The following is a 46,077-nucleotide window of genomic DNA, read 5'->3' on the forward strand; positions in this document are numbered from 1 at the left end:
ATCCCTTCTGTGTACTTTGATTTAATGCAGCACAAGTCAAGGTAGCCACAGCTGCTCCATCAGCCAAAGCTTTAATCTGTGAAGTAAAGGTATAACCCGTCAGATCAATTGCACGGCGAACATCATCCGGTGGATACTGCAGGGTTTCATCCATATCAACCAGCTGCAAGTTCAAGTTGAATGTGTCACCACGCTTAAAAACAAAATTGCTCATAAGTGATTCCTATAGACATAAAAAAACCACCGATGAGGTGGTAGTGAATAAGACATAAAATACCTCTCAAAAAGGAGGTCTCATAATTCAAATTAGTTAATATCTAGGTTTATATCTCTTGTTTCCTCCACTCGTAATACAGTAGTGCCCACCTCTAGGACCCACGCAATAATCCACCACAGCACATGAACAATCACTATCGTAGTAGGTTTTTTTCTGTTTTCTTTCAGAATGATGAGGATGAGATTTTAAGGCCTGATAATTATTTGACGTGGTTGATCGAGACTTTTGTTTAAAGCAACCATCCGTTTCACATAATAGCTTTGTTGATAACCACTGAGGTGATGAGGAATTTAAGGAAATACGTGCCCAGTTTCCTTTCGTCTCATAAATATCAACTTTTTCTCCACGTCCTAACTTTCCTACTACGTGACCGTTTGGTTTATCTCTAATATTTAAAGAATTAGTGTTGATATATTTTGATTCGATAACTTCCTCTACTGCACTCTGCGCATTTTCTGAGTCTGAAGTTTGTTTTGGAGAGTTATCATTCCCTGAACCAAAAATCCCTAAAGCTACTAATCCTGCGGCACCCCAGCCTAAAGTTGATTTTTTCATGTTTTACCATTTGTTATAAATTTCTATTACTGTAACAGAATGTAATCACAAATGATAATATGCTGAGGTCATTAAAAATAATCGCCTTGTAGTAGCTTTTTCTTGAACTCAAAGCTCATTATCTAAATCAACACTTACTCCAGTAACAACGTTATGTTTAGGTCCTCCGAGGCTGTCAACATTAGCCAAGCGTATATTCACATCAGAAACACATAGCTTGTTTTCAGATTGCCATTTGCTCAACTCAACAGACATAACATCTTCAAGATGTCTTTCCAGTTCTTGCCGTTTAATTTCGATTTCTTCTAAAGTCAGCATACATGACATATTAATTCACCTTAAATCCAATGCTCACATTATACTGAATAAAATCAGCATCTTTACCCGCATAGATGGATTCGCCATTCAAACATTCTAAATGTTCGATGGTGAAATATTCAAAATGTGCCAGCAATCCATCACTAAGAATTGTTAAAGCTTTCTCTCCAGTATGTAATCGATCAAAGCATTGAATCATGATATTACCGGTACGGCGTGTACATGGCTTATCTGCAATACCTGAAGTAAAACTCGGACCACCTGCAATCGTTAAACGGCACCATATACCTTCCTTTGGCACAGTAAAGCCTGGTGCATTTGGATATTGGATTCTGTCCTGAGCAATACCGGTAAAAGCTTGCATACGATTAATAATAGCTTGCCTTGTCTGCTCTAAAGTCATTGCCATTTTAGCCACCGTACTTTTGAGAAATAAAATTAAAAGTGAGGCCATAAATACCTTGTGGTGCTTGATCAGACCAGCCGTTTTCTAAGCGCGGTCCATAAGCTTTATTGTTTTGGATATAAACTAAATTGCCTAACTTAATCTTCATTGCCTGAATCGCTGCATCATTAATAGGATTCGTTTCAGGTTCACGTACACCGTAATCAGCGGCTCCAACCGAAACAATATGTGAAGCACGGTATGCACCAGTATCAACCGGACTTAAATTAACTAAGGATTGCACGGTATCCATGACAATATTCTTTACATGGTCTTCTGCTGCTTTAGACACATCAAGACTAAAACTAGTCGGCTTTTTCCCCTTCCACCCCATGACTTTTAACCTCGCTTTCCTCATACATCTTAAAGAGATCCTGAGCGATCGCCTGAATTGAATAAGCTTCAAACTCAGAGCTCGGTTCTCGTTCACCCATGAGCTTTTTAATCTTTTGCCAGACATGAACAGCTTCATGTAAAAGCAATCCATACACTTCAATCTGATTTCTTTCTGAAGTATCACCAAGCTGAACAACTGCATATGCACCTTCGGAATAGAAATCAACCTGAGCTGCAGCCCCTTCAATAGACAAGAATTGATCGACCTTATTCATGTCCTCAAATAGCAAATCCATATGCAGTTGATTTCGAACTAATGTGTAATGCACATGCTGAAATGGTGAGATATGCCACAAAGGAACGTAGTTTGTATTTACCATTCAAACTCCTAAATTGCGCCCATTAAAAAACCCACCGAAGTGGGTTTTAATTTATGCAACTGAGCACTTTTCTAATTTTAAAGACCAGTCTTCTCCAAACCTTCGATTAAGATAGTTAGTAATTTCTTCTTCGTATTTTGGAAATGTTGCCTCAGTTACTACTACAGCATTTCGACCACCTGTAACTCCATATCGGTCAAAGCCATTTTCAGCATCTCTAGAAGTTGTATTATTTGAAAGATAAACTTTTGCCTTACCATCTTTAATTAGACTAGCTTTGCCTCTTACATTTGGGCATTTCTTTTCTGGGATTTCAATGACGATTACATATGCTTGAGTTGCCATAATTTAATTACACCTTCTCAATTATGAAATCAACGCCAGTTGTCATTCCACCACTAAAACTATGGGCAGTTAACTTAGCAGACTCTTCATCATCTATTTGACCAAATTCTACAGCTTTTTCTTTTGAATCTGTTGTAGTAAGCAATCCCTCATTGTCTGGAATTAAATATTTACCAGAATCGGTTAATTTAACGATATACCCCATAATTTCCCCAAGAAAGTATTTTAAAAATAGGTATATAGCTTAAATCAACTAAATTAATCAATACAAGCTTATACCTTCCTCAACTGACATTTCCAAATAGTAGAGGCTGGATCCTGTTGAATATGAATTACCCGGAATGAGCCTAAGGCTGTTAACCACTCATCATCAATCTTTGGCTCTTTGGTAACTTCATTCTGTAGCACGGTAGCTTTCTTATCGGTGGCCAGTACTCCAAGCGTTTGGATCTCGTATTGACTATATGAGCCAAACAGAACGCCACGACCAGAATAGTTTTCTTTAACCTCAATAGAAGTTTCAGTTTTAGGATCCCAATTAGTTTTTGAGATCCGCTCACATGTAAAGGTATGAACGGCATCTGCTAAATCATCATTAAATGCTTCAGCAATGTCTGCCTGAATTTCGTCACGTAAGCCCATATCATGCCCTGTAAAGAGGTATGCCAAAGCCATTAAAACTTGCATTTGGATCTTTCAAATCAAGTGAGTCAATAAAATCAATTGCTATCTGTTCAAAGCTAGAAATTGCTTCAGATCCATCTTGGTATTCTTTTTCTGACTCAACAGAATCAGCTTTGACCTTCTTACGCTTCAACTGCTGGTCTTTGCCGTTATAAATTACTTTGGCCAGAATTCCTTTGATAATTTCACAAGCCGCGTCCTTAAGAAGTGGATCAATAGGATCTGGTACAAAACCTATTCTGTTTTTCATCCAGACATTTGCCAGTTTAACCAGACGAGCTTTATCACTGTCTGGTGCAAAATCGCTGCCCAAAATTGAATTTGCGTCATCTACAGTAATAAAGCTCATTGCATTATTCCTTAGGGATTAATTTAAGAAGTTCTGCTTTTGTTGCAGACGGCTTGTAACCAATATTCTTACTAGCCAAATACTCTTTTAATTGATCATTTGACCAGTTTTCAAAATCATTACCTGCCGTTTCTGTAGCTGGATTTTCTGCCGCTTTTCCAGCTTCTAATTCAGCAATACGTGTTTGCATTGCAGGAATATCGTTTTTAAAAGCTTCAAATTCAGCTTTAATACCGATAACTTGGGCTTCAGCATCTTTGAGAGCTTTATCTGCTAAGACTGCTGCATCTTTTAATCGTGAATTCTCAGATAACAACTCTGACTGATTACCGCCGGCCTGCTCTAAGATGGCAATTTTCTGCTTAAGCTGAGTGTTTTCTTCAACTACCTTTTCACATTCAGCTTTTGCATCATCAAACACAGCTTGAAGTTCAGGGGTGACTCCTACCTCGACATTTACAGTGGCCAAAGTTGTTTTTGCAGGCTCTTTCAATTTGCGAACTTCAACTGGAACTTCTAAAGATTCGTAATCCTTTTGAATCTTTGGATAATTACCGTAAATAATTACCTCTTTTGCTTTCAGATTTGGGTTTTCATAATAGTCAGGGTTAGCAATAATGCCCGTCTCTAATGCAGCCAGTGCTGCAATGCGTGTATAGATAATCTTCATGGTGCTTTTCTCTTAATAATAAAAAAGAGGGCTTATTAGCCCCCTTGCGGTTTTTAATTTTTAGGTTTTAACCAGTTGTCGCTGTACCTGATAAATCAAGTAAGGTACCTGCTGTCATTTTGTTGCTGGTTGCATATTTAATCCAGTTAGCGCTTGAACCAAGTAATGTAAGGTCAGGATTTTCACCTTTCGATGTATCCCAACTATAACCAAGAATATCTAAGTTAAATGCACCTTCAGCACGCATACCGATTGCTAAGTTTTCTTCATCATTGATGTCATAAGCTCGGAAGCCCGGTACTTGTGATTCAGTTACAGTTACAGCACCATACTGCAAGCCAAAAGCATCATTATCACCTACAGCATCCGTCACCAAGACTGGCTTACCTAACGTACCCGGTAAACCACCATAGATAACGATTTCAGATTCACCATAAATTTGCTTAGTGATTGCATCATCGACAATATCGAAATATGTATCTGAGTTCATCACCCATAAACCAATACGGCCAAACTTATCACCAAACTTACGCATACCACGAGTTAATGCTTTGCGACCATCAACTACGATACTACCTTTTGCAACCATGTCCGGATTGCTAGAAATGGCCGCTTTTAAAGAAGCTAAACTGTACTCTAATCGGCCTGCAACCAATGCATCTGCAAGATCGTAACCAACAACCATAGCAAATTCTTCAGGTGTACGAGCACGGCGTTTAAATGCCTCTTCAGTAGATGCATAAGGACCATATTTATAAGGAATTTTTACGCCTACAGACTCACCTGCACCGATTTTTTCCGGAGTGACTTTTGCATTGGAGTTCACATCACGATGTTTAATGCTACCACCAACTTTGTAGAATGCATTTTTATTGAAGTCACCTTGAATGATTTCATTACGATAAATAATCGCACCATTTGAAGCTTCATTAAAGACATTCAAATTGTCTTGTAAACGTTCTAAATACGCTGTTTGGGCCAGTTGGTTATAGATGATCATGTCGGAATTAACTGTCGTAGTCATAACTACTTATCTCCAAATATTTAATGATTAGTTCGGTAGTTTTAGGAAGGCATCATTGCCATGTTCTTTGATGTAATCTGCTTTCTGAGAAACAGACATTTCACTGCGTTTCATTCCAGTAGGTGCTCCACCTTTGCCCCCACCTTGAAAACCGCCACCAGTTCCTTTACCACCTTTAAGAATTAAGTCTTTATGCTGGTATCCACCAACCAATGACTCTAAAGCTTCATCAACATTTGCAAGTTCACCCGGGCGGACACGTGAATAAATCTTTTCGCCGTTCGGATCATATGCAACCACCTTGCCTTCTTCGATTTTGAAGTGATGACCAAAGGTTGCCTGAACCATGTCCACAGGTACTGCAATGTTGTCTTGAATGTACTTAGAACGAGCAAAACCACCGCCGATAAGTTCTTTATGTAAAGAGGCTTCTAGAGCATCACGTTGCGCAACAATCGGGGCATATTTTTCCTCAACTGCTTTGATAGCTTCAGCTTTAACTTTCTCAACTTCACCGGCATCCACCAGCTTTTTATCGTCGAGATTTTGGATTGTTTGTAATGCCTTTTTAGCTGCCGCTGGGTCTTCAATTCCTTCAAAAGCTTTTAATGCTTTTTCGGCTGCTTCTTTGGCTTCACGTTGTGTTTTAGCTTCATTGTTTAAGCGTGCAATTGTTGCTACCGAGTGTGGTGCATCATGTGGCATTTCTTTGCCGTCATCATGAATATAGATCGGCTTATCGCCGTCTACTTCCGCATAAACTTTACCGTCGATTGTTACTGTTTTAAGTTTCATTGGTCATCCAACCTATATATACAAAAGGGGCATCCGCCCGGATTCGCCGTTGGCATCCGCTTTCGGCAGGCAATAAAAAAGCGCCCCTTAGGACGCTTCATTTCGATTAAAATCTTAGAAATTTGTTGCAAATAAACGGTAGCCTTCTAGCTCCCAAAGTTTATTTTCAGCTGACTTTTCTGCATTTCCACGAGCCATACGCTCACCAATTTCAGCATCAAAGTTTTCAGTATTCACACATGCACTAAAACCCGTTGCTAGAAAAAACTTTCCATCTAAAAATGCATGGACAAAAGTAGATGTCGTGCCTCCAGGGCGTTGCTCAACCGTATATGTAACACGCTCCATCAATGAATCAATTTGCGCTTTAGTTACTCGGGGCGCTACAGACTTTTCAGCTAACTCTTGCTCTGTTACTTCTTTGATCATTTTCTTCTCACAAAAAAAGCACCCGAAGGTGCTATGGTTAAAATTTTATTTAGCGTTTCCGTTTTAAATAATCTTTAAAATGCTTGCCTCTTTGCCAGTAGATAAGCCCACTAACAACGAAGAAAGAAATAAAGATGAATTCTGAACTAATACTCATAAACCCAACTCCTTAAAGGTTTGCTCATCCAACTTTCGAAGTTGGTCGAGTGTGTATAACCGCCCTTCAGGATCAAAGAACTTTTCAAAATCAAATTTTCCTTCCTTATAGAGCTTGTAACGCTTCGGCCCTAGCCACTCTTTTTGAAAGAAATCATCTGTCTTTTTGAAGAACTCTTTAAAAGTGGTATTGGCATCTAACTGCCCTATTAACTGGCTTCGCTCTTCTTTCGGGATGTCTTTAACTCGACGTTCGTCCATGACAAATGGCCGTTCGCCAACAAGTTGACCGTCCTTCTCGACTGGTACCAAGATACTGCGACAGTTAGGATGCAACGGCGGTACCCGCTTTGTCGGATCGTTTATTTCCCAAACTGAACCATCTAATGAAGCGCAAAGCTTAGAAGTTCGTCCATCTAAAACACTAACAAATCGGACATATTCAAAGCCAATTTGGTTGAAGCTATTTAGATAGGCTTGATTAGCTACATGACTTCGCACAGTTCTTACCGTTCGCTCAATATCAGTTTTGGTACCATTTAAGATCCCATCTTCATAGTTAAGCCGTTTGCTCCCTCGAATACGCTGAACAATTTCTTGGTTAGTTTTGCCTGAATTAATACCATCTCGAATTGCATACTCAACCTTTTGACGGGCACTTTCAGCAATTCTTGAAAGCAGATCATCGACAAGAGCGCCACCTGCCAACGGAACTTTTTTAGCGGATAAAAATAGTTTTCCCCCATCAGGCTTATTAATCTTTGCTCCATAGAGCTTAGCTACGTAATTGGCCTCATAAACAGCCAGTGCCGTAGCTGAAACGGCAAAAGCTTCAGGTAATGCTAAATTAACACTAGCAAACCACTGGGCAATCAAATCTTTAATTTCCCTGAGATTTGAAGTTGTATATTTACCACCTGCTAAAGCAACTTTCTCCGACTCATTAAGCTCATCCAATAAATCCCGAAGCTTAGAAAGCATCTTGCTCGTATCATCATTGAATAAAGCCAATAGCTCATTTACCGTTTTTGATGAAGCACGATAAAGGTAGGCCTGGTGCTGAGTGAGTGCTTCAAATAGTTTTTTGATATCTGTTGCCATCTCACTCTACCTTTGATTTAAAGTTCCATCTTGCTCTGCTTCGACATTCTGTAGCTCGTCTTCATATTTTTGTTTAGGGAACATACCTGTTTGGTTGTATTCCCACCACGATTTAAATGAAGATCGGCCTTGTAGAGCTGCTTCAAATAACTGTCTAGCTAACTCAGCTAAATAACCTTGCTTGTTAAATTCCTGACTAATTTCGAACATCAGTTCATCTTTAGTCAGAACATCAACATTGGGTACTACAAATTTAGCAGCCCAACGTAAAGCCATAGAAAAAGCTTCATTCATATTCACAACACAAAGTGAAAGAACGGAATGCTGCACGGCATCATCACTGTTAGATTCAGTAGCAGTCTTTTTAGCTGCGGAACCTTTTTCAATAAGTCGAGCACCCATTTCTTTCATCTGTTCCCATTTATCCTTCATAGCTTCCCGTGCTAATGTGTTTGGATCTGCTTGTACAATCCCCAAATCACCGTTTTCAGGTAAAGGTAATAGAACTTTCGCACCGATATAAATGCCACGCTTTTTAGCCTCGTCATACCAAGCCCAATTAACTCCCTTAGCATAAAACTGTGGTTGGCCCATATAAAAAACGGACTCTTGAAAGTCCGCACTATCTCTATAATGAGCTAAATTAAGATTAGCCAATGGGAGCAATGGAGGCTTTTTAATCTCTTCAGAGTTATCAATAGCCCCCACAAAAGTGAATGGAATATAAGACCAGAAATCCCCGTTATTATCAGTGGGATACTTCTTATCTTCGCCCTTCCATGTACCCTTGTCGCCTTTTGTGTAAACTTGAACTGTATAGATGAAGTTTCCTTCATTATCAGGCTCTAAACGAAGTACTCTGTATTGCTCTACCTCAGATTTGCTAAAGCCATCAGCGCCTCGTTCTGAAGTAAATTCACGGATGACCACCAAGCAAAGCTTTTTCTGGTTATCAATCATCATTGAATCCCAATTGATCACATCAATGGCATTCAATAAGTGAATCATCGGGTAGGCTTTTTGCTGTTTAAACTCCGCAAGATTTCGAGCCGGTGTAACTGCAGGATAGTCAACATATAAAGCACAACGATAATGCTTTAATAAATGTCGGATCCCGTTCTGTGCCAATTGATAAGCACTTAATCCCGCGCCGTTAGCATTGCGTTCTAAGTGAGCTAGTTCTGGAGGAAATTTAAAACTTGGATCGGTTGCAAAAGCTGCACCAACTAAACTATTAGATGTAGTCCCCGTTACTTCATAAAAGACTGCCCGAGTACGATAAGCCTCATAAGCACTTTTATTTGCAGGTGATTGATCATGAGCATTGGGTTTCGGAAGATACTTTTCTCCTTTAGCCTTTACAGCATCCTCGCCTTCACACACATCATCTAGCTTCTGCCAATATGGCAAGTTTTTAACATATTCAGGATGTTTAAAAGTTACGTCACTCATCGAGCAAATCCCATATCAGCAAAGAAGGCCTCAAAACCTCCATTCAATTCATTAAATGCATCTGAAGCTGCATCCACTTGGTCGTCATGTGTACCGTTAGGAAAATGACGAAGCTCATCAATAAAGTCCTTATTCCATTCACCTTTGAGCATACGTACATTTCCCACGTTAACTTGGGCCGCAAATGGTTGTGCCCGTGTAAGCTTGTCACCTGAAATTGGCTTAGCTATCACGCTATAACCCGCAAGAAGCTTCACAAATGAACTAGCTTGTGATTTACCAGCTTGACCGGGGTCTTGTGGTAAACGCACAGAAACTTTTTTCCCATCTAGCTTTGCTGTTTGTTCTAAACGCTTATTCACATTGTCTGGGCCAAGCTGTCCTCTTGTCACATCGACAATGTAAGTAAAACCATCTGCGCCTAGAGCTTCTCGCACACCTACTGTAAAGTCACCTTCATTTTCAGTTGCCCCAAAGTCCCAAGCCCTAACTTGTTTCAATACATCTGCAGGCAAAGCCTCAACAATTTGGATATTGTCAGGCTTAAAAAAACCGCCTGCTGGCGGTGATGGCATTTGACGATATTGCCCGGCAAAAACATACGGCGCAGCTTGCTCCATTTGCTTCAACTTTTGAATATTGTGCTTTGCTGGCCACAATGCAGATCCGTCTTCTTGAATAGCCGAAAGACATAGATGCTCCCAAACCTCACCGTTACCACCAGCTACAGGAACGCCGTCTTTTCTATCACCTAGCAGCCATCCTGCCAAATCATCTTCATGAAGACGCTGCATAATGACAATAATTGGTGTTTCCGGTGAGTTAGTACGAGACTCGAGAGTATTTTGGAACCAGTCAATTACACCTTCACGGATAGTTTTTGATTTGGCTTCATCGGCCTTATGCGGGTCATCAATGATGATGCAACCACCAAAGCCTTCACGCATTTTGCCTGCACCAAAACCTGTAATGGTACCGCCAGTACCAGTCGCATAGCAGACTCCGCCTGCATCTGTGCGCCAGAAATCCTTAGCTTTACTATCCTCACGTAACTTAAGATCAGGAAAGACCTTTTTATAAGCCTTTTCTTGAACCATATTACGAGTCTGAAATGCATTATTTGCGGCAAGCATTGCTGAGTAACTGATATGAATAAACTCACAGTCTGGATTCTTACCAAAACACCATGCCATAAAATTAATTACAGCAATTTCAGTTTTAGAATATCGTGGTGGAACGTTAATAATTAACCGCTTTATCTCTCCGCGATAAACTTTCATTAAAGCTTCACAGATTTCTAAGTGGTGCCAATTTTGCATCCATTTATAACCACGGCGCTCCTTAAACATGTACCTTGTGAAGAAATATAAATCTTCTTGCGCCTCGATCCGGATGGCTTTATCCCGAGCCGCATCAGTACTCATCTAAGACTTCCCTCCGCGCTTTTAAGTAATCTTCCATTGGAACTGGAATTTCTGAATTAACTGTTTGGACTGGTCCGCCGTCTTTGCCTGTAATTTCTTGGCGATTAGTAAATTGACCACCAATGTCTTTAGCGGCTTGCTCAAGAATTTTTAAGGCTGTTTTGACGTTTCTAGTCTTCTCAAGTTGTCTTTGGTATTGCTTCAATCGGTAGTACTTATTAGCAATTGGAATATCAATTAAGCCTTTATCAAACTCATCTCTGGTTTTTTCAAATAGTTCGACATACTTTTTGCTTAAGTTCTTACCAGCAACCTTTGTAGGGTCATAAGTTGCAACTTGAACACGATCTATATCAACGCCAAACTCTTGTTTTACGAGTTCAGCCACTTCTTGAGGTGTATCACGACAAGCAAGAGACTGAACTATAAAGATTTTCACAGGCTCTTTTAGTGTCGCCATAACTTCCTCATCGTATAACTACGTATAACAAAATGGGCAAAAAAAAGAGCTAAAAGGCTCAATTGATTACACAATTTCCGCAGCATTTTGAAATATCAAGATTCGAAACAAACGGCGGATTCTTTGCGACTTCAATAAGTCGCTTAACATTTTTGCTTGGGCCATAACGTTTAACTACGCCAATAAACTCTTCAACGTCATGACCTGCAAGATAGTGCTTAGGAAGACCAGAACTATCGCTATAAACAATTTCTCCGTCCTCGTCTCTCATCACTCCAATGTGGTAAAGCTCATGTTCAAGTAAGTAACAGAACTCTGTATCGTTTGCACGCTCACAGAAAGAAGCGTCGACAGTTATTAAATAAGTAGGTACAAAACCAAACCAATCACGCATCTGTTGCTCTTGTCTGGCCTTACGCCATCCACCAACATTGAACATGACTTTTTCGCACTGGCCTAACACCATAGCTTGCTTGCTTTTATATGCAGAAGAGGCCCAAGCAAATGCTAAAAATTCTTCATTATCGTGAAGCAGCTCAGCTATGTGATCATGATCGGGGTTATAAAGAGGTCCACCAATAGTTAAGTAATTAGCAACAACCCATTTTTTTAGATCAGGCGCAGGTACTATGCGTATCGCTTCCTCTTCATCTGCTTGGTCTATAAAATCAGTCGGTGGAAATGGTCTTATTTGCTCCATCTTCAATTCTCGCTAATTCACTTTTTATCCAGTTGATGACATATCCCGACAAAATAGAATCTGGATGAAAGCGCTCTATTTTGTAACCCATCTCTTCAGCTTGATCATATCGATCAAGACTCCATGCTTTATTTGCCAGCTTTCCACCACGTCCACCAGACCAGGGCCCACCCTCAATTTCAATGAGCAAACGCAATTTCACAATATGAAAATCAAAGCGCCAGTGTTTGGTATGGATCGGTTGAAACTTACTTTCAAAACCAATCGCCAAATCCTCAAGTTCTTCCTTAAGTGTTGCCTCAGCCTCGAGATATTTTTGCTTCGCCTTAGGCAGTGGTCTAGATTTGGACTTAGTTTTAGGTTCTTTTTTTCGTGTAAGCCAAAAATAATCTTTGTCATCCATAATACATCCACAAAAAAACCACCCTAAGGCGGCTTTTGTAGCTAATTTTCAAACCATTTACTAGCATTAAGAAGATTTTGGTATAAATTGATGTTATTTATAATTTCTTTATACTTTTCAATATTTGATGTTTTCCCGTTAATTTTAGCGCTATTAACAAATTCGTCTGTGATTACCTTTGTCATTTCTTCTGGGTCATCAACGCTAACTAAAGGATTTGCTTCTAAATTGGCCCCATATCTTTGAACTAACTCTAAATGTTTACCTGTATGTAATTTCAGTAATGGTAGTATCTTATTCCTTAGTTCTTCATTTTCTACTAACTCAGCATCCTTAATATCTTTGGCAACTTCGAACAATTTAGCTCTACATGTAAAAACTGAATCACCACCAAAGAGGTTGTCTGCAGCAAATGCTGACTCAATTCTTAATTTGAAGTGCTCTACTTGCAATTGCTCTAACAGTTGCTCTGACTTCTCATTTATCTGTTGAAGTTTTACACTATTCCCAATCAAAGTAATTTCAGATATTTTTTCAAAAAAAATAGCTATAAATGAACCAACCAAAAAAACTGTAGTTAGTACAGTTAAATCCCTAGAATCAATTAGCTCATTAACCCTTAAACATATAATGCCCGCAATAAAAATTAAGAATAGAACAAACACTATCACAAGACGTTTTGGCTTAATCTGATTCATTATAATCCATTCTTGGTTTAATTACTTAATCAAATCATAACACCATTTCAAATCATCAGGCGTTTCCAAATAACACCCGTTTTTATTACAGAATGCATGAATGTCGTTTAGGTATTCAGTGAATTGAGCTGTACTTGCGTCTGTCGTGCTCATTAACTCACAAAGTCCATCAGCTACTTGTTGATAGGCTGGATGCTTACAATCCTTCAATTCTCTAACAGCCTTGAATGTTTTCTTGTATTGGCCAACGTCATCACGGTCATAGATTTTTGCTAAGAAGTTCTTCTTGAAGAACAGATGCTCATAGTCTTTATCTGTACCTTGACGTTTAGCCCACTGATTAAGCCACATCCAGTACAAACGGTTTTGAGCCTTTGAACGATCTTTCTCAAGAGGTTTGATTGTAACTACAAGTGGCTTGCCTTCTAATGCAGCCTGAGCGTGATTCTTATTCAAATGATTGGTAACTGGTGCAATATCAGCGTGGTTGCGTATAGTAATTTGCATTTCAACCTCGCAATAAAAAAAAGAGCCTTATGGCTCTTTTCAAATTTAATTAGTCTACGGATAGTCATACTGCAATACAGTTCTAGGTATATATAATGGTTCTATTGAACGTGATTTCACAACTTTCCCTTTATTAAGCCGCGATACTAACCCCCCAACTATAACCTCTACACCCTTATCGTCATCTGATAATATTTTATTTTTAGCTTGTTTTAGAGTTTCGTTATCTATCCATAGATATGGTAATTCCATGGTGACTTCTAAAACTGGCTTTCCGAAATTTTGAAATGGGAAATGTTCCATTCTCATATATTGCGCAGTGGTATTATTAACAAAAAGCACATCAGGTATGTTGCCATGTTTTCTTTCGTATTCAACATACCCATCATTCATTTCTAAATACAATGCCATTTTATTAGTTTCCAATTTGTTAGTTTTAAACAATTTAGAACACTTCATCATGACTTTTCAACATCCTTTCAGTCTTTTTCAACATCTTTGCGAACCATTCTTTTGACTCTTCTCTACCCATCGTTTTGTACTGATCAAAATCAGCATGGCAGATTGCACATAATGGAATAGTGTACTGATCATCCGCCTTAATCCCTCTACCCTTACCATGTTCACTGAAATTAGAATGAGCAGCCTGTGAGTGAGGATAGCCGCATCTAACGCAAGGTAGCGCTCTTATTACGTTTAGCCTCTTTGTCGAACGCATTTTCTAGGTTCTCTATTCTGGTTCTGAGAGTATTTACTTCACGCTGGCATTCAGTCTTAAACGTATGGCTGCTGAATAAGTGGTTATAACTTTCTAACCGGCTAAGATTACGTTTATAGATTTCTAAATTCTTCTTCGCTTCGTTTGTGTCCATGTTCACACATCCTTAACTAATCTTTCAGCTACCACGATTGATACGTAAGATGAGTGGTTTACTCGTCCATTCTTAATAAACTCAACCTTCATGTGATTAAGTGCTTCAATTTCTTCTTCAAAAGCTTCGATCACATAGGCATCTAATTCTTTATTAAAATTTGGATCTGCCAAATGATCAGATAATGTTTGCCTTGTATCTTTTGAAATCTGATTAACGAAATGACGTCTAGACTTTTCGTTATTCTCTTTATAGAAGTCACTTGTGTAATCTTCTGGACCAGAGTGATAAATCATTTCATAAATAATCATGTTCACCCCAATCCAATACCGTCTTTGCTAATGCCATAACCATCCATTGGTATTCTCCAAAAAAAGAAAACCCCGCAAATGCAGGGCTACAAACACTTAACTTGAACTAACTTTATTGAATATTATGCTTCAAACGGTATTGCTCTAAAGCATTATCAATTTCTTCTTGAGTAACCAAATCATCATCAGCTAATTTGGTTTCTGTATACCCACAATTTTCCAATAAATAATTTCTTGTTTCTTGCATCTCTTTACTTGGTGAAAATACCTTCATCATGCTTTTTTTAGAAATGCAGTAATGAGTGGCATCAAAGGCAACTCTGATTTTACTTGCAGCTTCATAACCGCCTAATTTTTCTATTAAATCCATAACCGCACCATTATAATTTGTTTGGCTAAATTATAGCATATTTATAGAGATTTAATCTTTCCACACATTCTGCATTCTTTGATCGGGTCGTCGTTGTAATCCAACCCATATTCCCAAACATGTATGCAAAAGACCTGCTTAATTATTCGGAGCATGTGGACCTCCAAAGAATTGCCACAGCTTTATAACAGTACTGTGGCCTACCGCTACTCACTTACTTTATAAAACCACTGGATGGGCACAGTATTTTACGTTTCAGCTTTCAGATCTATTTTAATGGCGGGGCATCACTCCCAATCTGGTATGTATTTCCTGCATATCCCATCCATGCGCGATGAACTGCATGGGTTGTACACTCTTTCGTGGTGTCTAGACGTGTTTGCTTAAACAGTCTTTAGCTAATCAGCAAACTTTTGATTATGGGTTTTAATATTTTTAAATGCTCCAAAAAGCAAAAAGCCCTACGTTTAAGCATCGACTAGAAATCCAGTCCAGCACATCGGAGAATCCAATGTTCTAAGCTTGTAGGGCATAAAAGCAAAAAGCCCATCGGATGATGAGCTTTTAAAATTGGTGAGAACCCTTGAGGCTTACAGACTATTTCACTCTAGGGCATATTTAATCTCGATCGGCGAAAGACGCTGTAAGAATCCATCACCTAGTGAATCACGTATAGAAAATCCACTCTAACACATAATTTACCCTACGCGTTTAAACGAGTCAACACTTCTTCAAACTTTTCATAAACTAAATCATCATCTCTATAGCATTCACCCATTCCAGCAAAACCAATTTTTGGAGAATACTTAAACTTTGATAAGAACTTATGTATCTTCTTTTCCATATCCCATATTCTGGAAGCCCTTCCTTCAATTTGCTTTATAAGCTCATATTTGTATGGCATCTTGGAAATAGTTAAAAAACGCTGCTCAACAGTTGTTGCACAAATACCGATCTTTATAAACGATTCATTTTCTCTAAAACAGCGGACAAAATAAATACTGGAATTGCCATGATATTTTTCACTACACAACTTTTGATACTGTGTTTTGCTTAAAGGGCTTAAGAAGCAATTTGGACATCCTTGACCTAAAAGATGCGCGTTAGCTCTTTGTTCAAAGAAACCATGTTTGTGACACTTAATTTTTACTTTTAAAGTAGACTTCACATATACAGTTTCAGTGTAATCATATCTATCACCGTGCTTCTCCCTACTTTTTCTTACAAAATCTTCCTTTGTTAACTTAGCCTTGGTTGAGCATTTTGAGCAAACCATTCCTCGCATATGTCGATCAGCCCTTTGCTCAAAAACGCCATGAACCTTACAAATTATTGACACCTTCCCATATAATCTTTGGAAGTTTGTTATTGAATAATCATATTTGTCACCATGGATTTGTTTGCAATTTTCAATAAATTGATCCTGTGTTAATTTTGTTCTTGCACTTTTTGTTTGCATAGCTTCCGCTATGACAATAGAATTGCTTCCAGTCATTTTGTTGCCCTTTTAACGAATTGATTAGAGCCATATAGGTGTTGGTAGCACCTGTATGGCTTGCTTAAATATTATACCATAAATACAATTAAACTCATGATATTCTTAATCTTTTATCATGTGCATGAAGAAAGAATCTTGCACATCCAACCATGATATTTACTTGTGCCTTAGATTGCTTCGTGATGATACCCACAGCACTTAATGATCTGTTTTCCACCTTATGTCGAACTAAGCACATCACTGCATATTTAGCCTGATAATCCACTTTTTCTGATCTTAGGACACTTCGCAACAAAGCCTGTACTTGATCCGCCTCAAAGTCATTAATCTCACATCGAATGTAAGATTTACCTTTTGGAAGCTCTCTGTCTGCTTCACGCATTAACCAGTAAATTTGATTGATATGAAGATCATCTGGTAAATCCCCTCCTTTCATGCGCACAGTTTCACACCAAGCGCCGAACTGCTCTAGCCATCCATCAATTGTGTATTTGTTCCAATCCATTACTGGTGTTACTACTGCCGCATTCATCTCTTTCCCCTTACTTCTTCTCTGATCTTTCGATATGTTTTCTTACTCGCTCACGACTCTCTTGATCATAAGTTTTCAATTGCTTGTAATAGGTTCTTAAGTCAAACATTAAGACAATCATCCAAAGCAACGGAGATAACAACAACCTTAGAACTATCCACATTAGTTTTAATAATTCTTCAAGAGCATCTAGGAAGTCATACCATTGGTCTGAGTACCAATTTTTGAGTTTTTGAATGTGCCAGCGATAAGTTAAATTCCAAGCTTCTTTATCCATCACCTCATCCCCCAAATCAACATGCCTGCGTCACGCTGCTCTTGATTCGTACGCCCTTGCCAACCTGTAATCTTGTTAAACTGCTCTGCATTGAGCTTTGATTTAGTAGGCTTCACCAGTAAAACTGCTAAGCCCAATGCCTGTGCTATCTCAGCCAATAAGATGCCAGTCGCGTGATTCATCCCAACGCGTCTAGCAATCTGCTCATTCACTTGTCTTGAGTGACCACCACCTACTCTGAAGTTTGCTTTCTTGTTCTCCCAGCCTGCTTCGATCACAACCTTTTTGATGCTGTCCTGTTCATTTCTGAATAGCTCAACAGTTTCAGGGAAAGTTAGATTTTTGAGCTGCAAGTCATTACCTAGAATGGCAACTCCCGACTTTTCCAAGTCAGGATCGATGCCGATGATGATTTGAGCCTCTTTGAATGTGGTCATAGCTCAATCCTATGGTTGGTTAGGCTTGCACCTTTTTGCAATTCGTTTACATCCAGATCATGTTGTTTAATTTTAAGGTCAGTTACCTGAATGTAGTCATTAAACATTTTGCGGAGGATCAAGAACAAACCAGTAATACTCACCGAGTATACGATCAGCACAATGATTAGAATTGTCTTAATCATTTCCTTCCCCCTTGAGCGCTTCAACCATCGCCTTAACCGTATTTGCATTCCAAAAATTAAGATCAGCGCATTTAATTGCCGCATCCACCCGCTTTTGCAGCTCGTCACGTTCCTTACAAACTGCTGACCAGCGATTAATTGCATGATTCTTTTCATCTCGGCACATTTGCGCTTTCGCGTTTGCCTCCTCCACTTTCGCTTGCTGGTGCTGCCAAATAGCCCATAAATCAGAGGCCAGAAAGTCAATGTAATCATCTCCACGCATTTCTAAAGCAACATCAACACTATAAAAACTATCCGCATGATGATCTTTGAAATATGCTTCAAACTCTTCTCTACACTTATCCATCTCAAAAATCCTTTGATTTACACAGCGGGCTGATACGGTTTTCTATGTGGGAGTCGTCGCCCATGTCTTGATTCTCTTGCTTGATAGGCAAACTGTTTTGTGTATCGTTTTGGCATAAATTTGAGACACTACAATCACTTATTGCTTGATCGTTGCTTGATTCAATGCGGTGGCCTGCTTTAATCTCAGCTTCTGATGCGCGCTCAATCTCAGATAGTTTGTATCCAGATAGCCCAATCGACTTTCCTGTTCTACTGATCACATCCACAATGGCTTTTTCACCAGTCACTTTGTAAATCACCATTAGTCCTATATGTCCTTGGGTTTTGACCCAGTCACCCGCTTTAAACTCACTCATGGCTGGCTCCTTTTTCTTGCTCATACCGCCTCCTTGTAACGTTTAGTAATGGCTTCCTGCTTAAGCTGGTCTAGCATTTTCAGCTTTCTTAATTTCTCGTATAGGTTCGCTGCTGCTCTTGTTTCTTCATTACGAGTACCGAGGTTGTACGCTCTACGCAGCTTCATCATTGAGTTGTAATCTGCAAATTCGATCATGCTTTCAGCTCCCCTTTAACATTCAGCAAGTCCTTTGCAAACTGAGTTGCTTTGTAAGTTGCGTATGAGTCCTTTTCCAAGTAGCCGCTTTTAATTAATTCCTGCACATAGCACTGGATAGTGTTGTTAGGTGCATCTAACACATGGTCATGCAAATCCTTCATCGTGAAAGGTTGTGTTGCATGTGTAGCGAATAACAAAATGTCAAAAATGTTTTGGAATGCTTTAACTCGTTTTATTGCTTTCACGCTGCACCTCTCTCTTCTTCCCAGACAAGAGAATTAAGCTTCTGAGATATCAACTCGTACAAAGCTTTGTCATATGCAAAAATATTGTTTCTATCCTGATGCTCTTTGACTTCTGCTCTAGTAATCGAGAAGAATTGTTCTTTAGCGATTCCTGCTGCACTTGCAGAATATGCATGCACTCCATCTGTGCTGTTTAAGTAATCTTGGGCATAACTAACCATTCGTTTAACTTTGGAGCTAATTGCTTTTGGTGCTGTCCAGATGCCTTGCTGTTCTCCTTTTGCGACTAGTTCTTTAACCACTTCCACATAATTTTCTTTAAATGCGTCATATGCTAAATATGCAGCTTTATCAGAGTTGTAAGCCCACTCAATTGCATTGAACATCTCATAACAACGGTCATATGCTTCTTTTTCAGCGTTTGTGATTGGTGCTGATTGATCTGCACGCCATCTAAGAATGTTTGCTAGTGCTGCGTTCTTACCCTTGTATGAGTCAATCGCTCTTTGTTGCTCAGATCCAAAGCCCTCAATCCCTAAGCACCATTTGCGAAACATTGCAGGATCTGGACAGTAGCCGTTATCACGGACCATTGATAAGCCTTTGTTCACTTGCTCATGAGTAAGGCCATCAAGACAGATCTTCATTGCATGATTGATTTGCTCTGTTGCAATTCCTTCAAAAGTTTTCTCAAATGAGCGAGGTGCAATCGCTTTGAAGATTCCAACAACTTTTGCTGAATTGATATGTGCTACTGCATTTTGATTGTTAGAAACCATACTGTTCATTGCCTGCCTCCTCTTTTGCGATTAACTCTTGAATTTCAGACATGCGAGTTGCAGCTTGGCTGTGATTAGCGAACCCATGCGTTTGTTGTTTTGGGGCGAATAGACCTTGATAATTGCCAGTGATTGAGGTTTTCAAAGACTGGTTAGAGCCTTCATAACCCCATTCAATGAAATCTTTGTAGATTGCGTTGAGAGCATTCTTAGTTAATTTGGTTTTAGCTTGTTGAGAACGGTTAGCTACGTACTGTTCCCAAAGTTCAAGATCACAAAGGTTTGCAAAAGTGTTTTTAGTAAGTTTGATAACTTCATCAAAACTTAACTTGCGTACTTTGTCTTTGCGTTCTTTTTCAGCTTTTGCTTTCTCTTCAGCTTCTAGTTTTTGTTGTTCAAGAATGATCTGTTTTTGAGTTTCTTGATAAACATAAAAATGAGCTTCAAGTGGTTTGTTTGAGCGAAGCGAGTTAATAAATATATTTCTAAAAGAATCTATAAAAAGAAACTCTATTGATGCACCACTAGTCGAAGCACCTTCCGCACCACTAACTGAAGCGGACTGCACCACTAACTGAAGCGCTTCACTAATCGAAGCGCATCGGTTATTGATGCGGAGTGCTTTAATTTCTGAAGCACTAAATTTCTCAAAAGCCTCTACTAAAGACACTTCATTAATCTGGTATTTGTTGCCTAATTTGTTATTACGCTCAACAACTGTAATAACCTCAAACCAAGTTAATTCTTTTAGACCATTGGTTACTGTGCCAGAGCTAAGCTTGTTAGATCCTTTAAGCTTTCCACCCTGTAATTGACGATGTGAGATATGGTCAGAAGGTTTATTAAATCCGTTAGTAAACCCCATAATCGCTGAATATACGTTCTTAGCTGCATCAGAAATGAACGGCTCTACCTCATAATGGTAAAGACGGCTTTTCATGATGAAGCCTTTTGAAAGTTGATCCGACATAGCATTACGCTCTTTCTTCGGAAAGTGAACCAACTCACCTTGTGGAATTGGTGGCTCTTGTGCTAAATTTGTTTTCATTCATTGCTCCTGTAATGAATATCGAAGCCTGATCCACGAAATCAGGCTTTTTTATTTATCTAAATCCCCGTTAATCCCTTCTGGTTCCTCATCGAAGCTGATTTCAGTAGAGATATCCCGTACTAAAGCGCCTAATCCCAAGCGCTGAAAAGCTTTTGCTTGTAAATTAAAGACATGCCACTCACCTACGATTTCTTTCTCAAGCAAGAAAGCCAAATAGCTGGCAAGGTCTTTTTCTTTTACAGAAGCGAGTGTTTTAGCTCGTTCATGGATTTCGGGAGATAAACGCACATGCGTAGATTTTTTTTCAAGGCTCATAAAACTTTCCTTATGCCGCTAAATGTTTTGGATTTGCTTTATCGAGTAGCCATTCTTGAGTCACTTTCCCGTTACTGTGCTCAGCAAGAATCTGTGCGTAGTTGGTTTCACCTGTGTAATCAGTACGTGGCAATACACCTTTCTCTGCCATCTTTCTTACAGCAACGTAGGATATCCCAAGTAATGACGCTGCATTGGTTCGCCCACCAACAGCATCAATGGCTTGTTGAATAGGATTCATATCTTAAACCTCATTTAAACCTAATTAATATTTTTATTAAACCATGAGTTAAAATTATTTTCAACCTATGGTTGCTTACAATTTTATATTTTTTATACGAAAATTTAACCAAAGGTTTCACGCGATGAAAGTTATGAGCACAATGGTTGAGCGCATTCAGGAAGCACTGAAAGCAAAGAAATTATCATGGTCTAAAGCTGCCACAATGATTGGCCTGACTCCTCAAGCGCCTTCTAAATGGAAAAAAGGACAGATTGGCAAAGAGACTTTGGATAAGTTGGCCGAACTTTTAGAAGTTGATGCCGGATGGCTTCTAAACGGGAAGAAAAAACAAAATTTAACCAACTTCAACATGCAAGAATTTATGGATAAGCACGGTCTATCCAAGAAAGATGAATCATCATTTGATGTGAATGATATTCAAAGCCCGTCAGTAGTTGAGTATGGTGGGGATGATGGATTTATCTGGATTGATGTGGTAGAGGCAAGTTTTTCTTGTGGCACAGGAGAGTCTATAGAGTTTCACTTTGATGTGATCAATGGAAAACAGCCATTCCCACCTAGTTTTTTTAAACAAAAAAATGTTCATCCTGATTGCATGCGCATCATCAAGGCTAAAGGCGACAGCATGGCGGACAAGATTGATGATGGGGATTTGGTTGGCATTGATATATCCCAAACCGACATTATCGATGGTCAAATTTATGCTGTTTACTTTGAGGGTGAAGGCATGATTAAGCAGATTTTCAAGGAAGAAGGCGGGAAACTGATTCTGCACAGCCTAAATCCTAAATACAGAGATCGTGAAGTCACGGAGCAAAATGGATTGAATTTTAAAGTTATGGGTCGCCAATTTTGGCGTGCAGGTTAAAAAAGGAGAATGGAATTGGATAACGCAAAACTACCAATCAATCAGATTATTGCTCGCATCAATGATGCTGCGAAACATGGTGAAGCTTTGGTGCTAACAGCCGAAGAAGTGAAGATTCTTTCCAAAGATATTGGCGACAAAGTCTTTATTCCTGTGCTTACTAATGAGCAGGTCGTGCAGTTGGTAAAAGAAGGAAAGCTTGGACAGAAAATTAATAACACCAAAGATTAATAAACTGTGAACCCGACACAGTCATTGGATAAGGTGAAGGCAGACATTACGCTGCTTTGTGGGGTTTTGGATTGGGAATTAATTGGGCTAAATTCAGCAAGTGCTAAAATAAATCTAGTATAATGCTAGGTATCTACAAGAGGCTTTTAAAGACTGATGGTTATTGAATTGGTTAAACACTCACCAAATGCGCTAAGGCGCTATATGACTGACATGAATGTGTCAGCGAGTGCACTCGCCGATTTAACTAAGATATCTCAAAGCAAAATTAATAAGGCCTTGGATGAAGTTGAAGTATTTAAGCTAAGCCAATTAGAAACTATTTCAAAAGTTTTATTTGTGCCAACAGTGTATCTAACAACTGATAATTTTATCTATGAGCGTAATACGCCTGAAATAATAGAATTTAGAAATCATATAGATATCCCCGAAGATAGATATAAAGAAAATGCTTTAGTGCAGGAATTTTGCCAAGTTAGAGATAACTTTATATCTATATTAAGTTCTCTGAATGAAGAGCCTAAAGCTTTCGATTTGAAGCTTAGCGGAACTAATGCAGAAGAAGATGCTCAAGCAATAATTGACTATTTTGGTTTTTACACACACAGCAAAAAAATCAAGAATTCAGATGATTACTTTAATGCTTGGAGAGACATTGTAGAGCTCATGGATGTAGTAGTTATAGATAGAGGGCGTGATAAATTTGGCTCGGATGGTATGTGTTTGTATTTTGATGCGGTACCCATTATTGCCATTTTTAGCTCAGGACAATCTCAATCTAGAAAGCTATTTACTTTGGTTCATGAAATTGTCCATTTGGGATTAGGTAGTAGTGTCTTTGATGGGCGATTACTAGAATCTGACAATAGTCTTGAAAAATATTGTGATCAAGTTACAGGGTATGTTTTAGCCCCAAAAAATATTGTGGCTGATTGCTTTAATGAAAATTTAACCATCGAAGAGAATGTTATTCTTATTCGAAAACAAACAAAAGCAAGCAAGGCAGCTATTGCCATTCAGTTAAAAATACTTGGATTAATAAATCAAGATCAGCTTGCTGATTATTTAGATTACATCAAACCCAAAGAAAATGGTGGGGGGTTCGGTTCTAAGAAGGAAAATATGGTCTTAAAGTATTTTGGCTACAACTTTGTTGAAAAAGTTATGAGTGCAATGTGGCAAGAGCGCATATCATCCAATACCGCCAAAAATATTCTTGGATTCCATAAGACATCAAAACCGTCAGCCTTTAAAGAATTGCAGCAAAAGGTCTTCTAATAATGATTAAAATTAGCTTAGATACAAATGCTGTATTAGACTTTTGTTACAGAAATTATCCAGAACAAATATTTAAGGAAATATGGAGTTCTTTAGAAAGCTCCAGACTAGCCAACCAAGTTAAGTTTTATATGTGTGAAGCTGTTTTGCATGAAATTGAACAAAAGATTGCAGACTATGAGTATGATGAATCAATATTTCATGCCTTTCTTGATCGTTTCTGCGTTCATCAAATCAAGCCAAATGAACACGGAGCATCAATCCTTGGTTTAAAACAAGAGTTATTAAAATATAATGCATCAAAAAATTCACACCACGTAACAAAAGATAATTACGCTGATCTTGATGTTGTTAGTTTGGCTCATCATTATGGTTCAGATGCTTGTGTTATAACGTGCGAGCAAAGAAATCCTTTTTTAAACTGGGATGCTAAATCACAAGGCCACAACATGAAAGTTCCCAATATTTGTGAAAAACTAAATATTGAATGTGGTAACTGGTCTTATTTATTTTCAAAACTTGGATTTTTGTTTTAATTATTTTTATATTTCCCCATCCAACCCACCCCGTGTGGGTTTTCTTTTGCCTATTAAAGCATATTTAAACCTAATCATAAATTATTTTCACCTATGGTTTAATTTATGCTTGCTTTTATTTTATACCTTTGGTTTAATAAATCTCACCAGATAACAAAAAAGTCCCAGACATCTGACCGACGGGACTTTTACTCAACGAGTGAGGTCATTATGAATCAAAGAATTGAAAAGTACAAGTTTAGCCAAGCTGCAATAGACAGCTTCAAAGGCTTCTTAGGTGGCTCGGTGCTATCTATGGTCATCGGTGTTTTTATCGTAGTCCCTTTCCTTCGTTCATGTGCCGACGAACAAGCAGCAAACGAACTCAAAGCAAAACAGAACATGTATGTGCGAGTTCAGGTTGAGGGGGTGGAGTGATGGGTATTAAAAAATTAGTAACGATCACTGTTGAAGCTCAAATTGAAATTGAACTTCCAGATGAATTTCAAGAATTGTCTGCTGAAGACATTGAAGGAATCAATGCTTGCGGTTACGACATTACCAAATCTGATGATCTATATAAATATGCAGCCGAACTTGTCTTGAACGGTGGACAGGATGGTACTTGGGATGTTTTTGGACATGTAGTTCCTTGGTGGAAAAAAGGCATGACAGGAATCTCTGATAACAGCACCTTCTTTAACAGACGCGAATTGCATATTGAAGATTGTGAAGTTGAGGGCCTCTCTCATGGATAACTACAAAGAATATTTAGATCCAACAGATGGATATGCCTTAGTAAAACAGTCAGTAAATATGCCAGTGCGTCCACATTGGATTGAAATTCCAGAAGGTGCCGATTGTTTAATGCAGTGGCCTACAGGTCATAAAGTTTTCTATAGAGGTAAGTTTGCTAAATCTTGGAATAGTGCTTATAGGGAATGGCAATTTGTCAGTGGTGATGATGGGATTGATCAATCAAGTACGCTTTGGAAACGCGCCACCCAAGACCCAGCCTTGATTAGCGGTGCTGAGGCGAAGCTTGCATGGGCTAAGGGCGAAATTGTTGAGTACTTTAGAAAAAGCCGTGATGAATGGTTTGAAGTAAAAGGGAACACATTTGTTTCTGTGTTTGATACCGCAGAGAAACTACGCATCAAACCCCAAACCATCAAGCTTGAACTTGAAATACCTGCTCCATACAAAGCAAAAATTGGCGGACGAGATGACACATCTTTCGTTCTGAATGTTGGCAGACATCAGTATTGCTACAAAACCGAAGAGGAATACACAAAGGCTCGTGACGCTTTGGAAGCAGTATTTGACTCGGCAGTGAGAGGTACTAACTCATGAATATGTTAGCCCTTAAACCAGAGTTGCTGTGCCCTTCTTTCCCTTACTTAGATATGTCTACAGACATTCAAGTTGAAGGTGAAACGGTTTATTTCGACTTAACTTACGGCTGCAATGTTCTTAACTGCCAGATCAAAGCCGAAACGACTTATGACACTCGTGAAGTAACTGATCAGTTTAGTGGCTGTGCTCGTGATCAAGAGTATGAAGTGCTTGTAGTGGACACAAAAACTCATGCTGTAGTGACTGATAAAGACGGCATTGAGTCACCAATTGGCTTACGTTTCAAGCTTACAGACTCACAAGTAAACAGCTTAAACGAGCAGCTTAAATACTACGCCGAAGAATTGGCAGATGAAGAAGCGGGAGTGGTGTGATGCAAGTACATGAGAAAAGAAAACTACTTGAAGCTATGGATGTGCTTATCCGTCGTCCTGCTTCCGCAACAGAGACAACACTTGCTGAGGCAATGGCCTACTTCAAGATGCTGATTGAGGAGTCCACACAAGGACAAATTGAAGTCCGATATTCAGACACTACTCAGCAGTTGCCATTTTAAGAATTAGGAGAAGATTATGAATGCGCCAGTGCAACACTCAGGACAGAACCCTTTTGCAGTAGCTGCTCCTACTACTCAAGCAATGTCTACAGTTCAATCTGATAGTCAACGTGCAATTGCAGAGGTTCAAGCAGCTTTAGTTATTGCTAAACAGTTTCCACGCAATCCAATTGAAGCTTATGACCGGATTATGAACGCTTGCCAGCGTCCAGGTTTAGCTCAATCGGCTGTTTATTCTTATGCTCGTGGTGGTAGTTCGGTAACTGGTCCATCAATTCGACTTGCGGAAATGCTTGCTCAGAATTGGGGGAATATTCAGTACGGTATCCGTGAATTATCTTCTGAAAATGGCGAATCAACGGTTGAAGCTTTTGCTTGGGATGTAGAGACAAACACCCGTCAAACAAAGGTATTTCAGGTTCCACATATACGCTACACACGCAATGGATCTAAAAAATTAACAGATCCACGCGATATTTATGAATTGGTTGCAAATAATGGCGCTCGTCGTCTTCGTGCATGCATCTTAGGTGTAATACCCGGTGATGTAATTGATGATGCAGTTAATCAGTGTGAAAAGACAATCCATGCAAGTGCTGATACTTCACCAGAAGCTGTACAAAAACTTGTTGTTGCCTTTGAGCAATTTAACGTCACCAAGAAAGACATTGAAGATTACATTCAGCGTCGTCTTGATGCTATTACAGCAGCCAATATCGTTGCGCTTCGCAAGATTTTCACTAGCTTACGTGATGGCATGAGTTCACCTAAAGACTGGTTTAAAAATGTCACTGTGAAGGAAGTTGGAGAAGTTCAGGAAGTTAAACCAACTGTACCAGACAACGAGTTCCCGGTTCTCTTAGAGCAAATCAAAGCCGATGCAGTTACTAAAGAATATGTATTAGAAGGCTATGCACTTACTAATGCACAAAGAGCTGAGGTAAATGCACTATGAAGCTATTCCGATGCTCAAGCCTTCATAAGCTTGTAGGCGACCCTAAAACTAAAGGCTCAGTTCTTAGCGATACAGCTAAGACTGAGATTAGAACAATCGTTAAGGAGGACTTGACCACGTTCAAGTCTTTCAAAGGCAACCAGTACACGGCTAAAGGTAATGCGCTTGAAGAAATCGCAATTAGCCTGTCTGGTAAGGTTCGTTTTCGTCAATACTTAAAACATCAAGGCCGTTTGGAAAATGAACTAATCACTGGTGAATGTGACATTCTTGACCTAAATAACAAGTTGATCATCGACACTAAATGTACTTGGGATATTGGTACTCATCCCTTCTTTCAAGATGAAGCAGAAGAAAAGGCAAAGAAAGCCGGTTATGACTGGCAGATGCAAGGCTACATGTGGCTTTACGACTGTGAACAAGCAATGGTTGATTTCTGGCTACTCCCTTGCCCTGTCGAGCTTACAAATGATTGGGATGACCGAGAACAGCTAATTGATTTAGTTGAGCGTATCGATCTTAGAGAACGTTTAACAACTGTCACCTACAAACGTGACGAAGCAATGATCCAGAAGATCAAAGACAAAATTCCACATGCTCAAGAGTACTACGCAAAGTTATATCAAGAGCGCATTAAGGCAAAGGTGGCAGCATGAAACAAATCGAATTAAACACAATTAGCGGTACTTCTGACCAGATCGCAGAAGAGATTTTTAAGAAAATTATTGGGCCTATGGTTGATGAAATGAATAGCCAAGATAAAGACTCAGCAAAGGTTTTCACATTCTCAGTAATGTGGCTTGGTATGGCTTTATATGCTGCTCAATTTGAACCGCACAATGCCAAGAAAACAATTCAATTCAGTGTTGATCAGTTCATGGCAACGTTTGACAAATTCAGCAAAAGACCGAGCTAAGGAGCAGCAGCATGACAGATTTGAATAAGGGAAGTGAAGTTAATCTACGCTTTGAGCAAGATGATGGTGCGGTTTGGGTATTTGCAGATGATAGTCAATTTGGCACCGAAATCAGTCATTTAATGATGATGCATGCAGATGAATATAACGAAGATGAATTACGTGTTATTTTTAACCATGCGGCATGTGAAATTGACAGGCTTAGAGCAGAGCTAGAAAAAGCCAAAGCTCAGACGGTGCCAGAATGGATCTCAGTTGAAGTTCAAATGCCTGAATCATTACGAAATGTGCTTGTTTTGTTAGATGCAAACCCAGCTAAAAACCAAAACCAAATGGTTGCTCATTTTATTCCTAAGTTCACTGAAGAGTATCACGGTGATGATGATTGGTACGACTATGACGAAGATCGCGGCTGCGGTTATGTCAAAGAAGGATGGTATGCAAATACAGCTTACATTGGTGATGAGTATTCTAGTTATTTTATTGAGGAAAAAGTAACTCATTGGAAGCCACTAAAAGAAGCAAGCGAATCGGGAGCTGAACAATGAGCATAACACTTAGCGGTCATCAACTAAAAAGCCTTCTCGAATTTGTAAATCCAGATGGTGAAAATGATTTAGATCAACTTGAAACTGAACTAACTATTAAATTTTTTGAAGATGGGCACAGTGGCAAAGGCTATTACTTTTGGATGACCGAATATCCAGAGGAAGGTGCAATGAAGCTGGATATTGAATCGGGAGCTGAGGGATGAATGCACAAATTTTAGATCCATGCTGTGGCTCTCGCATGATGTGGTTTGATCGTCAAAATCCAAATGTAGTCTATGGCGATATTCGAAAAGAAGAACATACCTTGTGTGATGGGCGCTCTTTAGTGATTGAGCCGGATGTGATGATGGACTTTCGCGAAATGCCTTTTAAGGATGGCCAATTTACTCTGGTTGTGTTTGACCCTCCTCACCTAGTGAAGGCTGGTAAACAAAGTTGGTTAGCTGCCAAGTATGGAAAGTTGTCAGAAGATTGGCGCGAAGATATTCGTAAAGGTTTTGCAGAGTGCTTTCGAGTGTTGGCCAATGGCGGTGTTTTAATTTTCAAATGGAATGAAACACAGATCAAAGTAAGTGAACTTTTAGAACTGACAGATCAAAAACCATTGTTTGGACACATTAGCGGAAAGCGCAGTAACACACATTGGATTACTTTTATGAAAGCGGAAAGTAAGGAGGGGTGAATGGAGATTGATCGTCGTGTACGTGCTAAAGAGTTTATGATGCTAATGTCTATTGGCCGCACCAAATTCTATCGCATGATAAAGAATGGTGAAATTCCTCAACCTATCAAGGTAAGTGACAAAGAGGTATTTTGGCACGAATCTAGTGTTAAGAAAGTTGTCGAAAAACACAAAGATAATTCTGATATGATAGCCTGCTAATTGCAGGCTTTCTTTTAAGTCGAGTGTGTTTAAAAACGGGTAATTAAGCGGGTAACACCCTAGCCATTTAGAATTTAATTGATCATTTTCAAAAGGTTAAGATGAACAAGATAGTTGTAAAGAAACATAATGGCGGAACCATTGCACAAAACAAACGTGCCCGTCATGATTATTTTATCGAAGAAAAATTTGAAGCTGGCATGTCTTTACTAGGCTGGGAAGTAAAATCTTTACGTGCCGGTCGTATGAGTTTGACAGAAAGTTATGTCATTTTTAAAAATGGTGAAGCATTCTTATTTGGTGCTCAGATTCAACCACTCCTTTCTGCATCTACACATATTGTGCCAGAAGCTACACGTACACGAAAATTATTATTATCTCGTCGTGAACTTGAAAAGCTTATGGGTGCGGTGAACCAAAAAGGTTATTCGTGCGTTCCATTAGCATGTTACTGGAAAGGTCATCTGGTTAAGCTTGAAATTGCACTCGTGAAAGGTAAACAACTTCACGATAAACGAGCAACTGAAAAAGAACGTGACTGGCAACGTGATAAAGCACGTATATTTCATAAGTAATAGACTAAAAAAGCCTCTTTATAGAGGCTTTTTTATTTTTCACTAATTTAATCTATATAAAAGCCCAGCAATATATTCACCAAACCATTTAGCAGTATCTAAATCACCTTGCGGCGGTGTAATTTCAACAGGCGCATTATCTGATTGAGTCATCAACCCTAAACAGCTCGATAAACGGTTTAAATCGGTTTCAGTATAGCCTGTTGTCATTAAAGGTAAACCTGACCACAACATGCCGTGCTGCATCGCAAAAATATTAAGTTGTTGCAGAACCGCCAGTTTATCACCACTTAAACCGCCCGAATTTGCAAAACCCGCTGCTAACTTACCCTGCCATAAACGATTTTTCCAACGTTTAGATGTACTATCCATAAACTTTTTAAAATCGGCAGTTACGCTTCCCATATAAGTTGGGGAACCAAAAATAATGCCCTGTGAGGCATCTAAAACATCCCAATCAATATGCTCAATATTCATCACATGTACTTTGACGCCCATCACTTCGGCGCCACTTGCGATAGCAGACGCTACCTTTGCAGTGTGACCATAGGGACTGTGATAGACAATAGAGAGATGTTTTTCAGGCAAAGACATAAGCTTAATATTTTGAGCGATTTTTTCTATTTTATCATTTTATTAAAACTTGCTAAACCTTCCTCTATAAACATGAAATCTCAGTACTTGCCTTAATTTCTTGAATAAATATGGAAAATTCAAAATAAAAAACTCTCTTATGCTATTTTGAAATTTAAACAACATAAGAGAGTATTATTACAACAATCATATCCTTAAGAAAAAATATGATTTTTCAAAACTACATAAAAACAAAAGTTGCCATACGGCCAGTTTTAGCATCACGGCGGTAAGAAAAATATTCATCTTGCTGTTGGTATGAACACTGATCTCCCCCTAAAACTTTTTCAACTCCTAGGCTCTGTAAGATAAAACGAGCAATTGCATACAAATCAGCATGAAATTTATTTGGAGCTACCCCATCAATAAATGCAGTTTCCAATTCAGGATATTTACTACAAAAAGCAGTTTTTACCTCTGCTCCAATTTCAAAGCAAGGTTGACTAATCGCTGCACCCAACCATGCCCATGTTGGAGGACTCTGCATTGCAGCGACTGTATTTTCAATAATACCTCCCGCTAAACCTCGCCAACCTGCATGTAAGTTAGCAATTTCTGTACCTTCAGCATTACCAAGCACGACTGGTAAACAATCGGCTGTCATCATCATTAACGCATGACCTTTGGTTTGCGTAATCAAGCCGTCGCCAATTAAAGCTGTAAAGGGAATTTGTTCATTTACTGTATGGCAAATCGTGCTATGTGTTTGGGTCATCCATGTCATTTTTTTAACCCCAAACTGAGCAAATTCATCTAACAGCATCATCCGATGCTGCTGGACACGCTGAGCTTCGTCTTTAACGTGCAAAGCAAGATTAAAACCTGTTAGCTCTGTTTGCTCTGCTGGTAATGCCAAAGGGTGATGAACTCGTGTCTGCCCTACGAATACGCCTTGAGGTAAACCTTGAACAAATTCCATATACCAGTCCTTAATATGCAGCGTTTTCTGTACGTAAAACATTAACCAACTGCGTAAAATCTTCAGGCCATGGTGCTTCGAATAACATTTCTTCACCAGTACGAGGGTGTTTTAATCCCAATTTAGCAGCATGAAGTGCTTGGCGTTTAAAACCGCGTAAAGTTTCGATGAGTAACTCAGATGCCCCTGCCGGAATACGTACACGGTTCATATAAACTTGGTCACCAACCAAACCATGTCCAATATAACTAAAGTGAACGCGAATCTGGTGGGTACGGCCAGTCTCAAGTTGCGCTTGTACACGGGTAAAGTCTCTAAAACGCTCTTTCACGTTATAGTGCGTTACAGCATCACGCCCACCCGGCAAAATTGCCATTTTTACACGGTCAACCGGATGTCTTTTAATCGGCTCATCGATTGTGCCACCTGCGATAATATTGCCATAAGTGACTAAGTCATAAATACGATAAACAGATTTATCTCCCAATTGTTTACTCAAAGAAAATTGTGCTTCGAGATTTTTAGCAACAACTAGTAAACCACTGGTATCTTTATCAATACGATGTACTAGACCAGCACGTGAAAGCTCGGCTGACTTAGGTGAATGGTAAAGCAAAGCATTGACCAAAGTACCCGAGGTATTACCTGCGCCAGGATGAACCACCATACCTACCGGTTTATTAATGACTAAAATATCTTCATCTTCGTAAACAATATCGAGTGGAATATTTTCTGGTTGACTGTTGGTCTGTGCTTCAAGCTCAACATTTAAAGTTAGCGTTTCATTGCCTTCGCAGCGATATTTAGGTTTGACAATGTTACCATTTACCAACAGATGACCTTCTTTCATCCATTGTTTAAGTTTTTCGCGTGAAAACTCACTCCACACCATGGCTGCCACTTGGTCGATACGTTGCCCTAAGTAGCTTTCATCTAACTGAACTTGCAACGATAAACGTGTTGCAGTTGTATCAGAAGTATGGTTATCTGCATCCTCAGAATCTTCTAGTAAATTGAAGTCTGTTTCAGAGAAGTTTGTGTTTGAAGATTGTGCTGAAGTCATTTGATCATTTAGATAAAAGTGGTTTAATAGCGCAATTGTAGCTCATTGCCCAACATAACAGAGGAGTTTTTATGTCGCTACCACGTTATAAAATTACGATGCTTGCCTTATCTTTAGGTGTAGCGTCTGCATTTGTGGGCTGTAGCAGCAATCCAAGTAAAAAAGAAGTGGTCGATACTGGCCCTCAATCTAGTGAACAAGCATATTTTGACAAGGCTCAAAAAGCTCTTGATCGTGGTCAATATCTTGACGCTACCAAATCTTTAGAAGCGATTGATACTTATTATCCAACTGGACAATACGCACAACAAGCACAACTTGAACTTCTCTATTCAAAATTTAAGCAAAAAGATTATGAAGGTGCGATTGCACTCGCAGAACGTTTTATTCGTTTAAATCCTCAGCATCCAAATGTAGATTATGCTTACTACGTACGTGGCGTATCTAATATGGAGATGAACTACGATAGCTTGTTGCGTTACACCTCTTTGCAACAATCTCACCGTGATGTGAGTTATTTAAAAGTTGCATATCAAAACTTTGTTGATCTTATTCGTCGCTTCCCAAGTAGCCAGTATTCTGTCGATGCAGCACAGCGTATGAAGTTTATTGGACAAGAGCTTGCTGAAAGTGAAATGAATGCAGCGCGTTTTAACGTTAAACGTAAAGCGTGGATTGCCGCGGCTGAACGTTCACAATGGGTGATTGAACACTATCCACAAACACCTCAAGTACCAGAAGCTTTAGCAACTTTGGCATATAGCTATGATCAATTAGGTGATAAGTCAACTTCGCAACAATACATCGAAGTTTTAAAACTTAATTATCCGAGCCTTGTCAATAAAAACGGCACCGTCAACATGCGTGCTGCACGTAAAGAAGGTAACTGGATCAACCGTGCAACCTTAGGTATTCTTGGTCGTGAATCTAAGTCTGTAACACCAGATACGACTACTTCTTCTGAAGCTGAACCAAAACGTAGTCTACTAAACCGCGTAAGCTTTGGTTTAATTGGTAACTCGGGTGAAACTGAAGAAACAACTAACACACCTGTTGAAGCACCAAAAAGTGAACGTAGTTGGACTAATCGCTTAAGCTTCGGTTTACTAGATAAACCTGAGCCAAAAGCAGCAGAAGGCGCAACAATTGCACCAGCAACGTCTTCGAGTGAAGCACCGAGTGCCTCACCAGCAGATAACGAAGCAGATGACGCTGCTCAATAAGCAATAAAAGCTTAAAAATAACCAACAAACAGGCAAGTAATATCACTTGCCTGTTTGTTTTTATAAAATAGTAAAATATTTATCGGGCATATCTCGATTCATCATGTCAGAATAATCTGACCTATCGCATCATTAGTTTAAACACGGTTATCTGAATTATGGCAATTCCACAGCATACGATTGATCAGATCTTAGATCGCACAGATATTGTCGATCTGATTGGTCAACGTGTGAAACTGAAAAAAACCGGACGAACTTATTCTGGTTGTTGCCCTTTTCATCAAGAGAAAACGCCTTCTTTCCATGTTTACCGCGATAAACAGTATTATCACTGCTTTGGCTGTCAGGCGAACGGAAATGCTATTCGCTTCCTAATGGACATTGATAACCGAAACTTTATTGATGTGATGAAGGAATTATCGAGTAATACGGGAGTCGAATTACCAAAAGATAATACTGATAATAAAAAACTGTCTTATACACGCCAAGTTACAAAACAATCAACACCGCCCAAAACGGTTGCTGAACCGACTACTCAAGCACCTATAGAAGATCAGTACAATACGTTTGAACCCGTATATTTTGATGATCCCTTTGCCCAGTTTGAACAGCCATTTAGCTTTGATGAGCCAGTACAAGAAGGTAATTTATATGACCTTCTAGAAAATGTTGCCCAGTTTTATGAACATCAATTACCGACTAGTCAAAAAGCTAAAAATTACTTTAAGCAACGCGGTTTAAGTGACCAGACTATTCAGTTCTGGCGTTTAGGTTATGCTCCTGAAGACTGGCAGCATCTGGAAAAAGCTTTCCCTTATGATATTGAGGGCTTAAAGCAGCTTGGCCTCATCCGTTCAAGCGATAGTGGTCGTGACTTCGACCTTTTACGTGATCGTGTTATTTTTCCAATTCGGGACCCTAAAGGCCGTGTAGTTGGCTTTGGTGGTCGTGCGCTCAATGATGAAATTAAACCTAAATACATCAACTCGCCCGATTCGGAAGTATTCCACAAAAATCAATTACTATATGGGCTATATGAAGGCCGAAAATTAAAAGCAAATGACTGGTTAATGGTCGAAGGATATATGGATGTCATTGCTTTACAGCAATATGGCATTACTGGTGCAGTTGCGACTTTAGGAACAGCAAGTAATACCGAACACCTTAATATCTTATTTAAACAAAATAACCGGATTACGATTGCTTTTGACGGTGATGCTGCAGGTCAAAAGGCCGCACGCCGAACTTTAGAAATTGCATTACCCTTACTCAATGATGGTCGTGAGCTCAAATTCTTTGTATTGCCAAATGACCATGACCCTGACTCTTTAATCCGCCGTGAAGGGGTGGAAAATTTCCAGAAGCTCCTACAGCAAGCTCCTTTACTTTCTGACTTTGTTTTTGCTCATCTTACTGGGCAACATGACATTAGTACGCCCGAAGGTAAGAGTCTTGTTATGGGCGAATTAAGAGAATTGACCGAGTTATTGCCAAAACAAGGGTCTTTTCGCTATCTACTAACCCAATCTTTCCGTGAAAAATTAGGCTTAGGTAAGCGCTTCACTCCACAAATTAGCCACGATGCATCACTATCTTTTAATATTCAAACGAAAGATGAAGACTTTGCAATTGCAATTTTGATGCACCATCCGTTTCTTTATATTCATTTTGAAGGATTAAGGGCTTATATTCCGCAAGATGAGCTGTTGGCTAAAATATTAGCAATTTTAAACCGTATATTTGACGAATTGCCTGATGACCAAGAACTAGCTACCTACTATGTTTTAGGTGCTTGTAGCACTTATTGCCATGAAATTGCAGATATTATGCAAAGGACCAATATTCAAGCCTTAACTCAAGCACCGGAAGTAGCAGATAAACTCGCAAAAGAATATGCTTTAGGCTTACAAGAAAGATATTTACGTCAAAAACTAAAATCTAAAATCTCATTAGTTGAGTCAAGAAACTTAAGACAACAACTCAATGAACTTACCAAACAAATTAGCTTAAGACTTCTTTCTTAACGTTTGGGTTTTCGCTCATGATCAAATACATCCTGTAAATGCTGCTGTAACCATTCAAAATAGTCCGGACTCTCTGCTTTTGCAGCTTCACGCAACAACATAGAGGTCGGATGTATTAGTTTTTGCGTCAAACGATGGGCAAATTGCTGCAACACTTGCTCAGGATTTCCACCATGATGCAGAGCCTCTAATGCATGGGTAAGCTCTCGCTGGCTAATTTCTTCACTATGTTGGCGATAAGCATGAATTGTACTGCCCGCCTCTTTGACTTTTTGATGCGTAATTAGCTGGGTAGCTAGCTGATTAACCATCACCTCAGCTTCAACAGCCGCTTGACGACGTTGAGCCAAGTTTTCATCGATCACACTTTGTAGATCATCTACGCCGTATAAATACACCCCATCAAGCGACTCTACTTTAGGGTCAATATCACGCGGTACAGCTAAATCGACCATTAACATTTGCTGATAACGGCGTTTTTTTAATGCAGTTTTGACATCTGCATAAGCAATAACCTGATGCAAACTACCCGTACAGCTTGAAACAACATCGGCACGATATAGATTCTCAGCCAAATCTGAAAAATCAATAATCTCAACTTCAACTTGATGTGCAATTTCTTGGGCCAATTGATCGGCACGTTCACGGCTACGATTACAAATAATCATCTTAGCAACGCCCATTTCGGCTAAATGCTTGGCAACAAGGCTGTTCATTTCGCCTGCAGCAACCACCATAACCGTTAGTTTTTCAGGTTTACTAAAAACCTGTAAAGCGAGCTGCGCAACTGCATAACCCATTGAAACGGCATGACTACCTACAGCTGTTTCAGAGCGCACACGTTTAGCAGCGTAAAAAGCGTACTCAAATACACTATTTAATTCAGGAGAAACTGTTTGCGCTTCTTTGGACAATGCTAGAGCACTTTTCACCTGCCCTAAAATTTGCGGTTCGCCCAACATGAGTGAGTCCAAACCACTTGCTACACGCATTAAATGTGTGATGGCTTGAGCATTTTCGTAACGATAAACATGATGAATTAACTGCTTTACATCAATATTATTGGCATCGGCTAACCATTTCAGAAGGCTTTCGGCATCTTCCGCCATGGCGTAGACTTCTGTACGGTTACACGTTGAGACAACCACTAAGTCTTTTAAAGACTCGTGATGACGTTGTTCGGCAAGCAAATTACTTAATCGCTCTGCATTGAAAGCAATTTGCTCGCGGAGTTCTACAGAAGCTGTTTGATGGTTGACACCCAATGCAAAGAAAGACATATCAGATCATCATTTCGCTAAATTTATGCTATTGTGCAACATCGGTGTCATAAAAAGCATTACTTTGGATCAATAAAAATTGCGTCAAATGAATAGCCGTATTAATTTTAACGGTGCTTCGATAAGACAGTATTCTACCACATTCTTATTGTTAGGTAGCATGTCCTCATATGTCTATGCACGTCCAGTGCAAGAGACCTATGCCGTGCATTCATTTGATCAGGCTTTACAGCAGAGTATGGTTGCTGAATTTGCCTTAGCTTATGACGATATTCCCACAGCACTGCACAATTACACAGTGCTTGCGATAAAAAGCAACTCAACAACAATTAAACAGCGTGCATTAGACGTTGCACTTGAATATAACGACTTACAAGCTGCACTAAATATTGCAACACATTGGGTTGTTCAAGAGCCTAAAGATGTCCCTGCTCTATTTTATTTATCGCATATTGCACTAAAAACACACGAATATCAGCTTGCTGCCGAGACTTTAGATAAAATTTTAAAAATAGATCCAACTGCCGATCTTGAACAAATTTTGGCAAGCATTGCACCTGAAAATGCACAGGATCGAGAAGTTTTATTAACCGCTTTACGTTCTAGTGCAGAGAAAGACAACCCATCCATCTTAGCGCTTATTGCCAACCTAGAAGCACAAAACGGTCAGTTAGAACCAGCCTTAAGTACCATTAATCGCGCACTACGCCGTCGCCCTAAAGTGACCAGCTTTATCTTAATGAAAGCCAATTTACTAATCGCACTCAGTGATCAAGAAGGCGCTTTAAAATGGTATGCAAAATCAAGCCGTAAATATAAGAAAAACCTAGACATTCGCCTAGCCGAAGTACGTTATCTCATCCAGATTAATCAACCCCAGCTTGCTCTTGAAAAATTAGAAAAAATTATTGAAAGCAATCCTCATGCTGAAGAGGCTTTGTTTATTGCTGGTTTAACCAGTATTGACCTTAAGCAATATGACAAAGCAGAACAATATCTGGTTGATTTACGCAACTCTGCAAAATATCAAAATGAGGCGTATTACTACTTAGCGATTAATGCTGAAAGAAAACAACATTATGAAACTGCTAAAGCTTACTACCGTTTAGTCGATGGTAGTTTGTATATTGTTTCAAGACGCAATCTCATTGCGATCTATGATAAACAAGAAAACTTACACGACGCTTTACGCTTTTTAACCCAAGAGCGAGTCAATTATCCTCAGCATGCAAGCTTTCTTTACCAAGCTCAAGCTGAAATTTTAAAGAAGATGGGCAATAAAAAAGCTGCATTAAATTTATTAGATGAAGCGATCAAAAACTTACCAGATGATCCGGAGCTCATCTATGCAGAAGTTTTATTATTAGACCCTTATACTGACCGCGATAAACTCGATAAAACACTCAAACAATTATTGCAGTTAGAACCCAATAGCCCAACGTATCTAAACGCCTATGCTTATACATTAGCTTTGCAAAATCGTAGGCTTAAGGAAGCACGTCAATATGCTGAACAGGCTTTAGAATATGCCCCAGAACAAGCTTCTATTCTGGATACGCTAGGCTATATCGCATTTTTACAAAATGATTATGAAGCGGCTGCGGAAGCTTTAGGCAAAGCATATGAACTAAGTCATAACATAAATATTGGCATTCGTTACGCTAAGGCACTTTATATGCAGGGATCATTAACCCAGTTCAGTGCCGTGTTACAACAACTGAAACAAAAACACGCAAATGATCCACAATTACAACAACTTGATGCGTTAATTTTACCTACATCTGCAAAAAAGAGTTAAATTTATGAGCAAACTTGCCCAACTGTGCACAGCGATCTGTGGATCAAGTGTTTTATTTTTAACCGGTTGTCAGCATTTTACTCAACCTAAAGCTGCAGTTATCCACCAAGTACAAGACGAAAAACACTTCAATTTACAAGGTAAAATTGGAGTACGCACCCCCCAACAAACTGGTAGTGCATTCTTTACATGGATTCAACAGCAAGACAATTTCGATATCGAATTAAGCGGTATTTTAGGTGTTGGAAAAACACAAATTCAGGGTAAACCTGGTGAAGTTACTCTAAACAGTGCTAAAACTGGACTGATTACGGCTGCATCTCCTGAAGAACTTTTAGAGCGTGCAACTGGCTGGCAAGCACCAATTACTCATTTAACCAGTTGGATTTTAGCGAAACCTGCAACTTTAAATGCTCAAATTAGTAAAGATAATGCAAATCGTGTGAGCCAACTCATCGAAGATGGCTGGACAGTTAATTTTAGTTATGATGGTGAACAAACTCTACCAAATAAACTAGTTTTAAAGCAGGCTCTTACTGAAGATAAAGAAAACCGTATTACAATGGTGATCCAAAACCGCTAATCCTTATTATATAAATCTATGATTCGAGTACCTTCTCCAGCTAAGCTCAACCTGTTTTTGCATATCACAGGACGTCGTGAAAATGGTTACCATGAACTACAAACCATTTTCCAACTTATTGATTTATATGACTGGATGACATTTACGCCTATATCTGAAGATGAGATTCAGATTGAAGGTTTAGGTGAGGTTCAACTTGAGCAAAATCTGATTTATCGGGCGGCACAGATATTACGCCCTCACGCTCAAAATCCTTGCGGACTCCATATAAAAATTGAAAAAAATATTCCGATGGGTGCTGGTTTAGGTGGCGGTTCTTCCAATGCAGCAACGACGCTTATTGTCTTAAATCAATTATGGCAATGTGGTCTAACTGAAGAACAATTAGCTCAGTTCGGTGTCAAGCTTGGTGCCGATGTTCCAATTTTTATTTATGGGTTAAATGCATGGGCTGAAGGGATTGGTGAACATTTATCATTCATAGACTTAGATCAAAAACAATTCATTGTTTTAAAACCTGATTGTTTTATCAGCACTCAACTGCTTTTTTCACAAAAAACATTGACAAGAGATTCTAAGCCCACTACATTTTGCGCCTATCAGTTAGAACCTTCTAATTTCGGAAATAACTTTGAGCCTCTGGCTAGAGAGTTATACCCTGAAGTTGAAGAAGCAATGCAATATCTCGACCAGTTTGGTCATGCAAAGCTTACAGGTACAGGTGCTTGTGTTTTTGCTGAGGTAACCGATGAAATGAATGTTGATGACATTCTTAAACATGCACCATGTAAAGCTTACTTGGTACATAGTTTAAAAGAATCTCCTTTACGTCATTTTAAAGTTGCAAGTTAGGGGCGTCGCCAAGTGGTAAGGCAGCGGGTTTTGATCCCGCCATCCGTTGGTTCGAATCCAGCCGCCCCTGCCATTTTCCACCTGTAATGATGATTGTATTAGGGGCGTCGCCAAGTGGTAAGGCAGCGGGTTTTGATCCCGCCATCCGTTGGTTCGAATCCAGCCGCCCCTGCCATCTTAATACAGCATCGAATTTAGGGGCGTCGCCAAGTGGTAAGGCAGCGGGTTTTGATCCCGCCATCCGTTGGTTCGAATCCAGCCGCCCCTGCCATTCTCTTATTTAAAAGACAGACTTAATTGCCTTGCTTTTTGTTGATTAACCTTGACATTGCATTGCAAAAATATTAAAGTTCTGCCGCATTAGGGGCGTCGCCAAGTGGTAAGGCAGCGGGTTTTGATCCCGCCATCCGTTGGTTCGAATCCAGCCGCCCCTGCCATCTACTTCATTACATACCAACCGCCAAGGGTGCTTCATGCCCAATCTTGTCGTTTTTAGTGGAAATGCTCATCCACAGTTCGCTCAAAAAGTCGTAAGTCACTTACATATCCCTCTAGGTGCTGCATCAGTCGGTCAGTTCTCTGATGGTGAAATTTCAGTAGAAATTACTGAAAATGTTCGTGGTAAAGACGTATTTATCGTTCAGCCTACTTGTGCTCCAACCAATGACAACCTTATGGAAATCTTGGTTATGGCAGATGCTTTGCGTCGTGCAAGTGCTGGTCGTATTACTGCTGTTATCCCTTATTTTGGTTATGCTCGCCAAGACCGTCGTCCACGTTCTGCACGTGTGCCGATCACAGCGAAAGTTGTTGCAGACATGCTTACCACTGTTGGTATTGACCGTGTCGTAATGATTGACTTACATGCTGACCAAATCCAGGGCTTCTTCGATATTCCAGTCGACAACATCTACGGTACTCCTGCTTTGCTTGCTGACTTACGTCAACAACAACATGACAACCTTATGGTGGTTTCTCCTGACGTTGGCGGTGTTGTACGTGCTCGTGCCGTTGCTAAACAGATGGGTGATATCGATTTAGCAATCATCGACAAACGTCGTCAAAAAGCCAACGAGTCGCAAGTTATGCACTTGATTGGTGACGTAAAAGATCGTGATTGCGTTATCGTAGACGACATGGTTGATACAGCTGGTACATTGTGTAAAGCAGCTGATGCGCTTAAACAATTCGGTGCACGTCGTGTTGTTGCTTACGCAACTCACCCTGTACTTTCAGGTAAAGCAATTGAGAACTTACGTAACTCTGTTATTGATGAGTTAGTTGTAACTGACACAATTCCTCTTTCTGAAGAAGCATTAAACTTAGGCAAAATTCGCCAAGTTTCTGTTGCTAGCATGGTTGCTGAAACGATTCGTCGTATTAATAACGAAGAGTCTATCAGCGCGATGTTCGATAGTTTATAATATTGCAGCTTTTTTCTTAACCCTAGCTTTGGCTGGGGTTTTCTATCACTAAACTGGTCGCAAGTTTAGTTTATTTAATCTTTAATGAGGATTTATCTCATGGCAAACTTCGTATTAAACGCTCAAGCGCGTGCTGAAGACAAACAAGGGAAAGGTGCGAGCCGCCGCCTTCGTCGCGAATCTTTAGTTCCAGCTATCATCTACGGTGGTAACGCTGAGCCTGTAGCAGTTACTTTAGAACTTCGTGAGCTTGTAAAAGCTTTAGAAAGCAACGCTTTCTTTGAAGAAGTTGTTGAAATCAAAGTAGGTGACAAAGTTGAAAACGTTAAAATCCAAGCGTTACAACGTCACCCAGCTAAAAACACTCCTATGCACGCTGACTTCAAACGCGCATAAGTGTTTAAAGGCGTAGATTAGTGTCAAATATTTCGCTAATTGTCGGTTTGGGCAATCCTGGTTCAGAATATGCCCAAACCCGCCATAATGCAGGTTTCTGGTTCGTCGAACAGCTTGCAGATAAATATGGCATTACATTAAAAAATGATCCAAAATTTCACGGAATCAGTGGTCGTGGTAATATAGAAGGGCATGATGTTCGCTTACTTCTACCTATGACTTATATGAATCGTTCCGGACAAAGTGTTGTTCCTTTCTCAAAATTCTATCAAATTGCTCCTGAAGCAATTTTGATTGCTCATGATGAACTTGATATGAACCCTGGTGTAATTCGCCTCAAAACAGGCGGTGGACACGGCGGTCATAACGGTTTACGTGATATTGTCCCGCATATTGGCCCAAATTTTCATCGTTTACGTATTGGTATTGGACATCCTGGCTCAAAAGAAAGAGTTTCTGGACATGTGCTCGGGAAAGCACCAAGTAGTGAACAAAGCCTGATGGATGGAGCAATTGATCATGCTCTCTCTAAAGTAAAGTTACTTGTTCAAGGGCAAGTACCACAGGCCATGAATCAAATTAATGCGTATAAACCAGCTTAAATTGTTGAACAATCAAGCTTGCTATCTTGCTTTTTTAGGAGCAAAATGCGCATCAGCCACCTAGCCGGCGGCAAAGGCGAAAGATTTCACCATAAGATCTTCATCTTAGATCTACTCAGGAGACGCTAGCCATGCTATCTCGTTTATTAAAATGCAAAATTCACCGTGCAGTTGTAACCCATGCTGAACTTCACTATGAAGGTTCTTGTGCAATTGATGGCGTATTGATGGACTTAGCTGGTATTCGTGAATACGAAGAAATCCACGTTTGGAACGTAACTAATGGCAAGCGCTTCACAACTTACGCAATTCGTGGTGAAGATAACTCTGGCATTATTTCAGTAAATGGTGGCGCTGCTCACCAAGCAGATGTGGGCGATTTAGTTATTATTGCTACTTTTGGTGATTTCACAGAAGCTGAAGCAAATGCCCATAAACCACGCTTGGTATATGCAAACCCAGATAATACAGTCAATCACACAGCGAACTGTATTCCGGTGCAAGTTGCCTAATTAAAGATTTAAAAATAATAAAAAGCCCGTAATACGGGCTTTTTTTATAAGACTTTATAAACTTCTGGCAGTTCCCTTCCACCAGCTCTGTTGCTGTTTACAATTTAGAGGCTGTAGCTCTTCTCCACGTAAATCAAATAAAATCGCCTCTCCTTTTGTATTTACCTTAAACTCAGCATATTTCGCTTTCTCATAGCAATGAGCTAAGCCTTCGGCAAATAAGAAACTGCGAGAAGCTGGGTACAAAGATTGATAGTGATTATCCGGATTTTTTAAAATTAAATTCTGCTCATTAGATAAAGATTTAGGGTCTAAAATAGTACGGATTACTCGATTTCGTGAATCTAAAATAACTTTTGCTGGAACAGAAGCATGATTAAAAATCACCTGATCTAAAGCTTCACTTTCACTTCCTGTCAGAGCTTTGAGAGATTGTAAATTTAATTCATAAGCCAACGCCATGTAGTCCCCTTGTAAAATAGAACGAGGATCAACTGGTTTCAGCTTAATAAAAATACTTTTACTCTGATGCAGGTGCCATTCATTTTTCATCACTAAACCTGCAAAAAATAAAACAGTGACTATTGCAAGCATAAGAGAGAAATACTTTTTCATTACTTTTCTCCCTCAATACAATTAATTTTAGCTTCTTTCATAAGTAGCCCATATAGAGCCAGCAATATAATACCTGACACCAAGATTGAGGCACTTTTAGCTAAAAAACTTAATTGTAAACTGTAATAAAGTTGCCAAAGCACAAAGGCAAATACTATGAGCGTAACACCGTAAACAATGCGATCTTTATTTTTTAAAGCCCATGTCAAAATAATCAATAAAATGAATACTTCAAAATAGCCGAGTGCAATAAGTAATATACCAAAAACTAAAAAGGCAAAAAAAGTTATACCGTGAAGTTGCTGATAGAGATAGAAAAAACTAAAGCATAATAACCATACGCACGGCAATGCATAAAGGAACCATAGTGACTGATCAGCCGAATCAACAAGTGCTAATCCTATAAAAGTATCAAAGAATGAACTCACCCAAATTACAACGAGCGTACATAAGAAGATACTCCGCTTATACGATACGACCGCTTTACTTCCTATCAGTAGTACCGAGCTAAAAACCAAATAGTTAAGTAAGACTAAATTTAAATAAGTCTGAGTAGAGTTTAAGGACCATAATGAATGATCCATTTGTAGTAGATAGATTACTGCTATACCATAAGTTGCAAGCATTTGAATTAAAATAAAGAACCGGTGAGGCTTAAGAAAATAACTAATACATAAAATAAAGATCTGGGCAATCAATACCCATAAAATTTGATCTGTTTCAGAACCAAGATGGAATAAAAAAGCAGTCTGTCCACTCACAAATAAACAATATGCAAACTGCCGGATGAAATAACTTTGCGATTTTGTTAGTAAAGTTATAGCTACAGCAACAAAGATGATTCCAATAATTAAGGAAATAGTCTCCCAAAACACCAAAGTAAATGCTGCAAGCGCTAGACCAGCAAGCCAAGCACCAACTGCCAAAGGAATGATATAAAAACGGCTTTGACGGAAAATCTTGATTAAGAAATAACTAATGAGTGCAAACCAAGTAAAAATAATCCCCGCGATCAATAAAAAGATGAACTCATTAGAATCTTTAAATAGTTGATTAATACCATCCACAAGCCATATGGTAGCCGTCACACCAAGAACAGCAGCCATTAAACTGGCACACAACTGATCATCTTTATTAAAAAAATAATAAAAAGCGATGATTCCTAGAAAAAAAGCCGAGATCAGATAAGGTAAATTTTCACTTGATAGGAATTGAATCATTCCTGTTATTGAAATAACAGCAAACCAAGCAATAAAAATAAAACGTAAAGTCGTATATTTCTTTTGACAGATCCAAAACTGCACAAGACTTAATAGATTTAGAGCAAAAAGATACAGGTAGGGAAACTTTTCTGTCCAGAAAGTCTGTTTAAAAAATAAAAAAAGGGCGAGTTGGCTTGTGATACAAATTAAAGCAAAGATTCCAATATTTGGTCGATATAGCCACGGCAATAAAAGCAAAGTCCAAATCAAGAAAAGTAAATAACTGTCTGCACCAGTTTGATAAACTTGCCCAATTACAGCCAAACTCAAACCGACCATCAAGCCGCAAATGCCATGTAAAGTCTGTCTTACTCCCTCACTTAAAGTCTTTTTGATACTCACCCAAGCTGTTATAAGTAATATAACAGGTGGAATAATGAGTTGAATGCTATCTGGAAGCATCAACCAATTAGCAGCAATTAAGTACAAAATACTGAGCGCCATAAATACATAACTGAAAATATGGAGATGCTGAATAAATGAAGTATTCCTAAAAGGATAATAATCTCTTATCTGCATGAAACACCTGTTTTATTTATAATTTTCTAGGGCTTTGTTGCACAAAGATTTAAAAGTTAAGACTTCTCATATCTACTCAAATTTAAGTGACAACTCGGGTATGTGGTCTGCCTAAGTCCGTAAATTTATTTAATACTGCCATACGTGCATGAATCTC

At 39.2% G+C, this 46,077-nt stretch carries 71 protein-coding genes, 4 tRNA genes and 1 pseudogene; 30 read left to right on the forward strand and 46 right to left on the reverse strand.

Annotation, left to right across the window (positions count from 1 at the left end):
• The 40 genes and pseudogenes from NQ782_RS18370 to NQ782_RS18565 all read right to left on the reverse strand — a co-directional run.
• Nucleotides 1-214: pseudogene (locus NQ782_RS18370) on the reverse strand (hypothetical protein); the annotation flags it as partial.
• A 96-nt stretch (nt 215-310) separates the two neighbouring features.
• A complete protein-coding gene (locus NQ782_RS18375) occupies nt 311-832 on the reverse strand; it encodes an SH3 domain-containing protein (RefSeq protein WP_000749906.1) in 522 nt (173 codons plus the stop codon).
• Nucleotides 833-940: 108 nt separating this feature from the next.
• Nucleotides 941-1,159: a hypothetical protein gene (locus tag NQ782_RS18380; protein ID WP_001277693.1), complete on the reverse strand. Its 219-nt coding sequence runs from the start codon at nt 1,157-1,159 to the stop codon at nt 941-943.
• Between the two features lies 1 nt (nt 1,160).
• Nucleotides 1,161-1,604, reverse strand: coding sequence for a phage tail terminator-like protein (locus NQ782_RS18385; protein ID WP_005139646.1), 444 nt, complete (start codon nt 1,602-1,604; stop codon nt 1,161-1,163).
• Nucleotides 1,561-1,929, reverse strand: coding sequence for a hypothetical protein (locus NQ782_RS18390; protein WP_005139648.1), 369 nt, complete (start codon nt 1,927-1,929; stop codon nt 1,561-1,563). Before NQ782_RS18390 ends, NQ782_RS18385 begins: the two co-directional genes overlap by 44 nt.
• Nucleotides 1,901-2,311: a hypothetical protein gene (locus tag NQ782_RS18395; protein ID WP_000248406.1), complete on the reverse strand. Its 411-nt coding sequence runs from the start codon at nt 2,309-2,311 to the stop codon at nt 1,901-1,903. The genes NQ782_RS18390 and NQ782_RS18395 overlap by 29 nt, the downstream gene beginning before the upstream one ends.
• A 51-nt stretch (nt 2,312-2,362) precedes the next feature.
• Nucleotides 2,363-2,656, reverse strand: a complete 294-nt coding sequence (locus NQ782_RS18400; protein ID WP_000235282.1) for a hypothetical protein — start codon at nt 2,654-2,656, stop codon at nt 2,363-2,365.
• Between the two features lie 7 nt (nt 2,657-2,663).
• Complete coding sequence (locus NQ782_RS18405) at nt 2,664-2,861, reverse strand: hypothetical protein (protein ID WP_000540685.1); 198 nt, start codon at nt 2,859-2,861, stop codon at nt 2,664-2,666.
• 68 nt (nt 2,862-2,929) lie between these two features.
• Nucleotides 2,930-3,298 (reverse strand): hypothetical protein, encoded by a 369-nt coding sequence (locus tag NQ782_RS18410; protein ID WP_031380855.1) that lies wholly within the window; start codon nt 3,296-3,298, stop codon nt 2,930-2,932.
• A 1-nt stretch (nt 3,299) separates the two neighbouring features.
• Nucleotides 3,300-3,689: a hypothetical protein gene (locus NQ782_RS18415; RefSeq protein ID WP_000008494.1), complete on the reverse strand. Its 390-nt coding sequence runs from the start codon at nt 3,687-3,689 to the stop codon at nt 3,300-3,302.
• Between the two features lie 4 nt (nt 3,690-3,693).
• Nucleotides 3,694-4,359, reverse strand: coding sequence for an Ish1 domain-containing protein (locus NQ782_RS18420; RefSeq protein WP_262010230.1), 666 nt, complete (start codon nt 4,357-4,359; stop codon nt 3,694-3,696).
• A gap of 67 nt (nt 4,360-4,426) precedes the next feature.
• Nucleotides 4,427-5,383 (reverse strand): major capsid protein, encoded by a 957-nt coding sequence (locus NQ782_RS18425; RefSeq protein ID WP_000214189.1) that lies wholly within the window; start codon nt 5,381-5,383, stop codon nt 4,427-4,429.
• Between the two features lie 27 nt (nt 5,384-5,410).
• A complete protein-coding gene (locus tag NQ782_RS18430; protein WP_000770057.1) occupies nt 5,411-6,178 on the reverse strand; it encodes a DUF6651 domain-containing protein in 768 nt (255 codons plus the stop codon).
• 114 nt (nt 6,179-6,292) lie between these two features.
• Complete coding sequence (locus tag NQ782_RS18435) at nt 6,293-6,607, reverse strand: Gp49 family protein (RefSeq protein ID WP_000589041.1); 315 nt, start codon at nt 6,605-6,607, stop codon at nt 6,293-6,295.
• Nucleotides 6,608-6,760: 153 nt separating this feature from the next.
• Nucleotides 6,761-7,864 (reverse strand): minor capsid protein, encoded by a 1,104-nt coding sequence (locus NQ782_RS18440; protein WP_267581286.1) that lies wholly within the window; start codon nt 7,862-7,864, stop codon nt 6,761-6,763.
• A gap of 6 nt (nt 7,865-7,870) precedes the next feature.
• Nucleotides 7,871-9,316, reverse strand: a complete 1,446-nt coding sequence (locus NQ782_RS18445; RefSeq protein ID WP_163049091.1) for a DUF4055 domain-containing protein — start codon at nt 9,314-9,316, stop codon at nt 7,871-7,873.
• Complete coding sequence (gene terL / locus NQ782_RS18450) at nt 9,313-10,740, reverse strand: phage terminase large subunit (protein ID WP_267581287.1); 1,428 nt, start codon at nt 10,738-10,740, stop codon at nt 9,313-9,315. The genes NQ782_RS18445 and terL overlap by 4 nt, the downstream gene beginning before the upstream one ends.
• Nucleotides 10,730-11,200: a DUF2280 domain-containing protein gene (locus NQ782_RS18455; protein ID WP_000212566.1), complete on the reverse strand. Its 471-nt coding sequence runs from the start codon at nt 11,198-11,200 to the stop codon at nt 10,730-10,732. Before NQ782_RS18455 ends, terL begins: the two co-directional genes overlap by 11 nt.
• A 58-nt stretch (nt 11,201-11,258) precedes the next feature.
• On the reverse strand, nt 11,259-11,900 hold the full coding sequence (locus NQ782_RS18460; protein WP_039247075.1) for a putative metallopeptidase: 642 nt from the start codon (nt 11,898-11,900) through the stop codon (nt 11,259-11,261).
• Nucleotides 11,869-12,303: a hypothetical protein gene (locus tag NQ782_RS18465; RefSeq protein ID WP_267581288.1), complete on the reverse strand. Its 435-nt coding sequence runs from the start codon at nt 12,301-12,303 to the stop codon at nt 11,869-11,871. The genes NQ782_RS18460 and NQ782_RS18465 overlap by 32 nt, the downstream gene beginning before the upstream one ends.
• A gap of 41 nt (nt 12,304-12,344) precedes the next feature.
• Entirely contained in the window at nt 12,345-13,001 is a 657-nt protein-coding gene (locus NQ782_RS18470) for a hypothetical protein (RefSeq protein WP_049582435.1), read from the reverse strand.
• Between the two features lie 21 nt (nt 13,002-13,022).
• Nucleotides 13,023-13,508 (reverse strand): hypothetical protein, encoded by a 486-nt coding sequence (locus NQ782_RS18475; protein WP_119047929.1) that lies wholly within the window; start codon nt 13,506-13,508, stop codon nt 13,023-13,025.
• A 54-nt stretch (nt 13,509-13,562) separates the two neighbouring features.
• The gene (locus NQ782_RS18480) at nt 13,563-13,970 is read right to left on the reverse strand and encodes a hypothetical protein (protein WP_031980913.1); all 408 of its coding nucleotides are present in this window, start codon (nt 13,968-13,970) and stop codon (nt 13,563-13,565) included.
• Nucleotides 13,954-14,226 carry a hypothetical protein gene (locus NQ782_RS18485; RefSeq protein WP_267581289.1) on the reverse strand — a complete coding sequence of 91 codons (273 nt, stop codon included), beginning with the start codon at nt 14,224-14,226 and terminating at the stop codon, nt 13,954-13,956. Before NQ782_RS18485 ends, NQ782_RS18480 begins: the two co-directional genes overlap by 17 nt.
• On the reverse strand, nt 14,177-14,380 hold the full coding sequence (locus NQ782_RS18490) for a hypothetical protein (protein WP_404216075.1): 204 nt from the start codon (nt 14,378-14,380) through the stop codon (nt 14,177-14,179). Before NQ782_RS18490 ends, NQ782_RS18485 begins: the two co-directional genes overlap by 50 nt.
• Before the next feature lie 2 nt (nt 14,381-14,382).
• A complete protein-coding gene (locus NQ782_RS18495) occupies nt 14,383-14,691 on the reverse strand; it encodes a hypothetical protein (RefSeq protein ID WP_267581290.1) in 309 nt (102 codons plus the stop codon).
• A 112-nt stretch (nt 14,692-14,803) separates the two neighbouring features.
• Nucleotides 14,804-15,061, reverse strand: coding sequence for a hypothetical protein (locus tag NQ782_RS18500; protein ID WP_267581291.1), 258 nt, complete (start codon nt 15,059-15,061; stop codon nt 14,804-14,806).
• 703 nt (nt 15,062-15,764) lie between these two features.
• Entirely contained in the window at nt 15,765-16,556 is a 792-nt protein-coding gene (locus NQ782_RS18505; protein ID WP_000148031.1) for a GIY-YIG nuclease family protein, read from the reverse strand.
• A 94-nt stretch (nt 16,557-16,650) separates the two neighbouring features.
• On the reverse strand, nt 16,651-17,091 hold the full coding sequence (locus tag NQ782_RS18510) for a hypothetical protein (protein ID WP_039245343.1): 441 nt from the start codon (nt 17,089-17,091) through the stop codon (nt 16,651-16,653).
• Between the two features lie 10 nt (nt 17,092-17,101).
• On the reverse strand, nt 17,102-17,368 hold the full coding sequence (locus NQ782_RS18515; RefSeq protein ID WP_000356599.1) for a hypothetical protein: 267 nt from the start codon (nt 17,366-17,368) through the stop codon (nt 17,102-17,104).
• Nucleotides 17,368-17,805, reverse strand: a complete 438-nt coding sequence (locus NQ782_RS18520) for a hypothetical protein (protein ID WP_031981164.1) — start codon at nt 17,803-17,805, stop codon at nt 17,368-17,370. The genes NQ782_RS18515 and NQ782_RS18520 overlap by 1 nt, the downstream gene beginning before the upstream one ends.
• Nucleotides 17,802-17,990: a hypothetical protein gene (locus NQ782_RS18525; protein WP_267581292.1), complete on the reverse strand. Its 189-nt coding sequence runs from the start codon at nt 17,988-17,990 to the stop codon at nt 17,802-17,804. Before NQ782_RS18525 ends, NQ782_RS18520 begins: the two co-directional genes overlap by 4 nt.
• Nucleotides 17,983-18,339: a hypothetical protein gene (locus NQ782_RS18530; protein WP_267581293.1), complete on the reverse strand. Its 357-nt coding sequence runs from the start codon at nt 18,337-18,339 to the stop codon at nt 17,983-17,985. Before NQ782_RS18530 ends, NQ782_RS18525 begins: the two co-directional genes overlap by 8 nt.
• A 1-nt stretch (nt 18,340) precedes the next feature.
• On the reverse strand, nt 18,341-18,721 hold the full coding sequence (locus tag NQ782_RS18535; protein WP_267581294.1) for a hypothetical protein: 381 nt from the start codon (nt 18,719-18,721) through the stop codon (nt 18,341-18,343).
• Nucleotides 18,718-18,894: a hypothetical protein gene (locus tag NQ782_RS18540; RefSeq protein ID WP_170248256.1), complete on the reverse strand. Its 177-nt coding sequence runs from the start codon at nt 18,892-18,894 to the stop codon at nt 18,718-18,720. The genes NQ782_RS18535 and NQ782_RS18540 overlap by 4 nt, the downstream gene beginning before the upstream one ends.
• On the reverse strand, nt 18,891-19,142 hold the full coding sequence (locus NQ782_RS18545; protein ID WP_000644293.1) for a hypothetical protein: 252 nt from the start codon (nt 19,140-19,142) through the stop codon (nt 18,891-18,893). The genes NQ782_RS18540 and NQ782_RS18545 overlap by 4 nt, the downstream gene beginning before the upstream one ends.
• Nucleotides 19,139-19,930: a hypothetical protein gene (locus NQ782_RS18550; RefSeq protein ID WP_228202684.1), complete on the reverse strand. Its 792-nt coding sequence runs from the start codon at nt 19,928-19,930 to the stop codon at nt 19,139-19,141. Before NQ782_RS18550 ends, NQ782_RS18545 begins: the two co-directional genes overlap by 4 nt.
• Nucleotides 19,911-20,969, reverse strand: a complete 1,059-nt coding sequence (locus NQ782_RS18555) for a hypothetical protein (protein WP_120754950.1) — start codon at nt 20,967-20,969, stop codon at nt 19,911-19,913. Before NQ782_RS18555 ends, NQ782_RS18550 begins: the two co-directional genes overlap by 20 nt.
• Before the next feature lie 51 nt (nt 20,970-21,020).
• Entirely contained in the window at nt 21,021-21,287 is a 267-nt protein-coding gene (locus NQ782_RS18560) for a hypothetical protein (protein ID WP_000051088.1), read from the reverse strand.
• 10 nt (nt 21,288-21,297) lie between these two features.
• Nucleotides 21,298-21,528 (reverse strand): hypothetical protein, encoded by a 231-nt coding sequence (locus NQ782_RS18565; protein WP_001068245.1) that lies wholly within the window; start codon nt 21,526-21,528, stop codon nt 21,298-21,300.
• A 124-nt stretch (nt 21,529-21,652) separates the two neighbouring features.
• Between NQ782_RS18565 and NQ782_RS18570 the strand changes: the two genes are divergently transcribed.
• From NQ782_RS18570 to smpB, 17 genes are all read left to right on the forward strand, one after another.
• Nucleotides 21,653-22,399, forward strand: a complete 747-nt coding sequence (locus NQ782_RS18570; protein ID WP_000867174.1) for a S24 family peptidase — start codon at nt 21,653-21,655, stop codon at nt 22,397-22,399.
• Between the two features lie 15 nt (nt 22,400-22,414).
• Nucleotides 22,415-22,630: a hypothetical protein gene (locus tag NQ782_RS18575; protein WP_002042732.1), complete on the forward strand. Its 216-nt coding sequence runs from the start codon at nt 22,415-22,417 to the stop codon at nt 22,628-22,630.
• Nucleotides 22,631-22,786: 156 nt separating this feature from the next.
• Nucleotides 22,787-23,908, forward strand: coding sequence for an XRE family transcriptional regulator (locus NQ782_RS18580; RefSeq protein WP_032027783.1), 1,122 nt, complete (start codon nt 22,787-22,789; stop codon nt 23,906-23,908).
• Between the two features lie 2 nt (nt 23,909-23,910).
• The gene (locus NQ782_RS18585; protein WP_000590883.1) at nt 23,911-24,444 is read left to right on the forward strand and encodes a DUF4411 family protein; all 534 of its coding nucleotides are present in this window, start codon (nt 23,911-23,913) and stop codon (nt 24,442-24,444) included.
• A 210-nt stretch (nt 24,445-24,654) separates the two neighbouring features.
• Complete coding sequence (locus NQ782_RS18590) at nt 24,655-24,861, forward strand: hypothetical protein (protein ID WP_267581295.1); 207 nt, start codon at nt 24,655-24,657, stop codon at nt 24,859-24,861.
• Nucleotides 24,861-25,181: a hypothetical protein gene (locus NQ782_RS18595; RefSeq protein ID WP_104036382.1), complete on the forward strand. Its 321-nt coding sequence runs from the start codon at nt 24,861-24,863 to the stop codon at nt 25,179-25,181. The genes NQ782_RS18590 and NQ782_RS18595 overlap by 1 nt, the downstream gene beginning before the upstream one ends.
• Nucleotides 25,174-25,776: a hypothetical protein gene (locus NQ782_RS18600; RefSeq protein WP_267581296.1), complete on the forward strand. Its 603-nt coding sequence runs from the start codon at nt 25,174-25,176 to the stop codon at nt 25,774-25,776. Before NQ782_RS18595 ends, NQ782_RS18600 begins: the two co-directional genes overlap by 8 nt.
• Nucleotides 25,773-26,153: a hypothetical protein gene (locus tag NQ782_RS18605; RefSeq protein WP_267581297.1), complete on the forward strand. Its 381-nt coding sequence runs from the start codon at nt 25,773-25,775 to the stop codon at nt 26,151-26,153. The genes NQ782_RS18600 and NQ782_RS18605 overlap by 4 nt, the downstream gene beginning before the upstream one ends.
• A complete protein-coding gene (locus NQ782_RS18610; RefSeq protein ID WP_002069911.1) occupies nt 26,153-26,335 on the forward strand; it encodes a hypothetical protein in 183 nt (60 codons plus the stop codon). Before NQ782_RS18605 ends, NQ782_RS18610 begins: the two co-directional genes overlap by 1 nt.
• Nucleotides 26,336-26,351: 16 nt before the next feature.
• Nucleotides 26,352-27,290, forward strand: coding sequence for a hypothetical protein (locus tag NQ782_RS18615; RefSeq protein ID WP_000993559.1), 939 nt, complete (start codon nt 26,352-26,354; stop codon nt 27,288-27,290).
• Nucleotides 27,287-27,946 (forward strand): hypothetical protein, encoded by a 660-nt coding sequence (locus NQ782_RS18620; RefSeq protein ID WP_000765549.1) that lies wholly within the window; start codon nt 27,287-27,289, stop codon nt 27,944-27,946. Before NQ782_RS18615 ends, NQ782_RS18620 begins: the two co-directional genes overlap by 4 nt.
• Entirely contained in the window at nt 27,943-28,206 is a 264-nt protein-coding gene (locus tag NQ782_RS18625; protein ID WP_000809320.1) for a hypothetical protein, read from the forward strand. Before NQ782_RS18620 ends, NQ782_RS18625 begins: the two co-directional genes overlap by 4 nt.
• A gap of 11 nt (nt 28,207-28,217) precedes the next feature.
• Complete coding sequence (locus NQ782_RS18630) at nt 28,218-28,754, forward strand: DUF551 domain-containing protein (RefSeq protein WP_267581298.1); 537 nt, start codon at nt 28,218-28,220, stop codon at nt 28,752-28,754.
• On the forward strand, nt 28,751-28,960 hold the full coding sequence (locus NQ782_RS18635) for a hypothetical protein (RefSeq protein ID WP_000028960.1): 210 nt from the start codon (nt 28,751-28,753) through the stop codon (nt 28,958-28,960). The genes NQ782_RS18630 and NQ782_RS18635 overlap by 4 nt, the downstream gene beginning before the upstream one ends.
• Complete coding sequence (locus tag NQ782_RS18640; protein ID WP_000993706.1) at nt 28,957-29,439, forward strand: methyltransferase domain-containing protein; 483 nt, start codon at nt 28,957-28,959, stop codon at nt 29,437-29,439. Before NQ782_RS18635 ends, NQ782_RS18640 begins: the two co-directional genes overlap by 4 nt.
• Nucleotides 29,440-29,640 carry an AlpA family transcriptional regulator gene (locus tag NQ782_RS18645; protein WP_000401870.1) on the forward strand — a complete coding sequence of 67 codons (201 nt, stop codon included), beginning with the start codon at nt 29,440-29,442 and terminating at the stop codon, nt 29,638-29,640. It begins immediately after the preceding gene.
• Nucleotides 29,641-29,741: 101 nt separating this feature from the next.
• Nucleotides 29,742-30,215 (forward strand): SsrA-binding protein SmpB, encoded by a 474-nt coding sequence (smpB, locus tag NQ782_RS18650; protein WP_001033994.1) that lies wholly within the window; start codon nt 29,742-29,744, stop codon nt 30,213-30,215.
• A 42-nt stretch (nt 30,216-30,257) separates the two neighbouring features.
• Here smpB and NQ782_RS18655 read toward each other — a convergent pair whose 3' ends face one another.
• From NQ782_RS18655 to rluD, 3 genes are all read right to left on the reverse strand, one after another.
• Complete coding sequence (locus NQ782_RS18655; protein ID WP_057094038.1) at nt 30,258-30,809, reverse strand: flavodoxin family protein; 552 nt, start codon at nt 30,807-30,809, stop codon at nt 30,258-30,260.
• Between the two features lie 220 nt (nt 30,810-31,029).
• Nucleotides 31,030-31,767 carry a peptidoglycan editing factor PgeF gene (pgeF, locus tag NQ782_RS18660; protein WP_000397518.1) on the reverse strand — a complete coding sequence of 246 codons (738 nt, stop codon included), beginning with the start codon at nt 31,765-31,767 and terminating at the stop codon, nt 31,030-31,032.
• 10 nt (nt 31,768-31,777) lie between these two features.
• Nucleotides 31,778-32,830 (reverse strand): 23S rRNA pseudouridine(1911/1915/1917) synthase RluD, encoded by a 1,053-nt coding sequence (rluD, locus tag NQ782_RS18665; protein WP_000199621.1) that lies wholly within the window; start codon nt 32,828-32,830, stop codon nt 31,778-31,780.
• A gap of 71 nt (nt 32,831-32,901) precedes the next feature.
• Between rluD and NQ782_RS18670 the strand changes: the two genes are divergently transcribed.
• A complete protein-coding gene (locus NQ782_RS18670; protein ID WP_057094040.1) occupies nt 32,902-34,053 on the forward strand; it encodes an outer membrane protein assembly factor BamD in 1,152 nt (383 codons plus the stop codon).
• A gap of 158 nt (nt 34,054-34,211) precedes the next feature.
• The gene (locus NQ782_RS18675) at nt 34,212-36,077 is read left to right on the forward strand and encodes a DNA primase (protein ID WP_001007235.1); all 1,866 of its coding nucleotides are present in this window, start codon (nt 34,212-34,214) and stop codon (nt 36,075-36,077) included.
• Here NQ782_RS18675 and hemA read toward each other — a convergent pair.
• Nucleotides 36,074-37,357: a glutamyl-tRNA reductase gene (gene hemA / locus NQ782_RS18680; RefSeq protein ID WP_000007423.1), complete on the reverse strand. Its 1,284-nt coding sequence runs from the start codon at nt 37,355-37,357 to the stop codon at nt 36,074-36,076. The two genes, NQ782_RS18675 and hemA, sit on opposite strands and share 4 nt — an antisense overlap.
• Before the next feature lie 88 nt (nt 37,358-37,445).
• On the opposite strand from hemA, the gene NQ782_RS18685 reads away from it, so the two are divergent.
• The 11 genes from NQ782_RS18685 (at nt 37,446) to panD (ending at nt 43,524) form a co-directional block, all read left to right on the forward strand.
• A complete protein-coding gene (locus NQ782_RS18685; protein ID WP_001088484.1) occupies nt 37,446-39,155 on the forward strand; it encodes a tetratricopeptide repeat protein in 1,710 nt (569 codons plus the stop codon).
• Between the two features lie 4 nt (nt 39,156-39,159).
• Nucleotides 39,160-39,738, forward strand: a complete 579-nt coding sequence (gene lolB, locus NQ782_RS18690; protein WP_057094042.1) for a lipoprotein insertase outer membrane protein LolB — start codon at nt 39,160-39,162, stop codon at nt 39,736-39,738.
• Between the two features lie 18 nt (nt 39,739-39,756).
• Nucleotides 39,757-40,590, forward strand: a complete 834-nt coding sequence (gene ispE / locus NQ782_RS18695; RefSeq protein WP_000621866.1) for a 4-(cytidine 5'-diphospho)-2-C-methyl-D-erythritol kinase — start codon at nt 39,757-39,759, stop codon at nt 40,588-40,590.
• Nucleotides 40,589-40,663, forward strand: a tRNA-Gln gene (locus NQ782_RS18700). The genes ispE and NQ782_RS18700 overlap by 2 nt, the downstream gene beginning before the upstream one ends.
• 27 nt (nt 40,664-40,690) lie before the next feature.
• Nucleotides 40,691-40,765 (forward strand) — tRNA-Gln (locus NQ782_RS18705).
• A gap of 21 nt (nt 40,766-40,786) precedes the next feature.
• Nucleotides 40,787-40,861 (forward strand) — tRNA-Gln (locus NQ782_RS18710).
• A gap of 91 nt (nt 40,862-40,952) precedes the next feature.
• Nucleotides 40,953-41,027 (forward strand) — tRNA-Gln (locus NQ782_RS18715).
• Nucleotides 41,028-41,063: 36 nt separating this feature from the next.
• Nucleotides 41,064-42,014, forward strand: a complete 951-nt coding sequence (locus NQ782_RS18720) for a ribose-phosphate pyrophosphokinase (RefSeq protein WP_001133287.1) — start codon at nt 41,064-41,066, stop codon at nt 42,012-42,014.
• 99 nt (nt 42,015-42,113) lie between these two features.
• Complete coding sequence (gene rplY / locus NQ782_RS18725; protein WP_001273421.1) at nt 42,114-42,410, forward strand: 50S ribosomal protein L25; 297 nt, start codon at nt 42,114-42,116, stop codon at nt 42,408-42,410.
• Nucleotides 42,411-42,430: 20 nt separating this feature from the next.
• Nucleotides 42,431-43,012, forward strand: coding sequence for an aminoacyl-tRNA hydrolase (pth, locus tag NQ782_RS18730; protein ID WP_000065594.1), 582 nt, complete (start codon nt 42,431-42,433; stop codon nt 43,010-43,012).
• Nucleotides 43,013-43,143: 131 nt separating this feature from the next.
• On the forward strand, nt 43,144-43,524 hold the full coding sequence (gene panD, locus NQ782_RS18735) for an aspartate 1-decarboxylase (RefSeq protein ID WP_000952664.1): 381 nt from the start codon (nt 43,144-43,146) through the stop codon (nt 43,522-43,524).
• Between the two features lie 54 nt (nt 43,525-43,578).
• Here the strand turns inward: panD and NQ782_RS18740 are convergent, their stop codons facing one another.
• Together NQ782_RS18740 and NQ782_RS18745 are read right to left on the reverse strand one after the other, a co-directional pair.
• Nucleotides 43,579-44,139, reverse strand: coding sequence for a GDYXXLXY domain-containing protein (locus NQ782_RS18740; RefSeq protein WP_057094043.1), 561 nt, complete (start codon nt 44,137-44,139; stop codon nt 43,579-43,581).
• Nucleotides 44,139-45,920 (reverse strand): DUF2157 domain-containing protein, encoded by a 1,782-nt coding sequence (locus NQ782_RS18745; RefSeq protein ID WP_057094045.1) that lies wholly within the window; start codon nt 45,918-45,920, stop codon nt 44,139-44,141. Before NQ782_RS18745 ends, NQ782_RS18740 begins: the two co-directional genes overlap by 1 nt.
• Nucleotides 45,921-46,077: the final 157 nt, after the last annotated feature.

Source organism: Acinetobacter sp. BD54 (assembly GCF_044778325.1).
In the GTDB taxonomy this organism is placed as follows: Bacteria; Pseudomonadota; Gammaproteobacteria; order Pseudomonadales; family Moraxellaceae; genus Acinetobacter; species Acinetobacter baumannii.

Coding starts and splice junctions, on each gene's coding strand:
- NQ782_RS18375 (WP_000749906.1), bottom strand. CDS start 832: ATGAAAAAATCAACTTTAGGCTGGGGTGCCGCAGGATTAGTAGCTTTA.
- NQ782_RS18380 (WP_001277693.1), bottom strand. CDS start 1,159: ATGTCATGTATGCTGACTTTAGAAGAAATCGAAATTAAACGGCAAGAA.
- NQ782_RS18385 (WP_005139646.1), bottom strand. CDS start 1,604: ATGGCCTCACTTTTAATTTTATTTCTCAAAAGTACGGTGGCTAAAATG.
- NQ782_RS18390 (WP_005139648.1), bottom strand. CDS start 1,929: ATGGGGTGGAAGGGGAAAAAGCCGACTAGTTTTAGTCTTGATGTGTCT.
- NQ782_RS18395 (WP_000248406.1), bottom strand. CDS start 2,311: ATGGTAAATACAAACTACGTTCCTTTGTGGCATATCTCACCATTTCAG.
- NQ782_RS18400 (WP_000235282.1), bottom strand. CDS start 2,656: ATGGCAACTCAAGCATATGTAATCGTCATTGAAATCCCAGAAAAGAAA.
- NQ782_RS18405 (WP_000540685.1), bottom strand. CDS start 2,861: ATGGGGTATATCGTTAAATTAACCGATTCTGGTAAATATTTAATTCCA.
- NQ782_RS18410 (WP_031380855.1), bottom strand. CDS start 3,298: ATGGGCTTACGTGACGAAATTCAGGCAGACATTGCTGAAGCATTTAAT.
- NQ782_RS18415 (WP_000008494.1), bottom strand. CDS start 3,689: ATGAGCTTTATTACTGTAGATGACGCAAATTCAATTTTGGGCAGCGAT.
- NQ782_RS18420 (WP_262010230.1), bottom strand. CDS start 4,359: ATGAAGATTATCTATACACGCATTGCAGCACTGGCTGCATTAGAGACG.
- NQ782_RS18425 (WP_000214189.1), bottom strand. CDS start 5,383: ATGACTACGACAGTTAATTCCGACATGATCATCTATAACCAACTGGCC.
- NQ782_RS18430 (WP_000770057.1), bottom strand. CDS start 6,178: ATGAAACTTAAAACAGTAACAATCGACGGTAAAGTTTATGCGGAAGTA.
- NQ782_RS18435 (WP_000589041.1), bottom strand. CDS start 6,607: ATGATCAAAGAAGTAACAGAGCAAGAGTTAGCTGAAAAGTCTGTAGCG.
- NQ782_RS18440 (WP_267581286.1), bottom strand. CDS start 7,864: ATGGCAACAGATATCAAAAAACTATTTGAAGCACTCACTCAGCACCAG.
- NQ782_RS18445 (WP_163049091.1), bottom strand. CDS start 9,316: ATGAGTGACGTAACTTTTAAACATCCTGAATATGTTAAAAACTTGCCA.
- terL (WP_267581287.1), bottom strand. CDS start 10,740: ATGAGTACTGATGCGGCTCGGGATAAAGCCATCCGGATCGAGGCGCAA.
- NQ782_RS18455 (WP_000212566.1), bottom strand. CDS start 11,200: ATGGCGACACTAAAAGAGCCTGTGAAAATCTTTATAGTTCAGTCTCTT.
- NQ782_RS18460 (WP_039247075.1), bottom strand. CDS start 11,900: ATGGAGCAAATAAGACCATTTCCACCGACTGATTTTATAGACCAAGCA.
- NQ782_RS18465 (WP_267581288.1), bottom strand. CDS start 12,303: ATGGATGACAAAGATTATTTTTGGCTTACACGAAAAAAAGAACCTAAA.
- NQ782_RS18470 (WP_049582435.1), bottom strand. CDS start 13,001: ATGAATCAGATTAAGCCAAAACGTCTTGTGATAGTGTTTGTTCTATTC.
- NQ782_RS18475 (WP_119047929.1), bottom strand. CDS start 13,508: ATGCAAATTACTATACGCAACCACGCTGATATTGCACCAGTTACCAAT.
- NQ782_RS18480 (WP_031980913.1), bottom strand. CDS start 13,970: ATGATGAAGTGTTCTAAATTGTTTAAAACTAACAAATTGGAAACTAAT.
- NQ782_RS18485 (WP_267581289.1), bottom strand. CDS start 14,226: ATGCGTTCGACAAAGAGGCTAAACGTAATAAGAGCGCTACCTTGCGTT.
- NQ782_RS18490 (WP_404216075.1), bottom strand. CDS start 14,380: ATGGACACAAACGAAGCGAAGAAGAATTTAGAAATCTATAAACGTAAT.
- NQ782_RS18495 (WP_267581290.1), bottom strand. CDS start 14,691: ATGATTATTTATGAAATGATTTATCACTCTGGTCCAGAAGATTACACA.
- NQ782_RS18500 (WP_267581291.1), bottom strand. CDS start 15,061: ATGGATTTAATAGAAAAATTAGGCGGTTATGAAGCTGCAAGTAAAATC.
- NQ782_RS18505 (WP_000148031.1), bottom strand. CDS start 16,556: ATGACTGGAAGCAATTCTATTGTCATAGCGGAAGCTATGCAAACAAAA.
- NQ782_RS18510 (WP_039245343.1), bottom strand. CDS start 17,091: ATGAATGCGGCAGTAGTAACACCAGTAATGGATTGGAACAAATACACA.
- NQ782_RS18515 (WP_000356599.1), bottom strand. CDS start 17,368: ATGGATAAAGAAGCTTGGAATTTAACTTATCGCTGGCACATTCAAAAA.
- NQ782_RS18520 (WP_031981164.1), bottom strand. CDS start 17,805: ATGACCACATTCAAAGAGGCTCAAATCATCATCGGCATCGATCCTGAC.
- NQ782_RS18525 (WP_267581292.1), bottom strand. CDS start 17,990: ATGATTAAGACAATTCTAATCATTGTGCTGATCGTATACTCGGTGAGT.
- NQ782_RS18530 (WP_267581293.1), bottom strand. CDS start 18,339: ATGGATAAGTGTAGAGAAGAGTTTGAAGCATATTTCAAAGATCATCAT.
- NQ782_RS18535 (WP_267581294.1), bottom strand. CDS start 18,721: ATGAGCAAGAAAAAGGAGCCAGCCATGAGTGAGTTTAAAGCGGGTGAC.
- NQ782_RS18540 (WP_170248256.1), bottom strand. CDS start 18,894: ATGATCGAATTTGCAGATTACAACTCAATGATGAAGCTGCGTAGAGCG.
- NQ782_RS18550 (WP_228202684.1), bottom strand. CDS start 19,930: ATGAACAGTATGGTTTCTAACAATCAAAATGCAGTAGCACATATCAAT.
- NQ782_RS18555 (WP_120754950.1), bottom strand. CDS start 20,969: ATGAAAACAAATTTAGCACAAGAGCCACCAATTCCACAAGGTGAGTTG.
- NQ782_RS18560 (WP_000051088.1), bottom strand. CDS start 21,287: ATGAGCCTTGAAAAAAAATCTACGCATGTGCGTTTATCTCCCGAAATC.
- NQ782_RS18565 (WP_001068245.1), bottom strand. CDS start 21,528: ATGAATCCTATTCAACAAGCCATTGATGCTGTTGGTGGGCGAACCAAT.
- NQ782_RS18570 (WP_000867174.1), top strand. CDS start 21,653: ATGAAAGTTATGAGCACAATGGTTGAGCGCATTCAGGAAGCACTGAAA.
- NQ782_RS18580 (WP_032027783.1), top strand. CDS start 22,787: ATGGTTATTGAATTGGTTAAACACTCACCAAATGCGCTAAGGCGCTAT.
- NQ782_RS18585 (WP_000590883.1), top strand. CDS start 23,911: ATGATTAAAATTAGCTTAGATACAAATGCTGTATTAGACTTTTGTTAC.
- NQ782_RS18590 (WP_267581295.1), top strand. CDS start 24,655: ATGAATCAAAGAATTGAAAAGTACAAGTTTAGCCAAGCTGCAATAGAC.
- NQ782_RS18595 (WP_104036382.1), top strand. CDS start 24,861: ATGGGTATTAAAAAATTAGTAACGATCACTGTTGAAGCTCAAATTGAA.
- NQ782_RS18600 (WP_267581296.1), top strand. CDS start 25,174: ATGGATAACTACAAAGAATATTTAGATCCAACAGATGGATATGCCTTA.
- NQ782_RS18605 (WP_267581297.1), top strand. CDS start 25,773: ATGAATATGTTAGCCCTTAAACCAGAGTTGCTGTGCCCTTCTTTCCCT.
- NQ782_RS18610 (WP_002069911.1), top strand. CDS start 26,153: ATGCAAGTACATGAGAAAAGAAAACTACTTGAAGCTATGGATGTGCTT.
- NQ782_RS18615 (WP_000993559.1), top strand. CDS start 26,352: ATGAATGCGCCAGTGCAACACTCAGGACAGAACCCTTTTGCAGTAGCT.
- NQ782_RS18620 (WP_000765549.1), top strand. CDS start 27,287: ATGAAGCTATTCCGATGCTCAAGCCTTCATAAGCTTGTAGGCGACCCT.
- NQ782_RS18625 (WP_000809320.1), top strand. CDS start 27,943: ATGAAACAAATCGAATTAAACACAATTAGCGGTACTTCTGACCAGATC.
- NQ782_RS18630 (WP_267581298.1), top strand. CDS start 28,218: ATGACAGATTTGAATAAGGGAAGTGAAGTTAATCTACGCTTTGAGCAA.
- NQ782_RS18635 (WP_000028960.1), top strand. CDS start 28,751: ATGAGCATAACACTTAGCGGTCATCAACTAAAAAGCCTTCTCGAATTT.
- NQ782_RS18640 (WP_000993706.1), top strand. CDS start 28,957: ATGAATGCACAAATTTTAGATCCATGCTGTGGCTCTCGCATGATGTGG.
- NQ782_RS18645 (WP_000401870.1), top strand. CDS start 29,440: ATGGAGATTGATCGTCGTGTACGTGCTAAAGAGTTTATGATGCTAATG.
- smpB (WP_001033994.1), top strand. CDS start 29,742: ATGAACAAGATAGTTGTAAAGAAACATAATGGCGGAACCATTGCACAA.
- NQ782_RS18655 (WP_057094038.1), bottom strand. CDS start 30,809: ATGTCTTTGCCTGAAAAACATCTCTCTATTGTCTATCACAGTCCCTAT.
- pgeF (WP_000397518.1), bottom strand. CDS start 31,767: ATGGAATTTGTTCAAGGTTTACCTCAAGGCGTATTCGTAGGGCAGACA.
- rluD (WP_000199621.1), bottom strand. CDS start 32,830: ATGACTTCAGCACAATCTTCAAACACAAACTTCTCTGAAACAGACTTC.
- NQ782_RS18670 (WP_057094040.1), top strand. CDS start 32,902: ATGTCGCTACCACGTTATAAAATTACGATGCTTGCCTTATCTTTAGGT.
- NQ782_RS18675 (WP_001007235.1), top strand. CDS start 34,212: ATGGCAATTCCACAGCATACGATTGATCAGATCTTAGATCGCACAGAT.
- hemA (WP_000007423.1), bottom strand. CDS start 37,357: ATGTCTTTCTTTGCATTGGGTGTCAACCATCAAACAGCTTCTGTAGAA.
- NQ782_RS18685 (WP_001088484.1), top strand. CDS start 37,446: ATGAATAGCCGTATTAATTTTAACGGTGCTTCGATAAGACAGTATTCT.
- lolB (WP_057094042.1), top strand. CDS start 39,160: ATGAGCAAACTTGCCCAACTGTGCACAGCGATCTGTGGATCAAGTGTT.
- ispE (WP_000621866.1), top strand. CDS start 39,757: ATGATTCGAGTACCTTCTCCAGCTAAGCTCAACCTGTTTTTGCATATC.
- NQ782_RS18720 (WP_001133287.1), top strand. CDS start 41,064: ATGCCCAATCTTGTCGTTTTTAGTGGAAATGCTCATCCACAGTTCGCT.
- rplY (WP_001273421.1), top strand. CDS start 42,114: ATGGCAAACTTCGTATTAAACGCTCAAGCGCGTGCTGAAGACAAACAA.
- panD (WP_000952664.1), top strand. CDS start 43,144: ATGCTATCTCGTTTATTAAAATGCAAAATTCACCGTGCAGTTGTAACC.
- NQ782_RS18740 (WP_057094043.1), bottom strand. CDS start 44,139: ATGAAAAAGTATTTCTCTCTTATGCTTGCAATAGTCACTGTTTTATTT.
- NQ782_RS18745 (WP_057094045.1), bottom strand. CDS start 45,920: ATGCAGATAAGAGATTATTATCCTTTTAGGAATACTTCATTTATTCAG.